The following is a 57,671-nucleotide window of genomic DNA, read 5'->3' as shown; positions in this document are numbered from 1 at the left end:
GTCTGGACCATGCCTACCTCTACATAATCCATATCTACTCCCCACCAACTGAATGTATCTGCTATTTGTTCTTTAAGTTCCTTTCTATGGACTAAGAATAATACTCTATTCTTTTTAAATGTTGCTTTCTTAGCAATTTCACTAATCATAACAGATTTACCTGATCCACAAGGGCTTACTATGCAGGGACTTTTATATCCCTGCAAGTAGGCTTGTCTTACATTATTTATTAGTTGTAACTGATACTGTCTTAGTTGTTTCAACTGCATCACCTTCTAAAATTAACTCTGACTGTAGACAATGCTTTCTATCATCTAATTGGTTTTTAGCAAAATAACTATTTGTAGGAGCTAATATAAAACCTCTTTCACCATCTTTATTTATTGCTAGTTTTCCAACCATGTCACATAGTCCAGACACATTGTTTAATATTTTTCCATTTAATTGAGGATATGATCTATTAAACTGTTGTCCATCTGCCGTAGTATATAAATCTGTGAATTCCCATGCTGTCATAATGATATTTGCATCTAAATTTTTCATATATCTAAGCGAATTCACTAATCTAAACTGCATTTGTTGGTAATTGCCTTGGCTAGGAACTCCCATGTTTTTTCCCTTGCTCCCCAAGTCTGACAGTAAACACCTTTCTAATTCTGATATATTATCAACGGCAATGTTATTATATTTTCCTTTGTAATTTTCAAATAAATCTACTATAAGTCTCTCCCAATGTTCCCAGGTATTTATATTATCTACTTCTGCTATATCTATGTTTTTTTCACCTTTAAGAACCTTACTTGTCCTATCTACATCAAGAACTAGAGTTTTCCCTGGAAGATATTTTAAGCTTGAAGTCTTACCCATTCCCGGAGGACCATATATAAGATAAGTTCCTTTAGTCGCTTTAATATCTGTAGCTTTCTTAATTTGTAAAACCATATTTATACCTCCTAATCAAATAAGCTAATCTGTGGATCCATTATTGGTGCTACTATATATTGGCCATCTTCAAATTTGACTTCTTTCTCTTCTGTATATACTCCCTCTTGCTTATATTGTTTCTTCAAAGTCGTTGATACCTGGTGTTCAAAATAAGGTTTTCTATATTTATAAGTTTCATTAATTAGTTCCCCAAACTCATTTTCTTTTGGATATTCTTTGTAATCATCTTTTATTGATAGTTTTAGTTTTAAAGATATTTCCCCAACTTCAAATTCTTTATCATATACTTTTTCTATAGCTCTTTTAATTTCTAAATTTAAGTCATGTATCATACTATTAAATATTGGACTTTCGATATCTATTTCTAATGCTTTTCTTGATAAATCAACTTTTTCATCTATCTTAATCATTGTTATACCTCCTTAAATTCCAATACTGGCGATCTTTCTATTACTTCAACACCTTCAACTATTTCCCCAGTATCACTAAATATTACTTGCCCATTAACAACTTTTGTTTGTTTCTTCAGCTCACTCCATTTAGGAGATTTTTTTACCTCTACATAGTCATTAAGTTTATTATTTTCAATCCAACCTAATAATTTATCTATATCTCTTTTGAATTCAGGACCAGGATATTTCTTAACTATCTCTCCTGAAGGTAATCTATACTTTTCTTGAGTTTTAGTTTTCTTCTTGAACTTCTCATCAATAGTTTCAAAGTATTCTATTAAATAAGAGTTTCGTTTCTCTATAGCCGTTCTTTCTTCATCTTCTACTTTTCTAAGCTTGTCCTGTAAATTCTTGATTTTGTTTTCTAAAGCTAATTTATATCTAGCCTTTTCTACTAAATCCTTATTAACCTCTTCGATTAGCCATTCTGCATCATCATCATTTTTTATTTTCCATGCTTCCTCTATTAATAAGTTATTTTCCATCTATTTATCATCCTTTCTCAAATCAAATATCTCTAAATTTCCTTTTATTAATGTAGCTAAAAGTTTAGCTCCACACCTACAATCTACAGTTTGATTTTTCTTTATGCCTATATCTCTATTGCACTTAGGACATTTCATTATTTTAACTCGCAATCTGGTGCATAGTATTTGTCTATTTTTTCTTTTTCAATTCTAATGATTTCTTCATATTTATTTTCTAGATTACTTAATTCACTTTCTGCTTTTTTTCCTTCTCTAACTTTATTTTCTAAAATCTCCATATCTCTTAATAGAATTAATAATTCTTCTCTTGTATTTGCCATTTCAATCTGCCTCCTAATGTGATATAATTAGTAAAAGTATTTTTCTGTGAACCTATTTTGCTTGCCGGCTATAGGTTCTTTTCTTTGTATACCTTTTAAGCCTATGATGTATGTTTGAATCTGTTGAATTATATATTTCAGCTAATTCTCTATAAGTAACCCCTTGATCTCTCAGTCTTAACATATCTTCTAGATCTTCATTTCCTAAAATAAACTTCTTTTCTTCTATGATAGATAAGGCTTCATCAGGTAACATAAACTCTTCTGAACATATAGCTATAGCTAAAGCTGCTAAGTTATATCTAAGGTCCAGTATAGATTCAACTTGTGACATATTACGCACCTCCTTTCTTTAATAAAATAAAATGCTTTTAACTATGAACTTCTTTAATGCTTGTCCTTTAATTAAGTCTTTTAATTGTTTTCTGGTCACTCTGACACCTTCCAATCTATTGCCTGACCGCACTCAGTACAATAGTTATAATGCCTTAACAATTTTTCCCTACAATTAGGGCATACTGACTGCATTTGAGATATTACCACCTTCTTAGGCATCTGCTTCTCCTTTCTGTATAACTCAATTAATTTATTTTTTATTGTTACTTTTTTATCTATTGCTTTTCGACATTCCTCATAGATTTCTTGTAATCCTGATTCTAGAGTTAAATTCATGAGTCTACTGACTTCGATTGATATTTCACTAAAAAATTTTAATAAGATTTCAAAAGCTATAGTATCCTCAACCTTATCAAATACATTAAGATCAAATTTCATCATTAACACCTTCTATCAATTCTTTTAAGTTTTTTATGACAGGTTCTAAGGTGTCTGCTCTTCCAGTTACGTAAGCGGCTAATACTGAATTATCTTCTTCCTCATATTCTGTTTGTTTTTGCCTATCTTCTTCTAAAAACTTTTCATACCTTGCGATTAACAATTCTATTCCTTCTCTATAAGTCATTATTTAACCCTCCTTTCTATTATCTTTAAACCTAAATTCATATAGCCAGCTCAATAATGAACCTTCTATTTCAATCCAAAAATCTTCATCGTAAATATCAACATATGGATCAAATAAATTTATAATTGTTTCTGCTAAAGAATCATAATCAACTCCATGAATCTTACCTTCTAATAAAATTAGATTTTCACCATTTAAAAGGCTTGCAACTACGCTATATTCTCTTCCACCTTCACGAACTATCATGTATTTCAATCCTTCAATCTCAATGACTTGTCCTATTTTATAAGTTTTCATCATCTAATCCTCCTATCTTCTAATATCAAGATTTTCTTTTGCTGTTACATCTATAGTCTCTTTATCTGCATAATTAAAATTTTGTTGAGCTTGTCTTACTTTTTGCTGAATTTCAATTATCTCAAAGTCTTTATTCTTACCTACAAAACCTGCTATAAGTTTCAACCTAATTCGCCTCCTTTCCAACGTCTTATAAAATCATCACCTAATACTTTTATTAATGGTCTATAAAATTCGTCTTCATCAACCTCAAATACTTCTTTAACCTCCTTATTAATTGTTTTTCCAGTATTTCTATCTATTGTAACTGTTACTAAAGCTACTTCCATATTGCTGCACCTCCCTTAAATTCTGCTTATTGGAAATGAATATGGAACATTTAGTTTATTTGCTATAGATTTAAGTAGAGCATTATATTGTTTAAAACTTTCAAACTTAATTTCAAGTCCAGTATTCAAACTTTTTAAAAATTCATTAGACATGTGTATCGCAAGAGCGTTTGTTAACCTTTGTCTATAGACAAACTTAAAATTCATAACTGGTGTTTTAAGATAGATCGCTAACTCTGGATCGCCATAATCAGATTCTTTTAACACAATTTCTTCTATCAGTTTAACTTCATTCATTTTTAATTCCTCCATTCAATTGTGGAAAAACATCTTTAACATCTGCATCTAATGCTTTGGCTATTGCAATTGCAGTATCTAATTTAGGTATTTGTTTTCCTCTCATAATTTCATAAAAGCTTGTCCTTCCAATTCCAGATGTTTCAATAATTTCTGTTACAGTAATCCCTTTATTTTTTTTTAATGCTTGTATATATTTTTTTATGTTATTTTTCATATTCACCCCCCTTTCTTCGGCTGACCGATTATGACTTAATTATATATTCGTTTATCCGAACAATCAACGCTCAAATATTCGCTATACCGACTATTTTAAAGAAATATTGCGATATTCCTCCAAAACACTAAGTTTTCCTCAAAATTTCTATTTGCTTTACCGAATATAAAGTGTTATAATTATTCTGTAAACCGAACATTTAGTATGGGAAGGAGTTTTTTAATGTCAAGTTTAGGAAATAGCATTAAAGAGTTAAGACAACGTTACGGAATGACAATCAAAGAACTATCAGATAAATCAGGAGTCGGCCAAAGTACAATATCTGAAATAGAGACAGGAAAAGCTAAAAATCCTAAGAGCGAAACACTATCTAAATTAGCAAGTGTTTTAAATGTGACCATAGATGAATTAATGGCTGACAAGTGGGATGATCAATATAATGAAAATGGTAAACTATCTGAACAAATTAAGAGAATAGAATCTTTAGAATTCTTAACTCCAGAGGATGCTTTAAAATTTATTTTAGAACAGCCTGCCTTAATGGCTTATGGAGGATATGACTTAGATAAGATGACTGATGATGAGATTATGGGCCTTGCGAACGATATGTTATTTGCTATGAAGTTATCTATTGAAAAAATGAAAAGAAAATAATTTTTTTCATAGGAGTGATATAGTGGCTAAAATTAAACAAATTGTAGAAGGTTTAATAGAAATCTATAAAACTAGAGACGTATATGAATTAGTAGATCTTTTAGATATTACTCTAATAAAAAAGGAATTGCCCAAAGGAATGAAAGGTAAATTTTTTAGAGATATATTTGATAATGAATTTATATTTCTATCGAATGATTTATGTATTCAGGAAGAAAGAATGGTATTGGCTCATGAGTTGGGACATGCTATACTACATGTCGATCTAACTATAAGCTATTATACAGAAAACCATTTACAAGTTAAAAGTAAATTTGAAATTGAAGCTAATAAGTTTGCTGCTGAATTATTAATACCAGATGATCTTGATTTAACTACGATTGAAGGATTTACAGTTAGACAGCTAAGCTCGTATTTAGAGGTTTCGGAAGAACTAGTAAAGTTAAAGTTTGAAAGGAGTATTATATGATTAAAGCGGTAGCTTATGCAAGATATAGCTCAGACAATCAAAGAGAAGAGTCTATAGATGCACAATTACGAGATATATATAAATATGCAAAAGAAAATAACATAACTATAGTTAAAAAATATATTGATGAGGCTGTTACTGGTAGAAGTGATGATAGGGCGGCCTTTTTACAAATGATAGAAGATGCTAAATTAAGAAAATTTGATATACTTCTTTTGCATAAAATTGATAGATTTGCAAGAAATAAATACGATTCAGCATTTTATAAGCACATATTAAAAAAGTGTAGTATTAAAATAATATATGTGAAACAACTCCTTCCAGATGGTCCAGAAGGCTCTCTTATGGAAGGAATTCTTGAAAGTTTCGCTGAATATTTTTCGGAGAATTTAGGTCTAGAAGTTATGAAAGGCCTAAAGGAAAATGCGTATCAATGTAAACATACTGGAGGTAGACCACCTTTAGGGTATGATGTATTAGATGACTTAACTTATGCAATAAATGAACAGGAATCTAAAACAGTAAAAACTATTTTTCAAATGTATGCAGATGGATTTGGTTATGGGAGTATAATAGAAGAATTAAATAGATTAGGATATAGAACAAAAACGGGAGGGGTCTTTAGAAAAAATAGTTTATATGAAATATTAAAAAATGAAAAATATAGGGGGGTATATATCTACAATAGAAGTATTAAGCAAATAGACGGCAAGAGAAATCACCATAAATCTAAAAAACCAGATGAGATAATTAGAATTGATAATGGTATGCCTAGGATTATTGATGAAGAATTATGGAGAAGGGTGCAAAAAAAGATGGCTAAAAACAAAAGGGGTCCTGCAGCAAATAAAGCCAAGGAAGTTTATTTATTAAGTGGAATAATTTATTGTGGAAAATGCAAAAAGCCAATGGTTGGTAATAGAGTTAGTGCAGGAGAAAATAGGAAACTTTATGTTTCTTACCAATGCTCCACAAGAAAAAATACTAAGGAATGCGATATGAGATCTTTAAGGAAAGATTATGTTGAAGATATGGTTATAAATGAATTAGAACAAAAAATATTTTCTAAAAAGGCTATAGAACAACTAGCTAATAAAATCTGTGAATATGCCAAAATACAAAACACTGAAATTAAATCAGATATTGATAGGTTTGAAAAGGAATTAAAAGAAGTTCAAAAACAAATTGATAATATAGTAAATGCAATTGCAAATGGTATGTTCCATGAATCTATGAAAGAAAAAATGGATGAACTTGAAAAAAGAAAGGTAGATTTAACTATATATTTAAGTGAAGCTAAATACCAATCTGAAATACATTCTCCTAATATAGATGCCATTAAAAAATATTTAGAATTATACAAGGATATAAAAAACAAACCTCTAGAAGAACAGAAAAGCATCATCCAAAGATTTGTTAAAAAAGTTATCGTATATGACTCTACCATAGATGTCAATTTAATTGTGGATTTAGATGGTGGAGATAAGGGGACTCGAACCCCTGACCTCTTGACTGCCAGTCAAGCATTCTCCCAACTGAACTATATCCCCATATATACACTATGATATTATACTTCTTGGATTTGTTCAAGAGTTTCTTTTCCTTAATTGAATTATTAACACTATTCCAAGTATAACAAAGGCTGGTATGGCAGCTTCATCTAATAGGAAGAAATATAAGCTTTTTATATATAAAAAAACCCACCTATTATCCTTAAAACTATAAGTGGGTTAAAAGTCTATGATTTTTTTAAATAATTATCTACAATTTCTTTGAACTCTTCTCCTGTAATAGTTTCAACTTCAAGAAGTCTCCTAGCTACTGTATCGAGAAGTTCTATATTTTCAACTAATATTTTTTTAGATATTTCATGGGCATTCTTGACTAACTTTAAAACTTCCTCATCAATTTCCTTTCCTGTAGTTTCACTATAGTTCTTACTTATACCCCCATTTATATATTGTCCACTAGGAGTTTCAAGACCCATCATATCAAATTTTTCACTCATACCATATCTTGTAACCATATTACGAGCTATCTCTGTAGCTTTTTCAATGTCATTTGATGCACCTGTAGATACAAGATTAAATTTTACTTCTTCTGCAGAACGACCTCCAAATAAAATACTAAGATTGTTAAGAAGATGTTCCCTAGAAATAAGATATTTTTCTTTTTCTGGCAACTGTAAAGTATATCCAAGAGATCCCATAGTTCTTGGAACAATAGTTATTTTTGCTACAGGGTCAGTATCTTCAAGCATCGCAGCAACAATTGCATGTCCAGCTTCATGATATGCTACTGCTTCTTTTTCAGATTGAGACATAATACGATCTTTCTTCTCTGCCCCTGCAATTACAGTTTCAATAGCTTCCATCAAATCTTCCTGTATAACCTGTGTTCTTCCAAATCTAACGGCTCTAAGTGCTGCTTCATTAACAATATTAGCTAAATCTGCACCTGCTGCTCCAGAAGTAGCTTTTGCAATTTCCTCTAAATTAACATTTGATGCCAATGTAATATTTTTAGAATGCACCTCTAATATCTTTAATCTGCCTGTAAGATCGGGTCTATCAACAATAATTCTTCTATCAAATCTTCCTGGTCTTAAAAGAGCTGGATCTAATATTTCTGGACGATTAGTAGCTGCTAAAATAACAACACCACTGGAAGAATCAAAGCCATCCATCTCTGTTAGAAGTTGATTTAAAGTCTGTTCCCTTTCATCATTTCCTCCCATACCTGAACTATCACGTCTTTTACCAATAGCATCGATCTCATCGATAAATACTATACATGGTGATTTTTCCTGTGCTTGCTTAAACAAATCTCTAACTCTTGCAGCTCCCATTCCAACAAACATCTGAACAAACTCTGAACCTGAAATAGAAAAGAAGGGTACGTCTGCTTCTCCTGCAATAGCCTTAGCGAGTAATGTCTTTCCAGTTCCAGGAGGACCAACAAGTAATGCTCCCTTTGGAAGTTTTGCACCAATTTTTTTATATTTATCTTGATTTTTAATAAAATCTACTATTTCCTCTAATGATTCTTTAGCTTCATCTTGACCTGCAACATCTTCAAAGGTAACTTTTGTCTGATTCTCAGCATAAATCTTTCCTACTTTATTGCCAAAGTTCATAGCATTGCCACCCATACGTTTACTCATACTTTTAGAAATAAGGCTCCATATCACCATAATAAATATTATTGGTATAATCCAGTTTGTCAGGAAGTATTGGGCTATAGAAACTTTCTGGCTTTTTGAAGTATACTCTTCAACTCCCCATTCTTCTAGTCTATTAACAAGATTTGGATCTTGCATATTATTAGATTTATATAGCTCAAGAGCTTTTTTATTCTCAGATTTAACTTGAAATATAATCTCATCACTATCTACTACTACTGAAGCAATTTTTCCTTGTTCACCAAATTTAACAAACTGACTATAACTTACATTTTGAATAAGCTTTTGCTTAAGGTATCCATTAAATACAAACGTTATTGTTAGCATGGCTAAAATATAGTAAACAAGCCATTTCTTTTTATCAAAATTGTTATCATCGTTCATCTTTAGCCTTTATACCTCCATATCCTTATTTTTAAATACTGTGATTCCTTTAATTTTGTAATAAAAATATACCTCTTCATATATTCTTACCCCAAATTTTCTATTTTAAATAAAAAAATACCGTTATCTTTTATAAAAAATAAGATAATGGCATTTTTTTAATTTAGTCTTTATTGTCATACTTGAAAATGAGAATATGTTGAATTTATTAACTACAGTAATTTAATACTAAACTTTATAACTTTTATTCCACATACCTCTTTCCTTTAAAACTTTAATAAGGGTTTCGCCTATTATAGCAGGTGTATCAGCAACTTCAATTCCACATTTTTTCATAATCTGTATTTTTTCATCTGCTGTCCCTTTTCCACCAGAAATAATTGCTCCTGCATGACCCATGCGTTTTCCCTTTGGAGCTGTCCGACCACTAATAAATCCTACTACAGGCTTTGACATATTTTCTTTTATCCATAAAGCTGCTTCTTCCTCTGCTGTACCTCCAATTTCACCGATCATAATAACTGCATGGGTATCTTCATCTTTATCAAAAGCCTTTAGTACATCAATAAAGTTGGTTCCATTTATAGGATCTCCTCCAATTCCAACAGCTGTAGACTGACCAACTCCCTTTTGTGTTAGCTGATGAACTGCTTCATAAGTCAATGTTCCAGATCTAGATACTATCCCTATATTGCCCTTTTTATGAATATATCCAGGCATAATTCCTATCTTACATTCTTCAGGCGTAATAATTCCTGGACAATTAGGTCCTATTAATCGAGTCTTTTTTCCTTCCATATATTTTTTAACTTTTATCATATCCTGTATTGGAATATGTTCTGTTATACAAATAGCCATATCTAATTCAGCATCAACAGCTTCCATAATTGCATCTGCTGCCCAAGGAGCTGGAACATAAATAATAGAAACATTTGCTCCAGTTTCTTTAGCCGCTTCTCTAACCGTATTAAATACTGGTACTCCCTCTATTATTGTTCTTCCTTTACCCGGAGTAACACCTCCTACTACTTTAGTTCCATACTCTAGCATTTCCTTAGTATGAAATATAGCTGTTGAACCCGTTATTCCTTGAACAACTACCTTTGTATTCCTATCAATCCATATACTCATTCTATATCCCTTCCCTTCTATTTAACCAATTCAACAATTTTTTCAGCACCATGATCCATAGAATTTACAGCTACAATATTTAATCCCGATGTATTTAATATTTCTTTTCCTTTCAATACATTAGTTCCTTCAAGACGAACTACAACTGGTACTCGTACTCTTACTTCTTTAGCAGCTTCTACAATGCCCTTTGCTATAACATCGCATTTCATAATACCACCAAATATATTAACAAATATCCCTTTCACTCGTTTATCTGATAGAATAATTTTAAAGGCAGCCTTCACGTTTTCTTCTGTTGCTCCGCCTCCAACATCAAGAAAATTGGCTGGTTCTCCACCATAATACTTAATAATATCCATTGTAGCCATGGCAAGACCTGCACCATTTACCATGCAACCAATTGTTCCATTTAGTGATACATAAGAAAGATTATATTTTGATGCTTCAATTTCTTTTTCATCTTCCTCCTCTAAGTCTCGATAAGCTACTATATCTTCTTGACGATATAATCCATTAGCGTCAAAATTTAGTTTTGCATCTAACGCAATTAATTTTTCATTCATTGTCATTATAAGCGGATTAATCTCAGCCATAATACAATCTTTTTCTATAAAACAACGATATAAATTTAATGATAGCTGTACAAATTCGTTAATAACCTTATCTGGAATATTTATTCCGAAAGCAATACGTCGTGCTTGGAAAGGAGTTAGACCTATTGCAGGATCAATAATTTCTTTTAAAATCTTATCTGGAGCATTTTCTGCTACCTGTTCAATTTCTGTTCCACCTTCTTCTGATGCAATAAAAACAATTCTAGATATTTCTCTATCTAAAACGAAGCTCATATAGTACTCTTTTTCAATGTCACAGCCTTCTTCGATTAACAAACACTTTACTTCTTTACCTCCTGATCCAGTTTGATGGGTAACTAATCTTTTGCCTAGAAGCTCCTTAGTGTACATCAACACTTCATCTATACTTTTAGCAATTTTTACTCCCCCTGCCTTTCCCCTACCCCCTGCATGGATCTGTGCTTTTACAACTGCAATATCACTTTCTACTTTCCATACTGCTTTTTCAGCTTCTTTAGGTGTAAATATGACCTTACCTCTGGGTACTTGTATCCCATATTTCTTCAGTATCTCTTTTGCTTGGTACTCATGAATATTCATTTTTTCTCCTCCATTCATTTAAAGTTTAAATAATAATTAATAGATAAAATTATAAAAAATAAAGCCAGCTATAAGCTGGCTATTATACAATAAAAAAACCTTTCTAAAGATAGAAAGGGCATCACTAATTTTAGCAGAATAAATCTACTAAGTTTTAATAACACCTCCTCATCCGCGTGAGTAATAAACAGCATTGTTATCGTTGGCAGGTCTCCTGACTTAGGCATAACGAATCTTATCCCTTCCCATGTTTCTACACAGTGGTATGATAAGCTTCTATCCATTACAGTGGCGGGACCGTATCGGAATTTCACCGAGTTTCCCTTTTAAGTAATCTTCTATAAGATTACACCAACAATCCTTATATTCAATTTTTATATAACGATTTAAAACAATCAACTCTAGTTTAAGTTATTGGACATACTTTGTCAACTTTACGTTTATTAGATTAAAGTATTCTACTACATATTATTATTAGAATTCCTATTTTTATTATCATAGAATATTTGATCTAAAACAATAACAATAGCTAATATAAAAGCATGATCCTCTCCATCAGAAATATCTACAGAATAAGTATCTGAAAAACTAACCCACTTTTTACTTATCCATGAAACAGGTCTTCCATTTTTTAATATATTAAAATTATGATGGAACACATCACCATCTATAGTAAAGTTTCCATAAGAACTTTCTATTCTAAATCTCGGTCTAAAAAGGGTCAATTCCTTATTTATCTTTCCTATAATTTTTCCTTCTCTATATATCAAATATTCTGGTAAAAATCTAAGAACCTTTTGTTCAATATAAACAACATTTCTACCATTCATATCATATATATTAAGCTTATTACCTATGGACAATATCTTTCCTACAACCTCATAATGAGAACGTCCATTTTCATCATTGATTACAAATTTATCAGCAAAGGTGAATATCTTTTCTCTTATTAAATATCTCATTTTTTTCTCCTTTTATCTTAAAAAATAATATATAATCCTATTAAATATAGTATAAACTTTGCCGTAAATATTTTCTACCCTATTGAACTTCTATTTATTTCCTTTATTTTTCTTTATAATCTTCTTCTTTATTTTTTTTACTACTATTTTGTTCCCTTTTTCTTTCCTTATTTTCTTTATTATCTTCTTTATAATTTTATTTTTCCTTTTTTTCTTTATTGCTTTCTTTTTTACTTTTTTCACTATATCATCCCCTCGTACAATTTCCATATAAAATAATATTATCTTAACAGGATTATATCTTTTCTAAACTTGGCTTAATCTTTAATAATACAAGTTTATCTTATCACATATTTTCTGTTTGAACATAACGAAAAGAAGGATAATAGAGTAAAAATCTACTCCCTTATCCTTCTTTTTTATTCTTTTCTATAATATCATTTAATTTCACCTAATCATTAGGTTTCAAATCAAACAAAAACCGTATTTCTTCTTCACTTAATTTAGATACAAGAGTTTCTCCTTCTGTTATGACCTTATCTATCATTTCTTTCTTTCTCTCTTGAAGATTAAAGATTTTTTCTTCAATAGTTCCCTTAGTTATAAGTTTCATAACCTGTACTGTATTCTTCTGTCCTATTCTATAAGCTCTATCCGTTGCTTGTTCTTCTACTGCTGGATTCCACCAAGGATCACAGTGTATTACCATATCTGCACCAGTTAAGTTTAATCCTGTTCCTCCTGCTTTTAAAGAAATTAAAAATACACTTCCTATTCCTTCATTAAAATCTCTTACTAAATTTCCTCTTTGCTTTATATCTGTGGAACCATCAAGGTACATATATTCTATATCTTTATCTTCTAACATTCCTTTTATAATATTTAACATACTAGTGAACTGAGAAAATACAAGTATTCTATGACCACCTTCAATAGCATCTACCAACACTTCTTCAAGGAAGTTTAACTTCCCACTTTCTCCTTCATAATCAGTAATAAAGGTTTCAGGATGACAACATATTTGCCTAAGTCTTGTAAGTCCTGACAAAATTTTTATATGACTTCTTCCAAAACCGTTATGAGTTATTTCTTCTTCTATTTCTCCTTTAATTGCTTTTAGATATGCAAGATACAACTTCTTTTGTTCCATGGTCATTTCTACTAAAACTTTTTGTTCTATCTTCTCTGGAAGTTCTTTTAATACATCTTTTTTAAGCCTTCTCAGAATAAAAGGTTTTATATGGTTGTTTAAATCTTTAAGGACTTTATTATCTCGTTCTCTAAAAATAGGCTTTTCATATCTTTCTATAAATTTTCCATTAGATAGTAAATATCCAGGCATTAAAAAATCAAATATAGACCATAATTCTATTAATGAGTTTTCCATAGGTGTACCCGTTAAAGCAAAGTAATTACCAGCCTTTATCTTCTTAACAGATTTTGAACTTAAAGATTTATAATTTTTTATGTGCTGTGCTTCATCTAATATACAATATCTAAAGCTTAAATCTTTATAAAGTTCTATATCCTTTCTAATAAGAGGATAAGAAGTTATTACTATATCATAATTTTCTACCTCATTAATCAGTTCACTTCTCTCTGCCTTACTCCCTGTAACAATTAACATTTTAAGGCTAGGAGCAAATTTATGGACTTCCGCCTCCCAATTATATACTAAAGATGTTGGTACTATTACAATAGAAGGGCTTTGTCCTTTTTCATTTTTCTCCGATAATAGAAATGTAATAATTTGAAGAGTCTTTCCCAAACCCATATCATCAGCTAATATTCCTCCAAATCCATATTGAGATAGAGTTTTAAGCCATTTAAACCCAAATTTTTGATAGTCTCTTAGAACATTTTGTAATTCTTTTGGTATTTCATATTGAATTTCTTCTGGTTCATTTATATCTTGAACAAGTTTTTTAAAATTTATATTTTTCTTAACAAAATCTAAGTTATTTTCTTTCAAGTATTTATCTAGATATATTGCTCTAAATTTTGGAACTAATATAGCCTCTTTTTCAAAATCTTTTTTACTTATACCAAGATATTCTACTATATTTCCCATATGTTCTAATTCTCTATTATCAAGAGCTAAAAAAGAACCATCTTTTAATCTATAATATTTTTTCTTTTCTTTTAAAGATTTAAATATTTCATCTAATTCTGAAATATCGATTCCTTCTATTTCAAAATCAAATTCTAACATATCCCAATCATTAGTCAGACTAATACCTCCTGTGAAATATGATGAATCTCTAATATTAAGGTTCTTTAGGCTGTCTGAATAATATATTTTACAATATTCTTGAAGTTTAGGAATAATATTATATACAAAATCAAATATTTTTTCTTCTCTATCCATATATATTATACCGTCTAAAACTTTGAACTCGCTTTCTTCTAATAATTCAAGAATATATCTTTCCTTTTCAACATCTCTCAATAATATTGTTTTTTTGTCCTTATATTCAATTTCCTTAGAACTAAAGGGATTTATAACTATATTCCCATATATAAATTTAATTTTACCTTCAATTATATCCTCTTGTTTATCTAAATAAATTTCACATTCAAATTCTGGATTGTATATAGCTTCTTCTATCTTTTTATCGATACTTAAATTTAACGAATTTTTTACATTAGGTAAAACTTCAGAGATAAAAGTTTCTTTATAATTGTCAGTTATTTTTAAAGTTCCATTTCTTTTAAAGATTATTTCATTATAAAGAGGGATTATATTATTTCTTTGGTCTTCTGGAAGTTTATATATTTTATTACTACTAAAAAAATACTTTCCGTCAGAAGTAAGGGGTACTACATCTTCATCACAACCCATCTTAATTATTAGCCCAGTTTTTCCTCCTGTAACTTCCATATTTAAAGGTAAACTTTTTTCTATTATAGTCGTATTTTCATATTTCTCATTCATAATATAAGTATTGAAATTTCTTCCTTCCATAAGGTTAAAAAATCTTTTTAATGCAGTAGGTGTAAGTAACATTCTCCTATTTCTAAAGATACTTTGATTGTTGTATCCTGAATAATTTTCTTTGTAATTTTCATATAAGAGGCTTAAAAAATTTATGACTTTTTTATCTTCATTTCTAAATGTATGTTTATAAGGTGAAAAAGTAAAATTTTTTCCGAGTTCTATTTCTTCTCCATATTCTAGTTTTTCAAAAAAGTTTTTCATACTTTTTACTACATATAATTTATCTTCTCCTATTCTTAAATTTAAATAGGAGGCCCTTTCTATTCCATCATATGAATTTAGACTAAATTCATAGTTGTATTCTATATTTATTGGTGTTTTCTCAATTTCATTTCTATGTCTATAAAAGCTTATTATATTTCTTACACTTCCTTCATCTTTCTCCCTCGTATCCTTTGATAAATCCAACTTCATTATACATATAAGAAGGGCAATTATATGTTTACAATATCCTTTATACTGATTATAGGCAGGACATGTACAATGTGAAGTCATTAGCTCACCTGTATGGTCAAATTTTACAGAAACTTGGTAATCTAAACTTCCCCTAACTGTCCCCTGAAAATATTCACGTTTTTCATTAGATCTCAACTCATATACTCTTCCTTCTTTATAATATTTTTTTCCATTAACAAAGGAAGCATAGTTTGCTGCTCTATCTAATAGCATGTTATCATTTATGTTAAACATAGATCACCTCTATAATTTTAGTTAATCATTTACCATTAATTATATCATAGACCTAATATATATTTTATCAACTCTAAATTATGATAAAGTATATACTATAGATATACAATTCAAAGATAATAAAATAAATTATAGGAGCAGCTAAATGCTGCTCCTATAATTTACTTCTCTTACTATAATCAAATTTAATCTATAATAATCCCAGATATCTTTAATGCTTTCTTTATCGCTCCATAGATAAAAACAGCTCCTATTCCATTTATTAAAGAAGTAGGAATAACCACAGTTATAATTAATGTCTTTACCGGTATAGGTGTACCAGTAATAAAAACAGCAGAAAGTAAAAAAATTGTTCCACTAAGCAAAGTTCCTAATCCACCTATTAATGCTACTATAAAGAAATTTAAATTAAAGCATCGGATATATTTAATTACCGCAAATAAGGTTATACATGTAAATAATTTATCAATTATATTTGGTATCTGCCCCCCTGGAAAAGTAGTAGTTAAAGCGGAAAGTAAACCTCCTAGTAATGCTGTCAGCATGGCATTTTTGAATGTATCATTTATTAAAAGAGATATAAATATAAAGGATAATAAAAAATCGAACTTCATTCCACCTAATATCCCAGGTGTAATTTGGTGTAAAATAAATCCAATGGCTAATAGTAATGCTGTGAATATATTATTTCTTAATTTCATAATAATTCTCTCCTTTTTCTGTTTTATTATTTTGTATTTCCAGTCACTTTCTTCTGTTCACAACATACTATTCACCACCCTTCCAATTATTTTAAATAGTACTAAAAATACTATTAATAAACCATATAAAAAAGTCTTTCGCTCCTCATAAAAAGGACGAAAGACATATTTCCGTGGTACCACCTTTATTAGACTATCAATTAGATAATCTCTCCTAAAGATACAAAGTATATAACCCTATATCCTATTTCTATAACGGGAAACCCCCGACGTTAGCTATTTTGAATTAATTCACTTCACTAAGTTTCTTGTAGATCCATTCATTAACAGTCTAGTATCGGACTTTCACCAACTCCGACTCGCTAAAACTACACTCATTTAACTACTACTTCTACGCATAGAATTTATTCTTATTTTTCTGAATTATAATACAATTCGCTTATAAAGTCAATAATTTTATTTTAACTTATGATAATGTTATTGCATATAATGATATGAAAGGTATCTTTGCTAATCAAACTTTTAAATCATCTTCTATTTCTCTTGTATTACAATATTATCCTCATAACTAACCCAGTCACTGTATCCTCCAACGTAAAACTTTGGTTTTAGTCCAACCTCTTCCATAAATAAAAGATTAACTGTTCCTGTAATACCTGAACCACAATGAACAATTATCTCTTCATAATTTTTCAAAGGTTCAAAATAGTTTACAATGTCTTCTATATCCATTATTTTACCATCAGTTACTAAATTCATCCAAGGAAAATTTAATGCACTGGGAATATGTCCTGATATCCTGTCAATAGGTTCAATTTCTCCAGAATACCTTTCATAAGCTCTGGAATCAATTATTGCTATATTATTTGAATCAATAGCCGATTTAACATAATTCATATCTACTTCCATGGAATGGTCTATATTTAGACTTAATGAATCAGATTCTTTAAAATATGGTATTTCAGTAGTCACATCAAGATTATTATCAAGCCAGTTCTTTATACCACCTGCTAAAATATAAACTTTATCTTTTCCTGAGTATTTCAATAGCCACCACAGCCTTCCAGCCATTGCTAAATCACCATTATCGTATATAACTATTGTGGAATCATCGTTTATACCTAGTTTTTTCATATTCTTTATAAATTCCTTCATATCAGGCAAGGGATGTCTACCACCGTGAACTCCCAAATCACCGGTCATAATCTCTTCAAGAGAAACAAATTGGGCTCCCTTTATATGACCTTTTTTGTATTCCCTAAAACCATAATCAGAATCGTCTAATTCTGCTCTAACATCTAAAATAATTAAGTTTTCATTTGACATATTATTTATTAACCATTCTTGAGATACAATATTTTTCATAACGCCTCCATAACATTTGATTTTTTATTAATTATATACCCCTATAAATTAACTTATTCTCATATAAATTCTCTATATAAAAAAGAGGACTCTAAAATCACTCTTTTAAAAAACTATTTTAAACTGTACGGTATAAAATAGTTAAATATATCAATATTTTCTATCATATTTTTTTATATTATATCAACAATTTTCTATAAAAAATTTCCTTAAACTAAAAGTCTAAGGAAACTTAAATCATGTTTTTATATAAAAAGTGCAGCTTTAAAAGCTGCACTTAGAACTAGTTAATATCAATTTTTCTCTTTTTATCATTACCTTTTGTCAATTTTGGAAGGACAACTTTCAAAACACCATCATTAAAGGAAGCTTGTATCTTATCTTCATCTACATTATCTACGTAAAAACTTCGTTTAAACTCACCATAATGTCTTTCACGTCTAACATAATTCTCCTTTTTATCTTCCATAGATTCATCTCGTTTTGCACTAATCACTAAATAATTATCATGAAAATCTATATCTATAGCTTCCTTTTTAATTCCAGGTAGATCAGCTTCTACTAAATAGTTTTCATCTGTTTCTTTTAAGTCAACCTTAAAATTTCCCTGCATATGGCTCATTACTGAAAAGAAATCATCATCAAAGAAATTTTTTAAAAACGGTGAAAAAAAGTCATCTCTCTTACTTAAATTATTTTTTCTAAAAGGTATCATATCAAACATTTCTAAATTACCTCCCCTAAAATTAATATAAGACTATTTATATTAATAAGTTTTAGCAGAAATTTTTAAAATATACATTTTAGAAACATGTTATAACTATAGCCTTTGTTTTCTTTATTTTACTTTTAAAGTAGCAAAATCAGCATAAAATTTTTGATAATCCTTAGTAATATTATATTATGCTGTACAATCTATCAGTTTACTTTTTATGCTAATCAATTATTATTGTTAGTTTTTAATTTAATAGTGAAATAATGACTACTTTTCATTCATATTTTATGGAGCTACTTCTATTAACTTATCTACTTTAAATTGTATCTTGCCATTAAATATTCGTCTGTGTACACTCCATTTCTAATGGCAGCATACTTCTTTGTTCCTTCTATTTGAAACCCTAAAGACTGATATAATTTTATAGCTTTATCGTTATCAACAAAGACTGTAAGTTCAAGCCTTACAAGCATAAGCCAATTATCTGCAATATCAATTATTTTTTTAAATAATGCTGTTCCAATACCTTTCCCCTGATAATCGGTATTGACCATAATACCAATATCCGCAGAATGTCTTAATCTTGGATTCTTACTAACATGTAAACCTATTATACCTACTACTTTTTTCATACCATCTTCTTCAACTTCAGCAACAAGCATGTGTGCATTTTCTGATAATCCTTTAATAAAATCCTCTGACTTTGTAAGTCGTTCACTAATAATTCCTAAAGTATTTTCCCTTACACCATCCATTCTTCTCATTTCATTAATGTATGGTGCATCTTCAGTTTTGATTGGTCTAATTGTAAAATCCAACATTATAGTCCACCTCCATAGATATAAAAAAAGCCTCTAAAGAAACGTTTCAAGGTAGCTTTTCTTGAAACTCATTTAGGTCAGAACAAGTTCTTACATTGAAAAAAGAAAAAAGTAGAACCTTTCCTATTCGTTATAAAAAAATCCCCCAGAATCACTGTAAGAGTGACTCCGAAGGATTATGATCATTCGTGTAGGACTTCTATGTAGCCCCTATGCTGCTCACACATCAATGCTTAAGCATACTCACTTTCAGATATTATTACATATATTTCCTATATTGTCAATACAATTTCAACTATTTAATTCTTATAATAGAAGCTGAAGTTCAATAATGTATTCTTTTTAATGTCATCTTATTGATAAAAAGAGAGTTTATTGAAAACTCTATACCAGCTAATTTATTTACAGGAGTGTACCACATGGATATTTTTTTGTCTTTAAGGTAAGGATAACATTATTGATTATTTTGCAATTTTATAAAGGAGGAAAACCATGAGCCGAAAAAAACAGCTAAAAATGAGAAAAGTTGGCGTGAAACATATAGAACAATATAATCAATTGTTACGGTATGTGTTTCAAGTAACCGATAACGACTTACACAAAGTTGGATGGGAAGAACAAGACATAGTCCGTGCTAAATCCCCTGTTCTAGAACAGGCAGATGTTTTGGGCTGGTTTGATGGAGAAAAATTGGTGTCTCAAGTGGCTGTTTACCCATTTCAAGTAAGAATATTTAACAAAACATATGAAATGGGCGGACTTACTGGGGTAGGTACTTTCCCAGAGTATTCAAATCAAGGATTGATGCACAAATTACTATGCCAGGCACTGGAAAACATGCGAGCTAGAAAACAGTCAATTTCCTATCTTTATCCGTATTCCATTCCATACTATCGAAGAAAAGGATGGGAAATTATTTCAGATAAAATAAAATTTGAGGTAAATGATTATCAGCTTCCCAAAAACAAACAAGTTCCTGGAGATATTGAACGTGTTGACATCAGTAGTGATGATTTGAAAACAGCTTACGAGCGCTTTGCTTATCAAACCCATGGAGCAATGCTACGCAACGATTTGGCTTGGAATGAATACTGGCTATGGGATTCTGACGATTTAACTGCTGCAATTTACTATAATGAAAACCGACAACCAGACGGATATGTTCTTTACTGGATAGCAGATGAAGTCTTTCATATAAAAGATATGATATTTATTAATGAAGAAGCAAGGAGTGGATTATGGAATTTTATCAATGCACATTTTTCTATGATTTCAAAAGTGGTAGGTAATATCTATATGGATGAGCCATTGGCATTTTTACTAGAAGATGCTGATATCAAGGAAACAATTGCACCATATTTCATGGCACGTATTGTCGATCTGAAACAGTTTATTTCTCAATATCCTTTTAAACCTGATGATAAAGAACGTGTATGGACATTTACACTTGATGATCCCCTTCTATCATGGAATCAGGGTACATTTACCCTTCGCATTCATCCTGAAGGAAAGGGAGAGGTGATTCGTGCTGAGGAACGAAGTAGTTCAAGAATAAACATTCAAACGCTGACAACAATGCTGCTTGGTTATAAAAGACCGGATTATCTTCATAAAATTGGTCGGATTTCATGTAATGCAGAAATTATAGATATGTTAGAGGACGCCATTGAACAGCAAACCCCATATTTTTCAGACTATTTTTAATTGTGTCATTTAAACCTGCAGCATCCAGCAATGGATGGAGAACTAAATATAAATGGAGTAAAAGTAGTATAGTTCTTAATAATTACATATTCTCCATAATAAAAAATACGAATATCCGCAAAAAAATAAGGCTCCCTATTACAGAAGCCTTATACATTTAATTAAAGAAATCTTTATCTAACTTCTTAATTAAATCTTCCCTTAATTTTGTTATTTCCTCTTCATAATTTTCAGAGTTGTTTTTCGGTGTTCTATCATTTACAAATCTTCCTTTATTTTCAACACCCCAGAATCCAGCTGTATCCTCATCTAAAACTTTAAAGGCGTTCATATATTCATCCCAAGTTTCATCATTCATTCCTACTCCGTCTCCTATATAACCTCTACCACCACCTAGGAAACCTGCATTCATTATAGTATAAATACTTTTACCTTTAAGCATTCCTTCCAAACCATTATCAGTATCTCTATATGCAAATTGTTTAGCAAATACTGTTTCCATATATCCCTTAACTATTGATATTGGAGTATCATGCCAATTTGGATAGCAGAATATAATATAATCTGCTTGTGTTACAAATTCTTGTTCTTTTTTAATTTCTGGAGTTGGTTCACCTGAGCCATCCTTAGCATAATAGAAATTCTCTAATGAAAGTACAGGATTAAATTTTAAATCATATAAATCTCTTAATTCAACTTCTATACCTTTATCTTCAAAATATTTCATAGCTGTATTTACCAAATCATAGTTTACACTATACTTCCTTGGATCTCCTACTACAAACAACGCCTTCTTTGAATCTCCATCTGTAAAACCTTTTGGTTTATACTCTTGAACTAATTCTTCTGGTACAATTGATGCTGATGTACTTCCATCAACAGTTGCAGATGTTTCTCCATCTATTTTTTCCTCTTTTTGTCCATTTTCCTTATTAACTACAGGAGTTTCACTCTTTGCACATCCTGCCATAATAATAACTAAAGAAAAAATCATGATAGCGGCTAATATTCTTTTTCTCATATTTTCCTCCTATGTAAATTATTGTATTATATTAAAATAGCTTAATTATTAACTTAGCTATTAAAATATTATAGTATTAAGACAATTATTATCTATATGATTGTATTAATTTATCAATAAAAAAGAGCAATTCTTCTTTTAATATTTCATTTTTCCTCTTTACCATTGCACAAGTCATATCTAATCGTTTTCCATCATAAGGAATCCTTGCTAAATCACTGTGGATTTTTTTCTTACATTTCCAGTCTATCTCGATTGCAAAGGATGGTAAATTGTGTAATGCATCATTATAAGTTTTATTTCCGTTTACTAAAATGGTCTTATTTGTATCAGGAATATCTAAATATTCCATTTCATAATTTAAACTAAACATTCCCTCAAATAGGTAGGTTTTTTTTACATGAAAAAGCCCTTGTAAATCATCCCTATTTAAAGTCTTCATTTTGCTTTTTTTATGATTTTTACTCATATGAACTTTCATTTGTCCAACAAAAAGGTCTTGTAGTTCTAATTCTTCTGCTGCTATATATTGTAATAATTTTTTTCGTTGGAAATCACTATAAATTATAATCCCTATATCACAATCTCTTTGAATTACTTTTTCTATAGATTCCTCTACTCCAGATTCACAAAGTTCAAATTCATAATTTTCATTATTATATCTCCTACAAACTTCAAAAAATTGAAAATTAATAACTTCAGAACCAAATGAAGCAATTTTTATCTTATTTTCATTTGATTTTGTTAAAAGTTTGTTCTCAATAATTTCGAATTGTTTTACTATTGACTTAGCGTAATGATATACCTCAATACCATAAGAGGTTAAAGTTACGCCTCTATTATTTCTATAAAAAATTTTTTTACCTATTTCATTTTCTAAATTTGTGATTTGATTACTTAAATTAGGTTGAGATATAAATAAGTTACTTGCAGCTTTTGATATACTTCCTGTTTCTACTATTTCTACTATATACCTTAATTGATTAAAATTCATATCTTCCCTCTATTTCTTAGTAATCTTTGATATATTTTAAACTATAATTAATATACAACAAGATTGTTGTTTTTTCAACAATCTTGTTATATGTATTTTTTACCGCGAAACCACTTAAATTTATATATGGATAAAATAAATGTTCCTCAGGGGCTATTAGATTTTTACTGAGGAAGACTTGTATAAGTTATTCAATTTACTACAATAGTTAATACAAAAATAAAAACTCCAAGTATCTTCTGCTTAACTATATATTAATCCTTACATTAAAGAAAGTCATAAAAACTTAGCAAAAAACATTACCCACCCTTATATTTATGTATAAGGGTGGGCTTAGGAGTATTTTTATTAAAATTATTTATCTAACCAAACATAAGTAAATTCTGCTTCAGATGCTTTATCAGAAGCTTCTGTTGCTGGGTGACCTTTTACATAAGATTTAACTACTAGTTTTGCTCCTTTTTCACTATAAAATATAACTGGAAGGTCTTCTGCAAGTATTTCTTGTATTTCCTTATATATAGGTGCTCTCTCTTCTTCTGTTGTTAAAACTAAGCCCTGTTTTAAAAGCTCATCTATTTTAGGATTATTATATCCTCCTATATTCATTGACCCATTAGATTCAATACGACTTGAAATAGCTGATATATCAGGACCTTGGTATCCTCCAATCATTGTTATTTCATAATCATGTCCAAACCAAACTTTTTCGTCATAAGCTGGGTCATCCATTACGTTAATCTTCATATCTATTCCTATATCTTTAAAGTTTGCCTTAATTACTTCTGCCACGTCATCAAATCCTGGGAAAAGATCCATTGTTGTAGAGAAATATATTCCATTCTCATCTGCTTTATATCCTGCTTCTTCTAATAAAGCCCTTGCTTTCTCAACATCTCTTTCTGGAAGTTTTACATCTTCATTTATCGCCCAATCATAAATTGGCGATATGAAATATTCTGCTTTTTGCCCTATTCCTTTTAATGCTTTAGTAAAAATCTCATCTCTATCAATACCATAAGCTACTGCTTGTCTAACTTTTATGTCAGCAAATTTTCCTTCTCTAAGGTTGAAATTTATATATAATTTGTTAGGCCAAAGTTTTTCTTTTACCACATAATTTGGATCATCATCAAAACTATGAGCTTCATTAAGTGGCACCCCATTTCTACTTTCGTCAATCTCTCCATTTAACCATCCTTGAAATGCAGTATTTTGATCTGGGATTATAGTATATACGATTTTGTCCAAGTATGGCTTATGTCCCCAATAATCATCATTTCTTTCTATAGTTATGCTTTCTCCTTTTTTATGTTCTACAAATTTAAATGGACCTGTTCCTATAGGACTTTGATTTGCAGAATTTTGAAGCCAATCTGTACCTTCATATATATGCTTTGGCATTATATATGTTCCAAACCATGCAATATATCCTAATAAGCCTGAATTAGGTGCCTCTAATTTAAATACTACTGTATTTTCATCAGGACATGTAATTTCCTCTACCCCTGCAAGAGATGCTGATGCGAATCCTTTTTCTTTTATAATCTGATCAAATGTCCATTTTACGTCTTCTGAGCTAAACTTTTCGCCATCATGCCATTTAACATTTTCTTGAAGGTGGAAAGTTAAAGTTTTTCCATCGTCTGAGTATTCCCATTCTTTAGCAATATCTGGTATTACCTTGTCATCTCCATTGATTTTTACGAGTTTATTAAACATATTTTGAATTATTACATAAGCTGCATCATCAGCTTGAGCACAAGGATTATAAGTCTGTGGTTCACGTGCCATACTTACAACAAATGTTCCACCTACTTTTGGCGTATCTGCTGTATCTGATTCAGTATTAGCTTCCTCTACTTTTTCAGTTTCATTAACCTTGTTTTCCTTTGCACAGCCTGCAAAAAGTCCACAACATAAAACTATAACAAGAAATAAAGATAACTTTCTTCTCATCTAATTTCCCTCCATTTATTTTATATTTTTATTTTTTGGTTATATAACAAGAAATTATGGGCTACTTTCAAAGTAGATTCTAAGCAGCCTCTATTTGATCTGTCACCTCCAACTATTATTTTTAATATTTATTATTTATAGAGAAATATGAATTCCCCTATTGTTACTCTAAGTAAAAACAACTTGCATAGTGTTCATCTCCTACTTCTATCATAATTGGATATGATTCTTTGCATTTTTCACACGCCCTATAACATCGTGGATAAAAAAAACAACCTGGCCCCGTATTTATAGGTGTAGGGGCTTCTCCACTAATTTTAATCACACTACGCTTTTCAAGGGGATCTATAGAAGCACAGTTTGAAATTAAAACTTTAGTATAGGGATGCCTTGGATTATGTATTACATCATCTGTTTTACCTATTTCAACTATTCTTCCTAAGTACATTACTGCAATTACATCTGATATATAATGAGTAGTTAAAATATCATGACTTATAAAAACCATTGCTGTTTCTTGTTCCTTTACAAGCTTTAACAAAACATTTATTATATCTGCACGAACAGACACATCTAACATGGATACAGCTTCATCTGCAATAATGAGTTTAGGATTTAAAAGCATAGACCTAATTATGGATATTCTTTGAAGTTGTCCGCCAGAAAGCTCATGAGGATATCTATATAGATAATCCTCTGCTGGTTTTATACCTAAATCCTCCATAAATTTTATACAAATATTTATTCTTTCTTCTTTTGAAGCCCCTATATTATGTATCTTTAAAGCAGTAGTTAAAATTTTTTGAATGCTATTTCTTGGGTCAAAAGTATCAAAAGGATTTTGAAAAATCATTTGGCAATCCCGTCTAAATTGTAATGGATTTTGTTTCAATATATTATCAATTGACTGTCCTTCAAATTCAATACTTCCATCTGTTGGTTTTTCAAGTGCAACTAATAATCTTCCAAGAGTAGATTTGCCACAACCTGATTCACCTATTATCCCTAGGATTTCCCCTTTATCAAGAGAAAAACTTACTTCATCAATAGCTTTTATTATCCCTTCTCCATGCCCTAATATATATTTTTTATTTACACTTCTTTGAGAATACCATTTAACTAAATTATTTACTCTTATTAAACTACTCATAATCTTCACCTACTACTAAATGGCATGCCACATTCCAGCTATCAGAAAACTTAACCATCTTTGGTTTTTCTCTAAAACATATGCTGGTAGCTTCTTCACATCTGTCTGCAAATATACAACCGCCATGGAGAATGCTAAGGTCTGGAAGAGAACCTTTAATCCCTCTTAAATCCTTTCTTTCTCCTGTAAAGGATGGAAATGATTTTAAAAGCCCTTGAGTATAAGGGTGCTTAGGTTTAGTAAGAACATCCGATACATATCCAAATTCAAGAAGATAGCCTGCATACATTACTGCAACTTTCTTACAAGTTGAAGATACTACAGATACATCATGGGTAATCATTATCCTTGTTAAATGTAACTTCTCCTGAAGTTTCATAATTTCATCAAGTATTTGTCCTTGTGTAACAACATCGAGTGCTGTTGTAGCTTCATCTAATATCAATAACTTCGGATAAAAAATTAAGCTTAAGGCTATGCTAACTCTTTGCATCATACCGCCAGATAACTCATGAGGATAAAGATCATATACTCTATCTGCAAGGTTCACCAACTTAAATAATTCCAATACTTTTTCTTTAATCTCTTCATCAGTTGCATTAGGCTCATGAACTTTGTATATATCCTTTATTTGAAATCCAATTTTATGAACCGGACTTAAAGAATTCATTGACTTCTGAAAGACAACCGAAATATCTTTCCATCTTATTTTTCTTAATTTATTTTCACTAATTTCCAATAGGTTGATGCCATCAAATATAATTTCACCTGTAGTTTCAACTATTTTCTCTGGAAGTAACCTTAAAATTGCCATAGCAAGGGTTGATTTCCCTGAACCAGATTCTCCAACTATTCCAATGGAATCCTTTGCCTCTACATTTAGGGAAATATTTCTTACTGCATTGATTTCTTTACCTTCAACTTTATATTTAACATTTAAATTTTTTATTTCTAGCAATGACATTTTATCTCCCCTTAACTCGCCTTGTTCAACTTAGGATTTAATATACAATTTATTCCTTCTCCGATTAAGTAAAAAGAAAGAACTGTACATATAATTGCAATTCCTGAAAATGTACATATCCACCAACTACGAGGAAGATAGTCCTTACCATGTGCAATTATTTGACCCCAACTTATAACATTTGGATCTCCAAGTCCTATAAAAGATAAACCTGCCTCAGATAATATAGCTGATGATACAGCCATAGTAGAATCAGCTATAATCGGGAAAATTCCATTAGGTATAATATGCTTAAATAATATTCCTATATTGCTTTCTCCAATAGTTTTAGCACTTTTTATAAATGTTCTTTCTCTTAGAGATATTGCCTGAGCACGCATAAGTCGTGCAGTGCCTGTCCAACTTGTTAACCCTATAACTATAATCACATTAGTTAAACTACTACCATAAATCGCAATCACTATTAATATTAAAAAAAAGGTTGGCAACATTAAAAACATATTTATTAACTCTGAAATCACCTTATCTATCTTTCCGCCTATATATCCTGCAATTCCACCTACTAAAGTTCCTATAATGGAAGATATAGCTGCCGCTATAATTCCTACCTTTAAAGATGTTCTAGATCCATAAACTACCATACTAAATACATCCCTACCAAGTCCATCAGTACCAAATATATACTCTGATGAAGGCTTTGCAGCCATGTCATCATTTAAGACATATGGATCGTGGGTAGCAATTAATGGTGCAAAGATTGCTATTAAAATCAATATTATCAAAAGAGTTATTCCTATTTTAAGTTCATTGATGGAATTTATTTTATTAAGTGCGTCTTTAAAACCCTTTCTCACATAAAACAACTCCTTATTCAAGTCTAATTCTTGGATCTATTAGTGCATATATAATGTCAGTAACTATCATAGCTACACAAACACATATTGAAATTATTAAATATATTCCTGTCAATAAAGGATAGTCTCTTTTTTTAATTGCTTCCATTATAAGCCTTCCCATACCAGGCCACGCAAAAACTATTTCAATAAGTGCTACCCCACTAATAGTAAATGCTAAGGATAGACTAAACATTGTAATGGTTGGAATTATTGCATTCTTCAATACATATTTGTTAAATATCCTACTTTCCTTCATCCCTGTAGCCCTTAATGTTGTAATAAAATCTTCAGACATAGTCTGCAAAACCGAAGATCTTGAGATTCTAAAATATAATGGAATCTGAAGTATTGAAAGAGTCCCAACAGGTAAAATCATATGTCTTATCACATCTAAAACACGTGCAAATCCTTCATTGTCTGCTCTTAAATCATGCATACCAGATGTAGGTAAAATCTTAAAGGTAGATGCAAATATAATAATAAAAATTAACCCCAACCAAAAGCCAGGGGTAGAGTCAATAATATAAGAAATCCCACACATGATTCTATCGAATATGGACCCTACTTTTCTTGCAGCATGTACTCCAAGAAAGGTTCCCACTATAACTGATATTATAGATGATGTGAGAGTAAGCAAAAGTGTAGGAAATATTTTCTCCTTAATTAATTTTATTACTGGTTCATTACTCATATAGGAATATCCTAAATCTCCCTTTAATATATTCTTTATATAATTGGTAAACTGAACTATAATAGGCTTGTCTAACCCATATTTAACCGTAAGATGTTCTATAAGCTCTGGATTAGGATTTTCTGTACCTGCAAGAACCTTTATAGGATTACCAGGCGCATACCTAATTAAAAAAAAAGTAAAACAAAAGGAAAAAATTATGGTCAAAATTCCAGTAGCAATACGTTTTCCTATGTAACCTTTCATTATATTTCCTCCTAAAATAAAAAACAACAAACTATGTTAGCCTTTTGCCGCCTTTAGTATGATTTCTCTGTTTTTTTTAATTCAAAAGTCATATTTCATCATTATATGATAAATTTTTGTCATATTCTTTTGCCATGAATAGTATAACAGTTAATTTCTAATGTGTTAAATAGAACTTATCAATAGCTAAAATTAATTAATAGATTTTTTCTATGTTAAAATTATGTCATTGGAACATTTTCTCTATACCCTCTATAAAAAACAGTGGCATATCGAATTTATAAATTCGATATGCCACTTTATCTCTATGTGTTAAAATAATTATCTTATAAAATATGCTAGAATTAATTATTATTTAGAATTTATTTATATCTAACTTTTAACATAATCCACCAACAGTTTTATTGTATTCTTATTCGTAAGATCCACTTTAGTTCCATAAGTTGCTAAAAGTTGCTTATCGTCATCTGTCATCTCGTCGGGAGCTTTCCTAGTAATTACTGTTTTAAGCATTGCCATCATAAGTTTATGTATTAAATTTAATTCTTTATAGTTAATTCCACCACGTAAATGAAAAAATTTTATACTATTACGCATTGTCTCAGAGAAATTTTTCTCTACAATTGGGGCAAAAATTTCTTTTCTATCAGTTGAAGCAAGTCCCACCGTAAAAACTATTATTTTCTTATCTTTTATACTCTCAAAATTTTTAGTTATAACAGATACTCCTGCAATGCCACTGGCATAAAGTCCTCCTCCGTAAACAATTACATTGTATTGCATTAGCTTTTCAACATTAACTTTTGAACAATGAAATAGATCTCCGTTAACTTCCTCTGCTATCCACTGAGCATATTTTTGGGTACTACCATATTTCGATTCGTATATTACTGCTATTTTGTTCATAAATTCCCCCCATTTATTTACTCAAAGCATTTTCTATTGCTTTAAGTATAACTTTACTACTCACAGTTTCTCCTGTTATTGAATCTACATTTAAAATCTGCTGGTTAAGTACATCATCAACAATCGTCTCAGCTTTTTGTCCTAATCCATTTTGATGCTCTAAAATCTCAATTTTTGATATTTGATGGTTTTCTACTTCAACCTGAACAACAGTCTTAACAGGTGATTGTATATATTCTCTAGTATAGATACCATCATGAATTTCCAATAATTCTGCATTAGAAATAACTAATTGATTCGCCCGTTTCACAATAGTACTACTTATGATTATCCATACTAATATAAGTACACCTATTAAAACTAATGGAACAGTCACAATGACAGTTTTCTTTTCCACCTTTGAAATACCCCCTACAAATCAAAGTAAATTTTCATGTATATCTTGGATGTTGTCTAATAGCTTAAGTAGACTCTCATCAAGGCTTTTAATTTCGCCCTTTGTTAGCACCTTAAAAAATTCCTCGATAAAATAATGATCTCTATCTTGCCGCATACTTACATACTCTTGAATTTTTTTTGTCACAATAAGTCGGAGTATTCGGTTATCTTGTACATCTCTTTCGATTTTTAAAAACCCTTTGTCTTGAAGTTTAACAGCAAGTTGTTTTGCATTTTGATGAGAAGTTCCCATTTGAGCAGCTAATTGACTAAGTGTAGGTGGCGTATCAAAAAAGTTTGTTAATGTGAGCATGAAAAACCACTGCTTTGTTGTAAGTTCACCAAGAAAACTGTTTCCAATAGTCTCTAGTTTTGTGGAAAGTAGAAATAACATGCCAAAAATACGATATCTTTCATCTATATTTTCTATCTTCTTTAGATCCTTCACACTATACCTCCATAAGCAAAATATAAAAAAGGTAATATATTACCCTTTTTTATATTTTACTATTTATTATGAAAAATATCAATGTAATATAATTATTCTTATTTACTGCCTTAAGAAATTCTAAGAAGTATTTACATATTATGAAATCCTTCTAAAAAAATATATCATGTTCACCAACAATCTAATAAACCAACCAATTATATTAATATAACTGGTTGGTTTTCTAATTTTATGGATATTTATAAACTATTATTGCTAAAACTATATACTCTCAAAAATAAGTATTAATAAGTTCTGTAATTATACTTCATAACGTAAAATAAATCTGTATTGTATCCTTCTCTTACAACTTCATGTTGAACATCAGCAATTTCATAACCATTTTCAAATGTTATTTCTTTATAATATACTTGTGTCGATTCAGGAACATATCCACCAAGTCTATCTAGTACATAGTGTATTACTTCATAATCTTTCACCATTTCTGTACGTTTTTCCTGCTCTGGTAATGCTTGTTCAATTTCAGGCTCAACCATTATTCCTTCAGCAGCAAATCCCACTGAAGTAAAACTTAGAATAAACACACAAACTAATACCAATACTCTTGTTTTTTTCATAATTATCCCCCTTTTATGTCTACAATTAATACTTATTTAAGTTTAGCAATAATATAAATCCCCCTATCACCCAATTGCTATTATACTACATAAAAATATTTTATCAAGTTTTTACATTTCTATAAATTATAAGTATTTTATGTAAAATTATGGGGCAATATGTCGGTTATAGATTTTTAATACTTCATCATTCTTTATAAAAGCAACTCAATTAATAATATCAATAAGTAGATATAAAATATAAAATCCATGTTATAACGACTGAAGGTGATGATCAACTCATCACCTTCAGTCGTCTTCATAAATATAGGATACCAATTATTCATGATTGTTATAACACATCTTACCAGTATAATAATCTGATATACTAACAATGAAATTAACAATATATAATTGATTTAAGCTCTTTTTAATTATACAGCTAGTTCTTCTTCTGCCTTCCACATGGAATAATATTTCCCTTGCTTTTGAAGAAGTTCTTCGTGGGGACCTTGTTCTATAATTCTTCCATTTGATACTACCACAATTTTATTGGCATTTTGAACAATAGAAAGGGTATGAGCAATCATAATAACGGTTTTCTTTTCTTTTAGAAGGTTACGGATTGCATCTTTTACTGCCAGTTCATTTTCAATATCTAGAGAAGCCGTCGCTTCATCTAAAAGTAGAATAGGACTATTTTTCAAAATTGCACGAGCAATAGAAAGTCTTTGTCGCTCACCACCAGAAAGCTGACTCCCATTCTCTCCAATAGGCGTATCATAACCTTTTTCCAACTTTCGAATGAATGCATCACAGTTTGCTAGTTTACAAGCTTGAATAATCTCGATATCAGTAGCAGAAGGTCGTGCATAACGAATATTATTCTTAATGGTATCATTAAAGAGGAACACATCTTGATCCACCATTGAGATCAGTTCCAGTACTTTTTCTGAAGCTATTTCTGTAATGGGAATTCCGCCAATACAAATTTTACCAGACTGTGGCTTGTAATATTTGGAAATCAAATTTAGGATTGTTGATTTACCAGAACCTGAATCTCCCACAATTGCCGTTAGCTCTTCATTTTCAGCGGTAAAACTTACTCCTGTCAACACAGGCTCGTTTTCAACATAAGAGAACCATACATCTTCAAAACATACATCCTTATTCTTAGGCATAAAAGGTACAGTTGATTCTGGTTCTTCTTCCTCAAAAATTACCTTGTTAATCTTCCGTTTAGAAATCATCAGATTCTTATAAGAAGTCAAATCTATAAAAATTGTACCTGCCAGCTTTGAGGCAAAAATCGGAAGAACACTGACCATAATAAAAGTAGCAGTATCCAATAAACCAGAAACCCAAGCATTTCCTGCTACAAGTACCATAGCAGGAAGGCTGCACCACACAATGATGTTATAGCTTACACCAATTGGAATTACCTTTTTTTCATATTGATAGCTAATATTGCTATATGCACCCATGGAATCTGTAACAGTTTTGTTTTTAGTTCCTCCAATCCCATAAGAACGAAAAGTCTGGATTCCCGTAATGTATTCCACAATGTTACTTACATTGTCTGCTAAAATTTGATTTTTTTCATTCCCATACTTTTTTACTGAACGGAAAGAAAACCACAATGCTGGAATCAGCATCAAATAAACTACTAATAAAATCAATCCAGCTGGAAGATAAACAGTGCTAACAAAGAAAATTAATGATAAAGATAAAGCTATATTCTTAATAATATCTCCTGATTTATGAGTTAGAATACTTTCATAATTGTTAACATCACTAGTAACTACATTAATGTATTCACCAGTCTGTGCTTTTGTAAATCGGGACAAGGGAATTTTTTTAATTTTATCTCCTAAAAATAGACGGATATGCTTACTCACTTCTGCCCCTCCAATTTGTCCCTGTGTATATCCAATACTATAAATAATAAGGCGAACAACAAAGATAAGAGCAAGTGTACCAGTCAAAGTAAACAATAATTTTGTGTTAAGAGTATCTTCCAACAATGCTCGAATAGAAAGATAAAGAACCATAAAGTTGCAACCAGATAACATTCCTTCTAAAACATGCAAAACCATAGCAAAATAGAACCTTCCATTTTTTTTCATCACATTACTTTGATCCATACAAAACACCTCCTTCAATGTGGTATGCAATACCGCGTGCCTGTTCATAGTCTCCCCATGCCCGTTGATAATATTTGTTCTTTCTCTTTACTTCATCATGGGTTCCAATACATGAAATCGTATTATTTTCCACTATAGCCACTCGATCACACTGCAATACAACGCCTAAACGATGCGCTACAATAATAACCGTTTTTCCTTTACAAAGATTTTGAATTGCACGGTCAATTTCAACCTGATTTTCAGGATCTGCGGCAGAAGTTGCCTCATCTAGAATTAAAATTGGTGCATTTTTCAAAATGGCTCTTGCAATAGCAATACGCTGTTTTTCACCACCAGAAAATCTGGAACCATAGCTACCTACAAGGGTATCATAGCCATCTGGAAGACTCATTATGAATTCATCAATCTGTGCTTGTTTCGCAGCTATCCGAACTTCTTCCAATGTTGCATTACTTCCCATACGAATATTTTCCAGGACACTGTCTTTTGTTAAAAAGGTTTTCTGAAACACTATGGAAACATTTTGAAGCAAAGTTTCATAATTAATATCTTTTACATTTTCCCCTCCAATTAAAACTTCACCTTGGCTGACGTCGTAAAATCTAGCAATCAATTGAACAACCGTACTTTTACCTGCACCAGATTGTCCAACCAATGCAATTTTCTCTCCATCTTTAATTGACAGATTACAGTTCTGCAGGACATTATTTTTTCCATCGTATGCAAAGCTTACGTTATTAAGCACAATATCATGCTTTTTAGGGAAGTCACTGCCACCTTCATAAGGTGGAATATCAAGGATCTCTTTCGCTTTACGAATGCCATTCAGAACTTGTGCAAAGTTAGATCCAAGTTCTTGCAAAGGTCGCAACTCTGTTAGATAAAGTGATCCGACAAAGGCAAACAAAATGAAAGCACTAGCAGTTAAAGATTCACGTAAAAACCAAAGCCCTCCTAATGGAACCATCAAAAGCAATCCACATTCAACAATAACAACATAAGCTGCATAAGGAGGTCCCATCTTACGAGAAGTATCTTTCCATACAGAACACTCATCCTCAATAGCATCTGAATATTTTTTAAAAGATCTACTTCCCATATTATATGCCTTAATTAGTTTCATGCCGCTAATGTATTCAATCATCGTTGAATTAAGATTGAAGAGGGAACGAGTTGCCCTTTCCATCATTTGATCTATACCACGAAACATATTGATTATTACCAAAAAAGCAAGAAAAAGTGGAATCAATGATATAAGTGCCAGCTTCCAATTTACTGTACAAAGATAAATAAATACTGCAATTGGGCCACTTACATAATAAACTAACTCTGGAAGATGATGAGCAAGAAACAATTCTAACTTTTCAATTTCTTCATTTAAAACTGTCTTAATCTCTCCAGTATTCCGCTGACTTAAGTTACCCAAAGGAATCTTTGCCATGTGATCTACTACCATACAGTGAACTTTAAATAGTGTATTGTAGGCTCCCTTATGGGATAAAACTCCAGCAATACCGAACAAAATAAAGCGAACTGCAATACCAATTACAAGGATCAAGCAGTACTTCCATAGAATTTCTTTCGTAAATATATTGCTGTAAACACTTTCCATGATTTTATACACTGCATAGTACGGAACCATAGTACTAAGACCACTAATTAATGACAAAAATATAGATAAGTACAAGTAGTATCTATCCCTTCCTGCCCATGTTAGCAGAAGTGAGATAGAATTTTTTTCTTTTTGCTTCATACAACAACTCTCCTTTCGATATATAGAAATATTTTTTAACTCCATCTATACATAACGTTTAAACAATAGGCGATTTTTATAAAATTCTTCCTATTGAAAATAATATAAACCTTCCCTCGCCAATTTCATTGATTTAGACGAAATAAGATGTTACAATTAATATTAGTTATTCATTGATAATCGCTATCAATTATTTATTCTACTGAAAGGTTTTATTGGAGTCAATTGTGCTTAAAAGGTATATTCCAAGATAAAATATGGCAAATCCTTATAATATAGATGTTTTTTAGAACAAGTTGAAGATTTCATATGATATTATAGGACATAAAAAAGATAGATTGGGATTTATAGCTGCTTAAGTTTAGAGTGAAATTATCTTATATTGGAGTGATACAATTGCAATATAGTTTATATAACGAAAAAATTATAAAACAAGGGCCTATATCTTTCTTTACAGAAATGCTCTCTTTTCAAAGTGTCATCAGAGAAGGAGAACATTTTTTACAGCCCAATCCACAGGAAGGAAATGGCTTCGTTTATCTAATAAATCCTTCTCCTGGTCTTTTTATATCCATAAGTGACTGGACCCCATATAAAACTATATGGCATCAATACCAGCTAGATCAAAGACGTATAGAGCTTTACTTACTTGAAACAGGCGATATTACTTTAGTTCAAAATGGAATAAGAGCTTTCACGATTCCCACAGGTGTAAATTTATATCTGAGCAGACCATCAAAAGGTCGTTTTAGCTTTGGTGCCAATACTCCTATTAAAGGCATCAATATCTTATTACTGGAGGATTATATTAAAGAGCGTATTGAAAGCTGTTTTTCAGATGAAGACTTCAACTATATTGACACCTTCAGCTGGAAAACTTTTAATTATAATACGCCAGAGATAACACTACTTTTTTTGCAGATTAAACAAAAACTTCTGTCCTTTGGAAAATCCCGTCTATATTATGAAAGTAAAGTTGGTGAATTACTATCAATCATTACAAGCAACTTTCTTCATGAAAAAGAGCAATTAAAAATAGCAAAAAATTGTGTTTCTCCAAAAGATTTAAAAGGATTAGAATCTGTAAGAAATGCAATTGATAGAAATGTTATTAATCCACCTGATACAACACAATTATGTCAAATTTCTGCAATGGGTAAAACTAAGCTAAGAGAGTCATTTAAAGCCATGTATGGCATAACTCTTGGTGAATATATTCGTACAGCAAAAATGAAACATTCACTTATACTGCTTGCAAACAAAGAACTAACTGTCCAAAGTGTTGCTGCTCATTTAGGATATGCAAGTGCCAGTAAATTTTCAATTGCTTTTAAAAAAATATATGGACAGTCTCCAGAGAAATATCGAAAAAGTGTTATTTTAAATGAACTATATTAAAGATGCTAAATCTTTATATAATAATTCCTACAATATAATACCACCTTGAAATAAATTTTGTGAAATATATGGCAATAGATGATATAATTAATTTTAACATCTTTATATTTAAAGTATAAAGTTTTATGCTGAAACATTGATTTTGGGGTGGTTTATTTGGATAAAAGGCAAATGCAATATATGCTAAATACAAGCAAAGATGCTTTTATGATTATCAACCAATTTGGTATTATTGAGTTAGCAAATGAAATGGCAGAAGAAATATTTGGCGTTTGTCAAAAAAATAATCATATATCTTATGATTCCAGTATGATTGAGAGGAATGATATTGTAATCTTTGTAACAGATAAATTTGGAATAATGGATGAAGATCTAAATTTAGATGATTTAAACCTTTTGGGAATTAAGAATGTGGACATTAAGAAAGGAAGTAGTATTATTGCCATTGGATGTTATAAAAATAATGAGGTAGAGCCAATATTAAAGATACTAAATGAAAATAATGATAATATTTTAGAAATAGATGTTTACTTTATGGGAATTAGTATTTATATAAAGCTCGATATCTCAAATAATACGTTACAGATTAAAACTGGCACCAACCTATTTGAGCATACCAATTATGAACAATTAAATAGAATGATCATAATTGGAAATATGGATAACAAAGTAAAATATTATTCAGGAAAAACAGACTCTAAAGAAAATCTAAAAAATATACTTCATGGTGATAAATATAAAGAAAAAAAGGATTACTATTACATACCCTTTATAATTAATCGATACTTGTTGGAATCTATACCTAAAAACAGTGTTGTTGATAAAATTAGTACAGCAATAAATGATGTGAATTTTACAATAGATGAAGGAAATGAATTAATTAATAATTATTTAATCCATTATTGGATTTATAAAATTAAAGACTCTATTAATAATGATTATAAAATTGTACTTAGAATGAGAAAAATTGTAACATGCTATTCTGAAATCCTAACATGGATAGATCAAGTGGAAAGTGCAAAATTAAATTTGAATTTAGTTAATGATAACGATTATATTTATAAATTTCATGAAATACTGGGTACCAGCAGCGAGATTATGAGTGTAAAATATATGGCCCATAGATCCTCCCAATCTATTTCAACTGTTATCATATATGGCGAAAGTGGTACAGGGAAGTCTCTTTTGGCTAGAACAATACATAAAAACAGTAAATCTAATTCAATGCCATTTATTGAAGTTAATTGTGCTTCTATTCCTGAAAGCTTGGCTGAAAGTGAATTTTTTGGTTATGAAAAGGGAGCCTTCACAGGAGCTGTTGTTAAAGGTAAAAAAGGCTTTTTTGAGTTAGCTCAAAACGGGACAATATTTTTAGATGAAATTGGGGAATTAACTTTATCTATGCAAGCAAAACTTTTGGGAGTTATTCAAAATAAATGCTTTTATAAAGTTGGAGGAACAAAAAAGATAGAAATAAATACAAGGATTATTGTTGCAACAAATAAGGATTTACGACAACTTATAAAAGAAGGTAAATTTAGAGAGGATTTATATTATAGAATAAATGTGCTCCCAATTGAAATACCTCCTCTTAGAAAAAGAAAATCTGATATTAAAGAGTTAGCCAATAAACTTTTATGGGATATTTGCAAAAGATTAAATGTGGAGATTAAAATATTATCTAAAAATGCTATATCAAAAATGCTGGAATATAATTGGCCAGGTAACGTACGAGAACTTGAAAATGTTTTAGAGGCTGCAGTAAATATAAGTGAAAGTAATATTATATATCCAAAAGATTTATTAATTAACAGCGATGTTAAAAATGATAACAGAAGTTTAAAAGAAAGACTTTGGGAATTTGAAAAAGAAATAATAGAAGAAAAAATGGCTGAATTTAACGGAGATAAAATGAAGGTAATGGAAAGCTTAGAAATAGGAAGATCCAATTTATTTAATAAGTTAAGTAAATATAATATCAAGAGTCCATAATATTGTATTCTGTCCAAAATTATGGACTCTTGATTTAAAGGTAATGTTTCTATGGTGAAATAAATAAGGAAATCTGAATTATGGAGGTTTTACAATGTTAATTCAAGGGATAGAAGATAGGATTAGAAACCTTAAGGGAAATATAGGAATTTACTATCATGATATTAACACAGATAAATATTTCAGTACAGGTAATACAGATATATTTTTAGCTGCTGGTATTATAAAAATACCTATATTAATAGAAGCCTTTCATCAAATTGATAAAGGCATCATTTCGAGAAATGATATTGTAAAAATAAAAAATGAAGACAAAATTCCTTCTTGTGGAGCTTTATCCTATTTACATAATGGTATTGAAGTAACTATTGAAGATATGTGTAATTTAATGATTATTATAAGCGATAATACAGCAACTAATATTCTGATTAAGTTGCTAGGAATGGATAATATCAATAAAAGAATGCAGGAGTTGGATTATAAAAATACTGTTATTAATAGGTTATTATTTGACGAAGCAGCAATAAAGCAAAAATATGAAAATTATTATTCATTAAGAGAAGTTGCAGATATGATGTACAAGATATATAAAAGACAGCTAATTTCAGAGAAAGCTAGTATGGAAATGGAAAAAATCATGATAGAACAGCAGCGAAATCAAATAATACCTTATTATTTTGATGAAACTATAAAAGTAGCACATAAAACAGGAGAAGACAATAACATAATCCATGATATTGGAATAGTTCTGTCAGATAACCCATTTATACTATGTATGGGAGCAAATAATGTGGATGTAAGAAAAGCTGAAAGTGCAATGAGAGATATTGCTTTAATTTGTTATAATAGTTCTAATCAAAATACAGATAATCATTTTAAATCCAGTATCTAAATAGATTTATTTGCCAAAGTAGTACATCAAAATATCAGATGAAATAATATAAATTTTTTAAATAATTTATTCATATTAAAAACACAGAATATGCTTATAACTAAGCTATATTCTGTGTTTTTATTTTAATTAACAGAACACATATATTTATTTTATTAAATGTAGTTTTGAATATTGGCACGATATTTGCTGTAATTAATTATAGTAAATTAGATGAGGAGAATGCATATGGATATAGTTATTAAAAATGGTTTAGTTATTGACCCAGAAAATAAAATATATTCAAAATTAAATATTGGTATTCATAACGGAAAGATAACTGCTGTTTCACAGGACGACTTACATGGCAATGAAGTTATTGATGCTAAAAGTATGATAGTTACGCCAGGTTTTATCGATGGTCATATGCATGAAGATGAATATGATATTGATAAAGATGAATTTAGCATAAGTATCTTTGATTGTATGCTTAGGATGGGCGTAACAACAGCTATAGGGGGAAACTGTGGGGATGGGCCTAGCAGACCAGACTTATACATTGATGCTGTTGATAGAAAAGGTCTTCCAGTAAACTTTGGACTATTAGTACCTCACAATGGACTTAGAAGGTTAGTAGGTGAAAATGATAAATATAAAAAAGCAAGTAAAAAGAATATTGAAAAAATGAGAAATATTACTGAGGAATACCTGGATAAAGGCTGCCTTGGAATCTCTTTTGGAATAAGGTATGTACCAGGCATCGATATGGAAGAACTATTAACAGTTTCAGAAGCCTTAAAAAAAGATAGAAAAATTGTGGCAGCTCATATTAGAGATGACGCAAAACAAGTTATACCATCTGCAATGGAACTTATTAATGTTGGAATAAATCTAGAGGTCCCAGTACAAGTCTCTCATATAGGTAGTATGGGTGCATATGGGCAAATGGAAAGCTTATTAACTTTAATAGACAATTATAAGGCTATGGGATTAGATATCTCTTCAGACTGTTATCCCTACAGTGCTTTTAGTACTAGTCTAGGCGAGACTACTTATGATGATGGTTTCCTTTCAAGATATGAAACAACCTATGAAAGTATTGAAATTGGTGAAGATGAATATAGAGGCAAAAGATTAAACGAAGAGCTATTTTTTAAGCTAAGAAAAGAAAGACCAGAACTGATTACAATAGGCCACGTCATGAAAGATGAAGAGATTGATATGGCAATAGCTCATCCTGCAGTTTTAATAGCAAGTGACGGATTCATGCACAATTTTCAAGGACATCCAAGAGCTAGTGGAACATTTCCAAGAGTTATAAATAAGTATGTAAAAGAAAAAAAGCTTATAAGTTTATATGATGCTATTGAAAAAATGACATATCTTACTGCAAAGAGATATGGGCTGAGAAACAAGGGAGGATTATCTGTAGGAAAGGATGCAGATATTGTAATATTTAATTTTGATGAAATTTGTGATAATGCTACTTTTGAAAATCCTTCATTACCTCCAAATGGGATTAAGTTTGTTATTGTTAATGGCAAAGTTGCTGTTAAAGATAATGAAATACTTAATAGAAATCTTGGTAAATCTATTAGAAGGTAGCTTTTATTTACTTTATGAGAGGAGGATAGGAACAAATTTTGTAACATAAAATAATAAACATAGGGGGAAATTTTATGAAGAACGATTCACCAACTACTGAAAGCAGCGGTTTTAAAAAAGAAATTGGATTGTTTGGCGGCATAAGTCTTGTGGCTGGTATGACAATAGGTTCAGGGATTTACTATCTAGGAAGCTATGTGCTACAGCGTTCTAACATGAGCATGGGTATGGCTTTATTATGCTGGGTTATTGGAGGTATCATATCCATACTTGGAGGTCTTTGTTTCGCAGAACTTGGAGCATCTATGCCTATTGCAGGAGGTATGACTATATACCTAAGCAAAGCCTATAGTCCAGCAGTCGGATTTATAAATGGATTTTGTTTATTATTTCTGAATGGATCTGGCTCAATTGCAGCATTGTCAATTGCTTTTGTTACAGCTTTTAATGTCCTAATTCCTATGAGTGATATAATGATAAAGCTACTTGCAGTTTGTTTAATTCTACTTCTAACAGCACTAAATTTTAAAGGAGTAAAAGTAGCTTCCATGTTCCAAAACTTTACTATGGTGGCAAGGATAATTCCCTTATTCCTTATAATTATTTTAGGTATTACAATGGGTCATGAAACTTTAAATTTGAGCATTATACCTGATGATAATCCAGTAAGCATAAGTGGTATGATTACCATGATAGCATTTGCTACTTTTGCCAGCTTGTGGGCCTATGAAGGCTGGACAAACTTAAACACGGTGGCAGAGGAAATGAAAAACCCTAAGAGAGATCTTCCTCTATCAATTATTATTTCTTTAGCATTTATTACAATTGTTTATACTTTATTTAATTTTGCTGTCTATAAGGTATTACCTGCAGGTGAAATTGCAGATATGATGGAATCTGGTAATATATACCTAGGGTCAGAAGTTGCAAGTAGATTGATGGGTAACCTAGGATTCTATGTTGTATTAATAGGTATGTCTGTAGGTATTATTGGGACTATCAATGGAGATGTACTAACTTTCCCTCGTACATATTATGCAATGGCAATGGAAGGTTATTTTCCACAATCATTTAAAAAATTACATCCTAAATACTCTATTCCTCACGTTGCTACTATAGTACAAGCTATTATATCTATTATACTTGTAATGATGAGGAACTTAGAACAGCTTACTGGATTAGTTATTTTTACTAGTGCAGCTTTAAATATGCTTGCCATTGCAGCAGTTCTAGTTTTTAGAAAAAAATATCCTGATCTAGAACGTCCATACAAAGTATGGGGCGGTGCTCCAACTGTAATTATTACTTTAATTGTGTTTAGTATATTACTTATTAATGAGCTTGTCAGCGATCCTGTTAACTCACTAATAGGATTAATTGTACCAATAATAGGATATTTCTCATATCTATACTTTAAAAAGAAAAATGGAGGAGCAGATTATCGGGGAGACAACTTGGAATAATCAACTGCATACTCACTCCTACATTATCTATAGTTAAATGCAGTCTCAAAAATATAGTTTTAAACCAAAATATGCTCAAAGACGGCGATTTTATTCCGTTTGGTGCTTTGATCAAATGAGAGGAATGATTATAGCTATGAAAAATATGATTTTAGAAAAGCTGAAAACTGCAAAGGGGAAAGTGGGATTCTATTATAAAAATCTTGTAACATGTGAAGAAATATGCTTTAATGAAAACGATGCATTTCTGGCTGCAAGTGTGATTAAACTTCCGATTCTTGCAGAAATATTTCGCCAATCAGCTTTGAAAAGTGCTGATATGTCAGAAATAATAACTGTGAAGAATAGTGAAAAAATGCCTAGCTGTGGTGCATTGACCTTATTTACTGGAGAACCTACGGTAGATATAAGGACGCTATGTAATCTTATGATTGCATTAAGCGATAATACGGCCACTAATGTATTAATGAAACATTTTAATATTGATAAGTTAAACAGTGGATTTCGTGAAATTGGGCTTGAAAAAACTAAAATTAACCGTCTTTTGTTTGATGAAGAAGCTCAAGAGCAAGGAAAAGAAAATGTTTTTGTTCCAAGAGAAATCGGCTGTTTGTTAGAGCAAATATACCACAAAACATTTGTCAATGAACAAGTATCCACTGAGATTGAAAAAATTTTATTGGACCAGCAGATTAATCATAAAATCCCAGGTAAATTACCAGACGATATTAGGGTTGCCCATAAGACAGGGGAAGATGATGGTATTACTAATGATGTAGGCATTGTATATGCAGATGAACCTTTTATCATCGTTTTTGCATCAAATGATACTGATGTTCTCGAATTTGAACAGATAATTCGTGAAATCTCATATCAATGCTGCAAACTTTCATAGTAATTAAAATAATGATACAACAAATCATAATACTGGAAATATATCAATAAATTTCAGGATAAAAATAATTGAGACGTCAAAAGAAATATATTATCTTTTGACGTCTTAATTATATAAGTAATATAAAATAATCTGTGCTTAATTTGAAAATAATTGTTTCTACCTTTTTATTCCTCTACAAGATAATTTGTTACTTTATTTTCATTTAATTTCTCTTGGTACCATTTTTCATATTCAGTAGGAATTTTTTCTTCTAATAAAATTTCCTTTATCATATCTTTAATTTCCTCATAGTTTGCTTCTTTAGCTTCTTTCTTTTCTTCTACTTCAATTATATGATATCCATATTTTGTTTTAACGGGTTCACTAATCTCATTTAATTTTAATGCAAACGCAGATTCTTCAAATTCTGCAACCATCTTTCCCCTACCAAAAAAACCTAATTCTCCGCCTAATTCCTTAGTTGCTTCATCCATTGAATATTCTTTTGCTAATTCAGAGAAATCTCCTCCAGCATTTAATTTTTCTATAACTTCTTTAGCCTTTTTTTCTGTTTCAACTAATATATGACGAGCTTTTACTTCCTCTTCTTGATTAAATGTTTCTTTATTTATTTCAAAATAATTTTTCATTTCTTCTTCTGATATAGAAATACTAGGTTCAAGAAGTTTCTTAATCTTTATATTCATAGCAAGATCATTTTTTATATCTTCTAAAGTATATCCATAATATTGTATTGCTTGATTAAATGCTTCTTCTCCTCCATAGTTACCTGCAATTTTATCAATTTCCTTTTGAATATCTTCTTCACTAACTTCTATCTTCTGTTTTTCAGCTTCTATATTAATGATTTTTTCAGATATTAAAGAATTCAGTAATTGTTCACCATTTTGTTTAACTAATATTTCATATAAGTCATCCTTTGTTATAACTTCATTATTTACTTTAGCTACAACAACTTCTTCCTTTTTACATCCAGTTACACTTATTGCCAATACTAAAAGTATTCCTAATAATGCATACTTATAAATACTTACTTTTCTAAACTTTTTCTTCACCTTTAAAATCCCCCTAATTATTAATAAAATATTATTTTGAATCATTTAGCTGAAAAAGATATTATATCCATTATACAACATAAACATAGAATTTGGGTGATAGTATTGTGAAAATTTAAATTTAGGTGAAAAAATAACGAGTTAAAAATCCAATAATTGCTCCAAACACAACAGAAGGAAGAAACTTTTTTATTTTCTTAACCGCAATTGCTGTGGAAAGACAGGCTATGAGAATGGGAAATGAAATAACTAGTCCTCTATCTACAGGAACTAAGATTTGTTTAATAATAAGTGCAGATATAACTCCAACTGGCACATAGTTAAAATATAAGCGTAGAGTAGGATTCATTTCTCGTCCTGCCATTATTTCTACACCTATAATACGTGAAATATACGTCGAAACGGAAAGCAATCCGATTAATATCCAACGATTTAGCATTTTTGAGACCTCCTCTTTAAGTAAAGACCAACAAATGGTGCTAACACACCAGTAATAATGATTGTAAATTCATTACCAGGCATAAAATATTCCAGTCCAATGGCTAATATTGTGGCAGTCAACGCCGTAGCAATTGCAGGCTTTTCTGTAAGATCTGAAATAAGAATTGCTACAAAAGTAATTGGAAATGCTAGGTCTAAGCCCCATTTCTGAGGATCAACTTGATTTCCAATTAGCCCCCCAATAAGCGAAGAGAAAATCCAGGCAATATAGAAAGTAACAACAACAATCCCAAAGTAAAGAGGATCTGGTCCATATTCTTTAAACCTTGAACTTCCCAAAACAAAAGATTCATCTGACACACCAAAAGATAGCAACCACCGCCACTTCTTAGCAGGGGCAAGACCTTCAGCAAGAGCAGCTCCGTATAATAAGTTGCGTAAATTTAACAAAACCGAGGTAATAAGCACACTTACAAGACTTCCACCAGCCGTTAACATTCCAACTGTTACCATTTGTAGAGAACCAGAAAATACTAACAGAGACATTGCCACGATACCTACTAAACTAAAATTAGCTTGAGTTGCAAGTACTCCATAGGATAAACCGTATGCACCAATAGCGATTGCTAGTGGCAAAGCATCCATAAAACCAGTTTTTATCGTTCTTTTTTCTTCATTCATATAAATAACACCTCCTCATTTTCTGTTGCAAAATATCAGCTACCTAGTATAAAACTAGCGACACCAATGTCATCTCCCTATATGAAAATAAAAATGTTAACCTATGGTGTAAAATAAATATTGAAGTGGTATAATAAAATTAACTTTTTGTTTATTATAGCATAAAAAACATTGTATTTGTATACCAAAATGAACTTTTAGTTAATTATAATATACCAACATAGTGCAAATAATACGTCTTCAGATCAAAGGAGGAAAAAATGAATACTGAGAAATCTTGGGAAGAAGAGAATCTAGGAAAACGTATAGGGGCCAACCTTCGCCAATTTAGAACAAATAAAGGAATTAGCCTAGAATCTTTAGCCAATCAAATCCAAGTAAGCAAATTAACATTAATAAAAATAGAAAGTGGAGAAGCCAATCCTACGTTGTCCGTAATGTGGAAAATTGCAAACGGTCTAAATATTCCTATAAGTGCACTATTATCTATGGAATCAAATGTCTGCATTGCTCGGAATAAAGATGGGATGAAATTAAGCAGTTCTAACGACATATTAGTTGTTGAGCCTTTGTTTCATTCCCATGGCTTACTGGAACTTTATCGAGGTTACCTACAGCCTAAAGGAGAATATCTTTCCGAATCGCATCCACGAGGTGTTATGGAATTTGTTACCGTTATGTCGGGTCAGTTGATAGTGGATATAGATGGAGATACTTATCACTTAGATGAGTACGATTCTATTCGTTTTAAAGGGGATCGTTCTCATAAATATATCAACCCATCATCATCTCTAACAATCTTGCACTTTGTCATTTCTTATGATAATATTTAGAAAATCTTCTTTTCAAAGAGGTCTATTATTTTATATTTGGGGATTTCTATATAAAAATAGGCGAAGACTTTAGTCTATATCTGACCGAAGACTTCACCTATTTTAGTTTTAAAATACGATTTTCTACATTACTGACCCTACAATTTTCTAAATAATATATCATCAATTTACAATACTTGCAGTTATATATGCAATAAATAAAAGTTGCAGTTATAACTGCAACTTTTGTTTATTGTGATTTTAATCTACCTCTGAATATATTTATATTATCTTTTTCAAATCTTGCCTCTATATCAAAAATCATAGTTTATTATAAACTTCTCCACGAGGTGCAATCTCAATGATTAATATAATAAGATTTCTATCATCTTTGCTGAATATAATTCTATAACTATCTACTCTAAGTCTATAGTCTTCAGTATTACCTTATAACTTTTTAACATCACCTAATGGAAGCTGATTTATCGCTTTAATTATTCTTAGCTGCATATTTCTATCTAGTTTATCTAAATATTTTAAGCATCTTTTCTCATATCTTATATTATATTTCATCCTGATTAATCTCCAACTCTTTTAAAAGATCATCTTGGTCAATGAACTCACCATTTAATTTGATTTCTTCTAGATAGAGACTCTCTTCTTCTGTAATATGTTCATGCTCTAATTCATTTATTTTTCTCCATATATTTTGGTTTTCCTTGAACTTTAAAAACTCAGCCATATCTATTACTGTTTTAATATCCTCTGGCTTCAATTCATCTTTTAATAATTGTTGGATTTTTTCTGCTAGGGTCATATCCATCCCTCCTTATTTACAATTACCTATATTAATATTATATCATGAATAATGCATAGCTTATACATATTTATATTTTCCATTAGCTATTAATCATAGGTATGTCAATATTCTGCGTAATAGTTCTACTTTGGCATACACAATAGCTCCATTAACAAGAATTTCGCCAAGTCTACATCTAGAAGAACATAAGATACACCTATATATTTATTTAAAATACCTTTAGAGGATCTCAGTTTAGCTGTATTTGAATATATAGAACTTTTTTATAATAGGAAGAGAAGGCACTCTTCTCTTGGATATTTATCTCCTTTAGAATATGAAAAACTGAACCTGAGCGAATAGACTATTTATCAAGTCTACCTAATCGGGTTCAGTCCAAGATTTTTATTATTTAATCTGTCTACTTGAAACGATGCTGTTCATTTTGATGCATTTTTGATATTTAGATATTATAATGATTACTTTATAGTATATTTCCTACATGAGTAATGATTTTGAAAGTTTCAGAATTTATGAATTTATAATTCCATAATACACAAGATCTTCATATCGGTCTTCCTTCATTACATGATCAATTAGAATCCCTTCTTTTAACATGCCTAACTTCTCTATAACTTTACCAGAAGCTAGATTTGAAGCAAAATGACGAGCATATACTTTATGATATTGTTTAACATTAAAAGCAAATTCTAAAATAGCTTTGCTTGCTTCTGTAGCATATCCATTTCCCCAAAACTCTTCACCAATCCAATAGGCTATTTCTCCATTATTAAAATGCTGATTATTAGATAATGCTATAGCTCCATATAATTTTCCAGTTTTCTTATCGGTAATAGCAAATTCATATGACTTATCAGCGTTAAAGTTATCAAGATGATTTTCTATCCATGATAAAGCACAATCTATAGAATATGGATAAGGTAGATATAATGTATTTTTATAAATATTATAATTATTACAAAGCTTAGTAACAGTTTCTGCGTCAGACTTTTCAAATATTCTTAGTACTAACCTCTCAGTAGTAATTGTTTTATTTTCTTTATCATAAATCATAATTAATCCCCCTCATATAACAATATTAATCTCTAATTTTTCCAAAATGAAAACTCTGGACTTAAAGATTATCTTAATTTTCAATCTTAAGACATCTCCAGTCTTTTGATATCTTAACATATAGTAAAAGTCTGGTGTTATAGTGGATAGTTTATATTATATATATGCCCAATTGTTCTAAATACATTTTATCCCACAAACTTTCTCTATTTTGTCTGCAGCTCCACTAGCTCCGCCAGCTTCTTGAAGACTTTGGGAAATAGCTTTTGCATTTCTTTTATAAGACGTATCATATAATACATCTAAAACACTTTCTCGAATACTACTTGCACTTTCTGATTTTAACATTTTTCCTGCCTTAAGCTCTGCAACACGATTTGCAACCATAGCTTGTTCGCTATGTAATGGATATAATACTGATGGTACTCCAAAATATAGACTTTCACTGATGCTATTCATTCCACAATGAGTAATAAATACATCAGTATCTTGTAAAACTTTTAACTGCTCAACCCTAGGATGGACTTCAAAATTACCTGGTAACTCACCAAGGCTTGCTATATCTGTATTATGTCCAACAGACATAATAACCTTGCAATCCACATCAGCTAATGCATTTATACAATTTTTATAAAAGTTATTATTTTTATTTAGAACAGTTCCCAAAGAAATATATATTTGAGGACGTTTCTTTTCTATCAGTTTAATCTCCGGAACTGTAAAAGATGGACCTACAAAAGCATATTTATCTGAAAAGGTTTCTGCCATAGGCTGAAATTTTTTAGATGTATAAACAATAGTATCCGTATCATTATCATTTTTAATCATACTTAAAAAGTTTTTCACATTATATCCATTTTCCTGAAGTAATTTTATCTTCTTATTGATTCTTGGCATGCCTATAAGCATACGAAATATTTCTTTTATGCTCTGTTTCATCAATTTTGCATTATGATCATTAATAGCAAAAGTAGTGGTAGAGCATACATATGGTACCTCTAATTTTATTGCAAATAATTTTCCCCAAATACATATAGAATCTGATACTATACAGTGTGGTTGAAATTCTTTAAGCTCTCTACATACCTTTTCGTCTAGACTCATAGTCATATCTGCTGTCATCTCTATAAGAGATGCAAAATCCTTTCCCACTTTCTTTTCTACATCTGGCGTAAGTTCTGGCAAATAGTTATCACATGGAATAAATTTTGCACCTGCATTTTCAATCTTCTCCTGAAATTCATAAAACGAATAATACCAAACTTCATGACCACGTTTTACCAATTCATCTACTACTGCTATAGTAGGATTAGTGTGTCCATGAGCTGGGATGTTGAAAAATACTATTTTACTCATCATGCTCTCCTCCAGACTTACTCACTTTTTTTATTTCTTTGGCAAAAATAAGTGAATCTTCTTCCGATTTCAATGGATAAATCTCCTGTGCTTTACCTGCAAAAATTGCATCAGCAATTTTAGAAAAAACATCATACCGTTCAATTGCAATACCTCTTTGGACATCTGCAAGCAAAATTAAAGTATCTCCTGGAGAAATATCAAACATATCTCTTACTTCCTTTGGAATAACAATCTGCCCCTTTGGACCTACCTTCACAGAACCCATATATTTATCTTCCGAAGTTTTCTTATTCATAGAACACTTCCTTTCAGTATTACTTTTTATACTAGTTATACATATCGTACTCTCATATTGAAATTTTGTCAATATAACTAACTTAAATATTACTAGATAAATATATAGTATTACAAAAAACTCCTAGACTATCAGTCTAGGAGTGTATAACGTATATTTAAAAATTTTAAAACCTTTAAAATTCAGCTATTTCATCTCTTTTCTCCCAATAATATTCCTTATTTCTTTTCCCTAATTTTTCTCTCTTTTTCTTATCATTAATTCCTGCTCTTTCCCTTTAGTCCTGGATGAAGTATTGAGGATTTTTTTAAGAAAGCAAATCTTTATTATAATAAAAGCAGGAGATTATTGTAAAAAGCAAAACTTAATTAGATAAAGACAATTTTCTATCCAGCAGTACAACCGTTTCCACATGCCTTGAGAGGATAATAAAGATGTCATAAAGACCCAGTGGCTCCTTGGCGGATCAAATCCCATACAATTCATTGAATATCATAAAATTGCTGATCTCTAATATGTCTGTAACAAAAGACGAATATCTTGAATCAGCTCGAATAATCAAATTATCTTTGGATAGATGTTCCTTAAATTTAAAGGTAGTTGCTTTTAATAAATCTTCAAATCTATTAGTACAGGAGGTGTTACCTGGATCAAGAAACATAGAAACTGTTTCAGCTGTATTTCCTACAAAAGCAGCAGATAATTGATATCCCTTTTCTCCTCTTTTTCTAGGGAAATAGCCTTTCTCGGCTAATTCATAGGTTCTACCACCAGCTACAAGACCACTCATATCAAAATCTACAACGACAGGGTCCGTACTTGATAAAGATAGGCTATTTTCCATGAATAAGGTGTGATGAATAAATTCAAGTTGATCTATATTTGTCTCATCAAATCTATTCAAGAAACGATTAACTTGAGATTGGTCAGGGAATTTATTCATCCCTAAAAGTTTAGCAGCTGTTGTATCCGGTACTAGTTTTTCATTGATATCATTAGTGTAATTGCACCCATTGCAATAGAAGCAATTAGGGTTTGTAATCTGTTAAGATTTGTATAGTTGACACTTTTCATTTTCAAGTTAAAAGATTTAAAAGCATCAAAGAAATTAAGTTTATTAGAAAATTGAATCAAAGAAACAAGCCAAGCAGAAGTACTTACCACTTTATTTTCATCTAGTTTGAATGATATACTTTTCATAGGTGAGATACCACCTTTCGAAGTATTTTTTGGGATAAAAAATACTTCGAAAGGCGGACTATTTTCACCTTTAGTTATTTTCTGGTAATACTTCCATGGTAAACTTAGGAAAATACTATGGTTTTGTTTGTACAAAATCTAGGTACTTAACTTTATTCTTCTATTTATATTTTAGTTTTTTATATTATTTAGTTCAATAAATATATATACTTTTATTTTTCATATTAACAAAGCCTTCTTCTCTCTTGTTAAGATTCATTTTAAATGCTAATTCATAACATGAGATTTACTATCAATGAACTTTATTATACAATATAATTGATTGATATATTCTTACTTAGTAATTAAAGGGGTGTTACATTGGATATAGTATATTATTATCCTGATGATGTTAAAAGGAATATAAATGGAGATAATTCAATTACATATATACTCTCTAATAATACAGGGGAAGGCTTTGTTAAACAATATAATGTGTTTTCAGGAATTGAAATCTTCTATCATAGTATGCATTTAGAAAAATGTGATTATGATAAAATTCCTATAAAAAATACTATTGAGATTAATTTTTGTACAGAAGGAAGGATTGAATCTGAACTTAATGATGGAAAATACATATATATTGGGAAAAGTGATTTATCTATTTTTGAACTATCTCATGAAGCTATTAATTCTACTTTTCCATTAAATCATTATCACGGAATATCTATTTTAATAAATATTCCAAAGGCAAATATAAGTTTAAATAATATTGCTAAATCTATGAACCTCACCAATATAGATTTATATGAGATTAGAGATAATTTGAAGAATGACAATTCACAGATTAGATTGATTATAAGAAATGCTAAAGAAATAAATCATATTTTTGAAGAATTAAATTCTGCTCCTAAAGAGCTTTTAGAATACTATTTTAAATTAAAGGTACTAGAAATTATATTATTCTTAAGTAAAGTTGACGGTAAATCTATTTTTGATACTCCTAAATACTATTATAAAAATCAAGTTAACACTATTAAAAATATAAAAGAGTTTTTAACAGAAAACATCTCTAAGAATTACACTATTAAAGAATTGTCATCTATTTTTAATATTTCAGAATCATCTTTAAAAGAATGTTTTAAAGATGTGTATGGAACTACTATTTATAGTTTTACTAGGTCTTATAGAATGGATTTAGCTGCAAAATTACTATCAACTACAAATGATACAATTTTAGATATTGCTCTAAAATCTGGATATAAAAGTCCAGGTAAATTTTCATCAAATTTTAAAGCAGAGTTTAATCTACTACCTTCTGATTATAGGAAAATTAAAAAACAAAATAATCAAAAATAAATTTATTAAAAATAGCTTTAAACCATATGGTTTAAAGCTACTTCTTTTAGTTATTTGGAACTACTCCAAAAATATTAAAGAATTGTGGTACACTTGAGAAATTATAAGATTTTATCTTATTTCCATTATATACTACTAAATCTTTTGCATAACTAATAGGTAAATCTATTACATTATTGTTATTTTCATTTAATAATACTTTAAAGATTTCTTTAACTCTTTCTTCATCTTTTGTATTAGAGAATTCTTCAATTTGTCCTTTTATATTTTCGTAGTTATCTAAACCTTGATATGATATATTATGAGGGTCTGCTCCCATAGATTCTGTAAAGAATTTATTTGGTTCAGTATAAGAACCTTCTGTATTCCAAGTAGTTATATCATATTTTCCTTCTACTCCATCTACCCACCAAGTCATTTGGTCTTTTCCTTCAGTTATAACCTCTATACCTATTTTTCCTAAATCTGCTTTCACAGCTTGAGCTATTTCATTTGATAATGATAAATCTGTCCAATAAGTATATAAAATGCTAAGTTTCTTACCATCTTTTTCATAAATATTTGTGCTTTCGTTTAAAGTCCATCCTGACTTTCAATATATTCTTTGGCTTTATCTACATTATAATCATATACTTCATCTATTTCTGCATCAGTATAAGGTGTTCCTTTTCTAAAAAGTCTTTCAGCAACTTTTTCATTTCCTAAAGTTAATCCTTCTGCAATAGCTCTTTTATTTACTCCATGAGCTATGGCTTTTCTAATATTTATATCTGATAAAGTTTCAGAAGATGCATTTAATATTAAATTTCTTGTAAGAGTCGGATTTTCATTAACTTGTCCTTTTATATCTTTTAATGATGTTGCTTGAGTAAAATCGTCATATGTTATTAAATCTGCTCCATATACTAAATCTACTTCTCCAGAATTTAAAGCTTGTATTCTAGATGAGTTTTCTGGTATATATTTTACTATGATTTTTTCATAATATGGCTTTTCTCCCCAATAGTTTTCATTTCTAACAAATACAGTTGAATCGCCAGATACAAAACTTTCTCTTACATAAGGACCTGTTCCAATTATATCAGTAAAAGTTTGATAATTTCCTTCTTCTATAACATTAGGACTCATCATAGACATAACATTTTGGAAACAAAAATCATTTATATAAAATAAAGATGGTCGAGGGAAAGTTACAGCAACTGTATATTCATCTATAACATCTACTTTTTCTAATTCTGCTACTGCTTTTATACCACTGAAATTAGGGTTCAAGTGATTAAAATCTAAAGCTTTTTTTACAGATTCAGCATTAAAATCTTCTCCATCATGATATTTTATTCCTTCTTGTAATTTAAAAGTTAAAACTGTTCCTTCGTCATTCCATTCCCATTCTTTAGCTAAATTTGGGACAATATTATCATTTTCATATTTAACTAATGGCTCATAAACAAGTCCACAAGCTATGTTGTTTTCTTTATTCATAGTCAGTGTAGTTAAATTAGTAAGTTCTTTTGCAGTGCATATTACTAATTCTTTAGATTCTTCTTTTGTAGCTTCCTGTTTCAAAACTTCTTCTACTGCTACCTCTTCTTTTTTACTACATCCAGTTAATATATTTACTACTAACATTAAAGTTAAAGCAAGTATACCTATTTTTTTAATTTTCATATTATCATCCTTTCTTCTTTTGTAGCTTTTTCATATTTTATCTTTCCCTTATCCATATATAAAAGCCTATTAGAAATCTTTTTAGCACTTTCTTCATCATGAGTTACAAATATTACTGTCATTTTTAAGTCTCTTATGGAATCACTTATCATATCTAAAACCATATCTTCAGAAATCAAATCTAATCCGCTGGTGATTTCGTCCAATACTAAAAAACTAGGATTTGTTGCTAAGGATCTAATTAAAGATACTCTTCTAGCTTCTCCCCCAGATAATTTTCTAACAGGAGTATTTAAAATTTCTTCTTTCATATTTAACTTTTTCATAAGCTCTAAAAGAATTTCTTTTCTTTCATTTTTATTATAATTAGTTAGATTTACTAGACCTTCTTCCATATTTCTTAAAACACTTAATTTAGGATTTAATGTACCTGATGTATCTTGAAATACTGTTTGAATATTTTTTCTAAAATTTAGTAGTTTTTTTCCTTTTAAATTTGTAATATTTTCTTTATCAAAAAATATTTCCCCAGATGTAGGATTTTCTATTTTAGAAATTATCTTAGCAAGTGTACTTTTTCCCGAGCCACTTTCACCTAATATAGATATACTTTCTCCAGACCTTATTTTTAAATCTATATTATTTAAAGCATGAAATTCATCTTTATTAGTCATATAGGTTTTATTTATGCCTTGAAGCAATATTTCTCTGTATTCCATATTCTATCATCCTTTAACTTTCTCATCTTCTTAATCTGTTTCATAAACTCACTTTTAGGTTCTGACAATATAGAACTTATAGACCCATTTCCTACTATTTCTCCTTTAGATATATTTAAATTTATATCTTTAATAATCTTTTTTTCATTTGTTCCTACTGTTAGATTTTTAATTTCAATCATTGCTATTCAGTCCTCCTACACTACTTCCCATAATATTAAAAGTTAAAGAGGATATTATTACAGCAAGTATTGGATATATAATTAGCTTAGGATTTACTAGTCCATAATTTCTAGCTTCTAAAATCATAGTTCCCCAGTCCACCACATTATCGCCGAGATTTAATCCTATAAAAGAAAATCCTGTTATTGTAAGTATCATGTCTGCTGAGGATAATGAAATAAACTCAATCATATCATTAAATATATTTGGCAGAACATGAATAAATAGTATTCTAAATTTTGAAGCTCCCGATGACCTAGCGCATAATACATATGCTTTCTTTAGTTCTAAATCTGTCTTTGTCTTTACAAGTTTCATATATCTTAGAGAATAAGAAACTGTCATAGCTAAAATCATAGTTCTAATTCCATTTCCCCAAGCACCTATAAAAACTATTAAATATGCAATTGGCGGAATAGAAGTTATTGCATTTATAGCTCCATCTACTATTGAGTAAGTTCCTATTATAGATTTAGAAAATATCATTCCTAATAAAGTTCCTACTATAAATATAATTAGTCCACCAAATAAAATAATTCCTAATGTAGTTTTTCCTCCGTATAATAACCTAGATAAAACACATCTTCCTAAATGGTCTGTACCTAGTAGATATTTATCAGAAGAGCTTTGAAATCTATTCATAAGATCTGCTTCTTTTGGGTCATTTGGTGCAAATAAAAAACTCATAAACATTAAAATAATTAATATTATAGAAATTCCTATAGTTGTATATTTCTTATTCATAGCTAACTCCTTTCTCCTTCTATTCTTTCATTTATAATATCCGCTATAATATTCATTAAAGCTATGAAAAAAGCCAAGAAAAATACTGTTGAATGTATCATAGGAGCATCTCTTTCTATAACACTATTTACAATTAAGTATCCAAAACCTGGTACTGAAAACACTCTCTCTATTACAGTAGCCCCTGCTATGGATAAACCTATACTTTGTAGAAAACTTGGAATAATTCCTAGTATTCCATTTGGAATTAAATGATTTCTAAGTATTTTAAATTCAGACAAACCTTGACATCTTAAGTACATAGAATAATCTTCATTACTCTCTTTAATTAGCCCATTATAAAATAACGGTACATAAAAACATATTATAAAAACTGCTAAACATACAGCTGGAGGAATTGAACCTTTAAACCCAATATTATTAGTAACAGAAATTAAATTATATTTAACACCAAAAATATCTAAAAATAAAGTAGATATATAAAATGATGGTACTGATATTCCAACTATACATAATATTTTAAATAATCTTCTTATGAGTTTATTTTTTATAATAAACATAAGTGAACCAATAACTATGATTGACACAAATTGTATAATTGATGATATTCCTACAATTAATAATGTTTTAGGAAACGCTTTCCATATTTCATCCCAAACACTATATCCACTTACTAAGGATTTTCCTAAATCCATTTGAAATAATCCTTTTAGCCAAGAAAAATATTGTACAGGTAATGGTTTATCAAAACCCATACTGATTCTAATATTTTCTATTTGAAGTTCTGTTGGATTTCCTATTGCCCTTTTAGCATAAGCAGTTGCAGGATCAACTTTTGAAACTCTCATGAGTATAAATGAAAGTAAAGTTACAAATAATAAAGTGAAAAAAAGTTCACTTAATCTTTTTATAATCTTTTTTACATCTAATTTTATAATACATCACCTATTCTCTTAATTGATTTTCATAAGAATAAATATACACTAATTGATAATGATTATCTTTCCTGTTTAGACTTTTCTTTTCCTTTTTAGATATTTTTTGTGAACTAAAATTAATGAAGTAGGCGATAATTAATTATCTCCTACTTCATTAATCTTATATTCTAAATTTTTTATAATTCTATTTTTATAGTTTTTAATCTTTTATATTCTTTTTTCTGTAATGCTAGTCCTACTATAATCATGGTGAAGTCTACAATTGGTTGGGCAAACCAAACTCCATTGATTCCAAATATTTTTGAAAACAATAGTAAGCTAGGAACAAATAATATTAGTTGTCTTAGTAAAACTATTCTACTGGCAATGCTGCCTTTGCCTATGGATTGGAAAAATGTTATGTTCATTATCATTATTCCATAAAGAATGAATACGGTTTGAACCCTCCCCCACTTATAGAAGATGGGGAATTCTTTTTCGTAAAGAAGTTTGCTATTACTTTTCAACCTAATTACTTAGGAAGCCTTATTCTTTTTGGCGTGTCCAAGTACGCCCTATGCTGAAAGCAAGTGCTCACAGTTTACATTTATACTACCTTAATCCTTACTGGATTTAAATACTCTTCATTAAT

The 57,671-nt window shown here is 30.0% G+C and carries 66 protein-coding genes, 1 tRNA gene, 1 pseudogene, 1 riboswitch and 1 other annotated feature (1 of these 70 running past the window's edge); of the genes and pseudogenes, 13 read left to right on the top strand and 55 right to left on the bottom strand.

The features are described 5' to 3' along the window. The 14 genes from KQI42_RS15760 to KQI42_RS15695 all read right to left on the bottom strand — a co-directional run. Positions 1-263, bottom strand: partial view of a DEAD/DEAH box helicase gene (locus KQI42_RS15760; protein WP_216521178.1) — the 5' end (the start) only. Its footprint begins 1,066 nt before the window's first position; only the first 263 of its 1,329 coding nucleotides appear in the window; the start codon lies at positions 261-263; its stop codon lies off the left edge, out of view. Continuing rightward, complete coding sequence (locus KQI42_RS15755; RefSeq protein ID WP_216521177.1) at positions 223-942, bottom strand: AAA family ATPase; 720 nt, start codon at positions 940-942, stop codon at positions 223-225. The genes KQI42_RS15760 and KQI42_RS15755 overlap by 41 nt, the downstream gene beginning before the upstream one ends. Before the next feature lie 11 nt (positions 943-953). After that, positions 954-1,355 (bottom strand): hypothetical protein, encoded by a 402-nt coding sequence (locus KQI42_RS15750; protein WP_216521176.1) that lies wholly within the window; start codon positions 1,353-1,355, stop codon positions 954-956. Positions 1,356-1,357: 2 nt separating this feature from the next. Beyond that, positions 1,358-1,882, bottom strand: coding sequence for a host-nuclease inhibitor Gam family protein (locus KQI42_RS15745; protein WP_216521175.1), 525 nt, complete (start codon positions 1,880-1,882; stop codon positions 1,358-1,360). Further along, positions 1,883-2,020, bottom strand: coding sequence for a hypothetical protein (locus KQI42_RS15740; RefSeq protein WP_216521174.1), 138 nt, complete (start codon positions 2,018-2,020; stop codon positions 1,883-1,885). Then, on the bottom strand, positions 2,020-2,205 hold the full coding sequence (locus tag KQI42_RS15735) for a hypothetical protein (RefSeq protein ID WP_216521173.1): 186 nt from the start codon (positions 2,203-2,205) through the stop codon (positions 2,020-2,022). The genes KQI42_RS15740 and KQI42_RS15735 overlap by 1 nt, the downstream gene beginning before the upstream one ends. A 52-nt stretch (positions 2,206-2,257) precedes the next feature. Then, complete coding sequence (locus KQI42_RS15730; protein ID WP_216521172.1) at positions 2,258-2,539, bottom strand: hypothetical protein; 282 nt, start codon at positions 2,537-2,539, stop codon at positions 2,258-2,260. Positions 2,540-2,634: 95 nt separating this feature from the next. Continuing rightward, the gene (locus tag KQI42_RS15725; protein WP_216521171.1) at positions 2,635-2,979 is read right to left on the bottom strand and encodes a hypothetical protein; all 345 of its coding nucleotides are present in this window, start codon (positions 2,977-2,979) and stop codon (positions 2,635-2,637) included. Beyond that, positions 2,969-3,166: a hypothetical protein gene (locus KQI42_RS15720; RefSeq protein WP_216521170.1), complete on the bottom strand. Its 198-nt coding sequence runs from the start codon at positions 3,164-3,166 to the stop codon at positions 2,969-2,971. The genes KQI42_RS15725 and KQI42_RS15720 overlap by 11 nt, the downstream gene beginning before the upstream one ends. Before the next feature lie 3 nt (positions 3,167-3,169). Beyond that, positions 3,170-3,463, bottom strand: a complete 294-nt coding sequence (locus tag KQI42_RS15715; RefSeq protein ID WP_216521169.1) for a hypothetical protein — start codon at positions 3,461-3,463, stop codon at positions 3,170-3,172. A 12-nt stretch (positions 3,464-3,475) separates the two neighbouring features. Continuing rightward, positions 3,476-3,628, bottom strand: a complete 153-nt coding sequence (locus tag KQI42_RS15710) for a hypothetical protein (protein ID WP_216521168.1) — start codon at positions 3,626-3,628, stop codon at positions 3,476-3,478. Continuing rightward, a complete protein-coding gene (locus KQI42_RS15705) occupies positions 3,625-3,792 on the bottom strand; it encodes a hypothetical protein (RefSeq protein WP_216521167.1) in 168 nt (55 codons plus the stop codon). The genes KQI42_RS15710 and KQI42_RS15705 overlap by 4 nt, the downstream gene beginning before the upstream one ends. Positions 3,793-3,807: 15 nt before the next feature. Then, a complete protein-coding gene (locus KQI42_RS15700) occupies positions 3,808-4,089 on the bottom strand; it encodes a hypothetical protein (RefSeq protein ID WP_216521166.1) in 282 nt (93 codons plus the stop codon). Beyond that, entirely contained in the window at positions 4,082-4,306 is a 225-nt protein-coding gene (locus KQI42_RS15695) for a helix-turn-helix transcriptional regulator (RefSeq protein WP_216521165.1), read from the bottom strand. Before KQI42_RS15695 ends, KQI42_RS15700 begins: the two co-directional genes overlap by 8 nt. Positions 4,307-4,528: 222 nt before the next feature. Between KQI42_RS15695 and KQI42_RS15690 the strand changes: the two genes are divergently transcribed. From KQI42_RS15690 to KQI42_RS21855, 3 genes and pseudogenes are all read left to right on the top strand, one after another. Beyond that, the gene (locus KQI42_RS15690; protein ID WP_216521164.1) at positions 4,529-4,960 is read left to right on the top strand and encodes a helix-turn-helix domain-containing protein; all 432 of its coding nucleotides are present in this window, start codon (positions 4,529-4,531) and stop codon (positions 4,958-4,960) included. A 22-nt stretch (positions 4,961-4,982) separates the two neighbouring features. Beyond that, positions 4,983-5,429, top strand: a complete 447-nt coding sequence (locus KQI42_RS15685) for an ImmA/IrrE family metallo-endopeptidase (protein ID WP_216521163.1) — start codon at positions 4,983-4,985, stop codon at positions 5,427-5,429. Further along, a pseudogene (locus KQI42_RS21855) lies at positions 5,426-6,466 on the top strand (recombinase family protein); the annotation flags it as partial. The gene KQI42_RS15685 and the pseudogene KQI42_RS21855, both read left to right, overlap by 4 nt. A 437-nt stretch (positions 6,467-6,903) precedes the next feature. On the opposite strand, the gene KQI42_RS15670 reads toward KQI42_RS21855, so the two are convergent. The 11 genes from KQI42_RS15670 to KQI42_RS15620 all read right to left on the bottom strand — a co-directional run bounded on the left by KQI42_RS15670 (position 6,904) and on the right by KQI42_RS15620 (position 19,555). Continuing rightward, positions 6,904-6,979, bottom strand: a tRNA-Ala gene (locus tag KQI42_RS15670). Positions 6,980-7,167: 188 nt separating this feature from the next. Further along, positions 7,168-8,994 (bottom strand): ATP-dependent zinc metalloprotease FtsH, encoded by a 1,827-nt coding sequence (gene ftsH / locus KQI42_RS15665; protein ID WP_216521162.1) that lies wholly within the window; start codon positions 8,992-8,994, stop codon positions 7,168-7,170. Between the two features lie 228 nt (positions 8,995-9,222). Beyond that, positions 9,223-10,125, bottom strand: a complete 903-nt coding sequence (sucD, locus tag KQI42_RS15660) for a succinate--CoA ligase subunit alpha (protein ID WP_216521161.1) — start codon at positions 10,123-10,125, stop codon at positions 9,223-9,225. 17 nt (positions 10,126-10,142) lie between these two features. Further along, complete coding sequence (sucC, locus tag KQI42_RS15655; protein WP_216521160.1) at positions 10,143-11,303, bottom strand: ADP-forming succinate--CoA ligase subunit beta; 1,161 nt, start codon at positions 11,301-11,303, stop codon at positions 10,143-10,145. A gap of 187 nt (positions 11,304-11,490) precedes the next feature. Beyond that, a riboswitch (cobalamin riboswitch) is annotated at positions 11,491-11,674 on the bottom strand. A 90-nt stretch (positions 11,675-11,764) separates the two neighbouring features. Continuing rightward, positions 11,765-12,265, bottom strand: coding sequence for an LURP-one-related/scramblase family protein (locus tag KQI42_RS15650; protein WP_216521159.1), 501 nt, complete (start codon positions 12,263-12,265; stop codon positions 11,765-11,767). Positions 12,266-12,355: 90 nt separating this feature from the next. Next, positions 12,356-12,508, bottom strand: coding sequence for a hypothetical protein (locus KQI42_RS15645; RefSeq protein WP_216521158.1), 153 nt, complete (start codon positions 12,506-12,508; stop codon positions 12,356-12,358). A 208-nt stretch (positions 12,509-12,716) separates the two neighbouring features. Then, positions 12,717-15,953 (bottom strand): DEAD/DEAH box helicase, encoded by a 3,237-nt coding sequence (locus KQI42_RS15640; RefSeq protein WP_216521157.1) that lies wholly within the window; start codon positions 15,951-15,953, stop codon positions 12,717-12,719. A 185-nt stretch (positions 15,954-16,138) separates the two neighbouring features. After that, positions 16,139-16,654 carry a tryptophan transporter gene (locus tag KQI42_RS15635; RefSeq protein ID WP_216521156.1) on the bottom strand — a complete coding sequence of 172 codons (516 nt, stop codon included), beginning with the start codon at positions 16,652-16,654 and terminating at the stop codon, positions 16,139-16,141. 149 nt (positions 16,655-16,803) lie between these two features. Continuing rightward, positions 16,804-17,062: a binding site (T-box leader), on the bottom strand. A 126-nt stretch (positions 17,063-17,188) separates the two neighbouring features. Next, complete coding sequence (locus KQI42_RS15630; protein ID WP_216521155.1) at positions 17,189-18,019, bottom strand: sulfurtransferase; 831 nt, start codon at positions 18,017-18,019, stop codon at positions 17,189-17,191. Between the two features lie 283 nt (positions 18,020-18,302). Beyond that, positions 18,303-18,743 carry a heat shock protein Hsp18 gene (gene hsp18 / locus KQI42_RS15625; RefSeq protein ID WP_216521154.1) on the bottom strand — a complete coding sequence of 147 codons (441 nt, stop codon included), beginning with the start codon at positions 18,741-18,743 and terminating at the stop codon, positions 18,303-18,305. A 302-nt stretch (positions 18,744-19,045) separates the two neighbouring features. Beyond that, positions 19,046-19,555 (bottom strand): GNAT family N-acetyltransferase, encoded by a 510-nt coding sequence (locus KQI42_RS15620; protein ID WP_216521153.1) that lies wholly within the window; start codon positions 19,553-19,555, stop codon positions 19,046-19,048. Between the two features lie 492 nt (positions 19,556-20,047). On the opposite strand from KQI42_RS15620, the gene KQI42_RS15615 reads away from it, so the two are divergent. Next, positions 20,048-21,259 carry a GNAT family N-acetyltransferase gene (locus KQI42_RS15615; protein WP_216521152.1) on the top strand — a complete coding sequence of 404 codons (1,212 nt, stop codon included), beginning with the start codon at positions 20,048-20,050 and terminating at the stop codon, positions 21,257-21,259. A 157-nt stretch (positions 21,260-21,416) separates the two neighbouring features. Here KQI42_RS15615 and KQI42_RS15610 read toward each other — a convergent pair whose 3' ends face one another. The 13 genes from KQI42_RS15610 to KQI42_RS15550 form a co-directional block, all read right to left on the bottom strand. Beyond that, positions 21,417-22,280 (bottom strand): NAD(P)H-dependent oxidoreductase, encoded by an 864-nt coding sequence (locus tag KQI42_RS15610; protein ID WP_216521151.1) that lies wholly within the window; start codon positions 22,278-22,280, stop codon positions 21,417-21,419. An 88-nt stretch (positions 22,281-22,368) separates the two neighbouring features. After that, entirely contained in the window at positions 22,369-23,274 is a 906-nt protein-coding gene (locus KQI42_RS15605; protein ID WP_216521150.1) for a LysR family transcriptional regulator, read from the bottom strand. Positions 23,275-23,628: 354 nt separating this feature from the next. Beyond that, complete coding sequence (locus KQI42_RS15600) at positions 23,629-25,233, bottom strand: ABC transporter substrate-binding protein (RefSeq protein WP_216521149.1); 1,605 nt, start codon at positions 25,231-25,233, stop codon at positions 23,629-23,631. 163 nt (positions 25,234-25,396) lie between these two features. Beyond that, positions 25,397-26,383, bottom strand: a complete 987-nt coding sequence (locus KQI42_RS15595; RefSeq protein WP_216521148.1) for an oligopeptide/dipeptide ABC transporter ATP-binding protein — start codon at positions 26,381-26,383, stop codon at positions 25,397-25,399. Further along, complete coding sequence (locus KQI42_RS15590; protein ID WP_216521147.1) at positions 26,376-27,347, bottom strand: ABC transporter ATP-binding protein; 972 nt, start codon at positions 27,345-27,347, stop codon at positions 26,376-26,378. Before KQI42_RS15590 ends, KQI42_RS15595 begins: the two co-directional genes overlap by 8 nt. An 11-nt stretch (positions 27,348-27,358) precedes the next feature. Next, positions 27,359-28,201, bottom strand: coding sequence for an ABC transporter permease (locus KQI42_RS15585; protein WP_343231703.1), 843 nt, complete (start codon positions 28,199-28,201; stop codon positions 27,359-27,361). 13 nt (positions 28,202-28,214) lie between these two features. Further along, entirely contained in the window at positions 28,215-29,180 is a 966-nt protein-coding gene (locus KQI42_RS15580; RefSeq protein ID WP_216521146.1) for an ABC transporter permease, read from the bottom strand. A gap of 372 nt (positions 29,181-29,552) precedes the next feature. Beyond that, positions 29,553-30,086 (bottom strand): flavodoxin domain-containing protein, encoded by a 534-nt coding sequence (locus KQI42_RS15575; protein ID WP_216521145.1) that lies wholly within the window; start codon positions 30,084-30,086, stop codon positions 29,553-29,555. Between the two features lie 13 nt (positions 30,087-30,099). Beyond that, positions 30,100-30,483, bottom strand: a complete 384-nt coding sequence (locus tag KQI42_RS15570; RefSeq protein ID WP_216521144.1) for an FMN-binding protein — start codon at positions 30,481-30,483, stop codon at positions 30,100-30,102. Between the two features lie 21 nt (positions 30,484-30,504). Further along, positions 30,505-30,972 carry a MarR family winged helix-turn-helix transcriptional regulator gene (locus KQI42_RS15565; protein WP_216521143.1) on the bottom strand — a complete coding sequence of 156 codons (468 nt, stop codon included), beginning with the start codon at positions 30,970-30,972 and terminating at the stop codon, positions 30,505-30,507. 284 nt (positions 30,973-31,256) lie between these two features. Beyond that, positions 31,257-31,589, bottom strand: a complete 333-nt coding sequence (locus KQI42_RS15560) for a hypothetical protein (protein ID WP_216521142.1) — start codon at positions 31,587-31,589, stop codon at positions 31,257-31,259. Between the two features lie 413 nt (positions 31,590-32,002). After that, positions 32,003-33,760, bottom strand: coding sequence for an ABC transporter ATP-binding protein (locus tag KQI42_RS15555; protein WP_246566664.1), 1,758 nt, complete (start codon positions 33,758-33,760; stop codon positions 32,003-32,005). Then, positions 33,699-35,468, bottom strand: coding sequence for an ABC transporter ATP-binding protein (locus KQI42_RS15550; RefSeq protein ID WP_216521141.1), 1,770 nt, complete (start codon positions 35,466-35,468; stop codon positions 33,699-33,701). The genes KQI42_RS15555 and KQI42_RS15550 overlap by 62 nt, the downstream gene beginning before the upstream one ends. Before the next feature lie 396 nt (positions 35,469-35,864). Here KQI42_RS15550 and KQI42_RS15545 point away from each other — a divergent pair, with 396 nt between their 5' ends. The 6 genes from KQI42_RS15545 to KQI42_RS15520 all read left to right on the top strand — a co-directional run bounded on the left by KQI42_RS15545 (position 35,865) and on the right by KQI42_RS15520 (position 43,692). After that, on the top strand, positions 35,865-36,866 hold the full coding sequence (locus KQI42_RS15545; protein ID WP_216521140.1) for a helix-turn-helix transcriptional regulator: 1,002 nt from the start codon (positions 35,865-35,867) through the stop codon (positions 36,864-36,866). Between the two features lie 156 nt (positions 36,867-37,022). Next, entirely contained in the window at positions 37,023-38,858 is a 1,836-nt protein-coding gene (locus tag KQI42_RS15540; protein ID WP_216521139.1) for a sigma-54 interaction domain-containing protein, read from the top strand. Between the two features lie 94 nt (positions 38,859-38,952). Continuing rightward, a complete protein-coding gene (locus KQI42_RS15535) occupies positions 38,953-39,750 on the top strand; it encodes a serine hydrolase (protein WP_216521138.1) in 798 nt (265 codons plus the stop codon). 228 nt (positions 39,751-39,978) lie between these two features. Beyond that, a complete protein-coding gene (locus KQI42_RS15530) occupies positions 39,979-41,334 on the top strand; it encodes an N-acyl-D-amino-acid deacylase family protein (protein WP_216521137.1) in 1,356 nt (451 codons plus the stop codon). Positions 41,335-41,408: 74 nt separating this feature from the next. Continuing rightward, the gene (locus KQI42_RS15525) at positions 41,409-42,797 is read left to right on the top strand and encodes an APC family permease (protein WP_216521136.1); all 1,389 of its coding nucleotides are present in this window, start codon (positions 41,409-41,411) and stop codon (positions 42,795-42,797) included. Positions 42,798-42,834: 37 nt separating this feature from the next. After that, positions 42,835-43,692 (top strand): serine hydrolase, encoded by an 858-nt coding sequence (locus tag KQI42_RS15520; RefSeq protein WP_216521135.1) that lies wholly within the window; start codon positions 42,835-42,837, stop codon positions 43,690-43,692. Between the two features lie 167 nt (positions 43,693-43,859). On the opposite strand, the gene KQI42_RS15515 is transcribed toward KQI42_RS15520, so the two are convergent. The 3 genes from KQI42_RS15515 to KQI42_RS15505 form a co-directional block, all read right to left on the bottom strand. Further along, positions 43,860-44,750, bottom strand: coding sequence for a peptidylprolyl isomerase (locus tag KQI42_RS15515; RefSeq protein ID WP_216521134.1), 891 nt, complete (start codon positions 44,748-44,750; stop codon positions 43,860-43,862). A gap of 121 nt (positions 44,751-44,871) precedes the next feature. Then, complete coding sequence (locus KQI42_RS15510) at positions 44,872-45,189, bottom strand: AzlD domain-containing protein (protein ID WP_216521133.1); 318 nt, start codon at positions 45,187-45,189, stop codon at positions 44,872-44,874. Continuing rightward, on the bottom strand, positions 45,183-45,872 hold the full coding sequence (locus KQI42_RS15505) for an AzlC family ABC transporter permease (protein ID WP_216521132.1): 690 nt from the start codon (positions 45,870-45,872) through the stop codon (positions 45,183-45,185). Before KQI42_RS15505 ends, KQI42_RS15510 begins: the two co-directional genes overlap by 7 nt. A gap of 260 nt (positions 45,873-46,132) precedes the next feature. Between KQI42_RS15505 and KQI42_RS15500 the strand changes: the two genes are divergently transcribed. Continuing rightward, a complete protein-coding gene (locus tag KQI42_RS15500) occupies positions 46,133-46,705 on the top strand; it encodes a helix-turn-helix domain-containing protein (protein WP_216521131.1) in 573 nt (190 codons plus the stop codon). Between the two features lie 426 nt (positions 46,706-47,131). Here the strand turns inward: KQI42_RS15500 and KQI42_RS21470 are convergent, their stop codons facing one another. Beyond that, positions 47,132-47,257 (bottom strand): type II toxin-antitoxin system RelE family toxin, encoded by a 126-nt coding sequence (locus tag KQI42_RS21470; RefSeq protein WP_281420479.1) that lies wholly within the window; start codon positions 47,255-47,257, stop codon positions 47,132-47,134. Continuing rightward, positions 47,247-47,501: a hypothetical protein gene (locus KQI42_RS15495; RefSeq protein ID WP_216521130.1), complete on the bottom strand. Its 255-nt coding sequence runs from the start codon at positions 47,499-47,501 to the stop codon at positions 47,247-47,249. Before KQI42_RS15495 ends, KQI42_RS21470 begins: the two co-directional genes overlap by 11 nt. A gap of 201 nt (positions 47,502-47,702) precedes the next feature. On the opposite strand from KQI42_RS15495, the gene KQI42_RS15490 reads away from it, so the two are divergent. Next, positions 47,703-47,846, top strand: coding sequence for an IS3 family transposase (locus KQI42_RS15490; protein WP_343231706.1), 144 nt, complete (start codon positions 47,703-47,705; stop codon positions 47,844-47,846). A gap of 168 nt (positions 47,847-48,014) precedes the next feature. Here KQI42_RS15490 and KQI42_RS15485 read toward each other — a convergent pair whose 3' ends face one another. The 5 genes from KQI42_RS15485 to KQI42_RS15465 all read right to left on the bottom strand — a co-directional run bounded on the left by KQI42_RS15485 (position 48,015) and on the right by KQI42_RS15465 (position 51,411). Continuing rightward, on the bottom strand, positions 48,015-48,557 hold the full coding sequence (locus tag KQI42_RS15485) for a GNAT family N-acetyltransferase (RefSeq protein WP_216521129.1): 543 nt from the start codon (positions 48,555-48,557) through the stop codon (positions 48,015-48,017). Between the two features lie 177 nt (positions 48,558-48,734). Continuing rightward, positions 48,735-49,913, bottom strand: a complete 1,179-nt coding sequence (locus KQI42_RS15480) for a macrolide family glycosyltransferase (RefSeq protein WP_216521128.1) — start codon at positions 49,911-49,913, stop codon at positions 48,735-48,737. Next, positions 49,906-50,211, bottom strand: coding sequence for an AbrB/MazE/SpoVT family DNA-binding domain-containing protein (locus KQI42_RS15475; protein WP_216521127.1), 306 nt, complete (start codon positions 50,209-50,211; stop codon positions 49,906-49,908). Before KQI42_RS15475 ends, KQI42_RS15480 begins: the two co-directional genes overlap by 8 nt. A gap of 466 nt (positions 50,212-50,677) precedes the next feature. Beyond that, positions 50,678-51,154: a transposase gene (locus KQI42_RS15470; RefSeq protein ID WP_246566660.1), complete on the bottom strand. Its 477-nt coding sequence runs from the start codon at positions 51,152-51,154 to the stop codon at positions 50,678-50,680. 32 nt (positions 51,155-51,186) lie between these two features. After that, positions 51,187-51,411, bottom strand: a complete 225-nt coding sequence (locus KQI42_RS15465; RefSeq protein WP_216521126.1) for a hypothetical protein — start codon at positions 51,409-51,411, stop codon at positions 51,187-51,189. 360 nt (positions 51,412-51,771) lie between these two features. On the opposite strand from KQI42_RS15465, the gene KQI42_RS15460 reads away from it, so the two are divergent. Then, entirely contained in the window at positions 51,772-52,749 is a 978-nt protein-coding gene (locus KQI42_RS15460) for an AraC family transcriptional regulator (protein WP_216521125.1), read from the top strand. 46 nt (positions 52,750-52,795) lie between these two features. Here KQI42_RS15460 and KQI42_RS21465 read toward each other — a convergent pair whose 3' ends face one another. The 7 genes from KQI42_RS21465 to KQI42_RS15430 form a co-directional block, all read right to left on the bottom strand. Further along, complete coding sequence (locus tag KQI42_RS21465) at positions 52,796-53,278, bottom strand: periplasmic substrate-binding domain-containing protein (RefSeq protein ID WP_343231705.1); 483 nt, start codon at positions 53,276-53,278, stop codon at positions 52,796-52,798. 44 nt (positions 53,279-53,322) lie between these two features. Beyond that, positions 53,323-54,417, bottom strand: a complete 1,095-nt coding sequence (locus tag KQI42_RS21460) for an ABC transporter substrate-binding protein (RefSeq protein WP_281420477.1) — start codon at positions 54,415-54,417, stop codon at positions 53,323-53,325. Beyond that, positions 54,414-55,136, bottom strand: a complete 723-nt coding sequence (locus KQI42_RS15450; RefSeq protein WP_216521124.1) for an ATP-binding cassette domain-containing protein — start codon at positions 55,134-55,136, stop codon at positions 54,414-54,416. The genes KQI42_RS21460 and KQI42_RS15450 overlap by 4 nt, the downstream gene beginning before the upstream one ends. Then, a complete protein-coding gene (locus KQI42_RS15445) occupies positions 55,103-55,318 on the bottom strand; it encodes a hypothetical protein (protein WP_216521123.1) in 216 nt (71 codons plus the stop codon). The genes KQI42_RS15450 and KQI42_RS15445 overlap by 34 nt, the downstream gene beginning before the upstream one ends. After that, positions 55,311-56,102 carry an ABC transporter permease gene (locus KQI42_RS15440; RefSeq protein WP_216521122.1) on the bottom strand — a complete coding sequence of 264 codons (792 nt, stop codon included), beginning with the start codon at positions 56,100-56,102 and terminating at the stop codon, positions 55,311-55,313. The genes KQI42_RS15445 and KQI42_RS15440 overlap by 8 nt, the downstream gene beginning before the upstream one ends. A 2-nt stretch (positions 56,103-56,104) precedes the next feature. After that, positions 56,105-57,013, bottom strand: coding sequence for an ABC transporter permease (locus tag KQI42_RS21455; protein WP_343231704.1), 909 nt, complete (start codon positions 57,011-57,013; stop codon positions 56,105-56,107). A gap of 203 nt (positions 57,014-57,216) precedes the next feature. Then, entirely contained in the window at positions 57,217-57,447 is a 231-nt protein-coding gene (locus KQI42_RS15430; protein ID WP_216521120.1) for a multidrug transporter, read from the bottom strand. Positions 57,448-57,671 lie beyond the last annotated feature (224 nt).

The organism is Tissierella simiarum (assembly GCF_018917865.1).
Classification (GTDB): Bacteria; Bacillota; Clostridia; order Tissierellales; family Tissierellaceae; genus Tissierella_C; species Tissierella_C simiarum.
Note: the sequence above shows the minus strand (reverse complement) of the source record. Positions and strands in the feature narration are given on the sequence as shown.

Coding starts and splice junctions, on each gene's coding strand:
- KQI42_RS15755 (WP_216521177.1), bottom strand. CDS start 942: ATGGTTTTACAAATTAAGAAAGCTACAGATATTAAAGCGACTAAAGGA.
- KQI42_RS15750 (WP_216521176.1), bottom strand. CDS start 1,355: ATGATTAAGATAGATGAAAAAGTTGATTTATCAAGAAAAGCATTAGAA.
- KQI42_RS15745 (WP_216521175.1), bottom strand. CDS start 1,882: ATGGAAAATAACTTATTAATAGAGGAAGCATGGAAAATAAAAAATGAT.
- KQI42_RS15740 (WP_216521174.1), bottom strand. CDS start 2,020: ATGAAATGTCCTAAGTGCAATAGAGATATAGGCATAAAGAAAAATCAA.
- KQI42_RS15735 (WP_216521173.1), bottom strand. CDS start 2,205: ATGGCAAATACAAGAGAAGAATTATTAATTCTATTAAGAGATATGGAG.
- KQI42_RS15730 (WP_216521172.1), bottom strand. CDS start 2,539: ATGTCACAAGTTGAATCTATACTGGACCTTAGATATAACTTAGCAGCT.
- KQI42_RS15725 (WP_216521171.1), bottom strand. CDS start 2,979: ATGAAATTTGATCTTAATGTATTTGATAAGGTTGAGGATACTATAGCT.
- KQI42_RS15720 (WP_216521170.1), bottom strand. CDS start 3,166: ATGACTTATAGAGAAGGAATAGAATTGTTAATCGCAAGGTATGAAAAG.
- KQI42_RS15715 (WP_216521169.1), bottom strand. CDS start 3,463: ATGAAAACTTATAAAATAGGACAAGTCATTGAGATTGAAGGATTGAAA.
- KQI42_RS15705 (WP_216521167.1), bottom strand. CDS start 3,792: ATGGAAGTAGCTTTAGTAACAGTTACAATAGATAGAAATACTGGAAAA.
- KQI42_RS15700 (WP_216521166.1), bottom strand. CDS start 4,089: ATGAATGAAGTTAAACTGATAGAAGAAATTGTGTTAAAAGAATCTGAT.
- KQI42_RS15695 (WP_216521165.1), bottom strand. CDS start 4,306: ATGAAAAATAACATAAAAAAATATATACAAGCATTAAAAAAAAATAAA.
- KQI42_RS15690 (WP_216521164.1), top strand. CDS start 4,529: ATGTCAAGTTTAGGAAATAGCATTAAAGAGTTAAGACAACGTTACGGA.
- ftsH (WP_216521162.1), bottom strand. CDS start 8,994: ATGAACGATGATAACAATTTTGATAAAAAGAAATGGCTTGTTTACTAT.
- sucD (WP_216521161.1), bottom strand. CDS start 10,125: ATGAGTATATGGATTGATAGGAATACAAAGGTAGTTGTTCAAGGAATA.
- sucC (WP_216521160.1), bottom strand. CDS start 11,303: ATGAATATTCATGAGTACCAAGCAAAAGAGATACTGAAGAAATATGGG.
- KQI42_RS15650 (WP_216521159.1), bottom strand. CDS start 12,265: ATGAGATATTTAATAAGAGAAAAGATATTCACCTTTGCTGATAAATTT.
- KQI42_RS15640 (WP_216521157.1), bottom strand. CDS start 15,953: ATGTTTAACATAAATGATAACATGCTATTAGATAGAGCAGCAAACTAT.
- KQI42_RS15635 (WP_216521156.1), bottom strand. CDS start 16,654: ATGAAATTAAGAAATAATATATTCACAGCATTACTATTAGCCATTGGA.
- KQI42_RS15630 (WP_216521155.1), bottom strand. CDS start 18,019: ATGAAAAATATTGTATCTCAAGAATGGTTAATAAATAATATGTCAAAT.
- hsp18 (WP_216521154.1), bottom strand. CDS start 18,743: ATGTTTGATATGATACCTTTTAGAAAAAATAATTTAAGTAAGAGAGAT.
- KQI42_RS15620 (WP_216521153.1), bottom strand. CDS start 19,555: ATGTTGGATTTTACAATTAGACCAATCAAAACTGAAGATGCACCATAC.
- KQI42_RS15615 (WP_216521152.1), top strand. CDS start 20,048: ATGAGCCGAAAAAAACAGCTAAAAATGAGAAAAGTTGGCGTGAAACAT.
- KQI42_RS15610 (WP_216521151.1), bottom strand. CDS start 22,280: ATGAGAAAAAGAATATTAGCCGCTATCATGATTTTTTCTTTAGTTATT.
- KQI42_RS15605 (WP_216521150.1), bottom strand. CDS start 23,274: ATGAATTTTAATCAATTAAGGTATATAGTAGAAATAGTAGAAACAGGA.
- KQI42_RS15600 (WP_216521149.1), bottom strand. CDS start 25,233: ATGAGAAGAAAGTTATCTTTATTTCTTGTTATAGTTTTATGTTGTGGA.
- KQI42_RS15595 (WP_216521148.1), bottom strand. CDS start 26,383: ATGAGTAGTTTAATAAGAGTAAATAATTTAGTTAAATGGTATTCTCAA.
- KQI42_RS15590 (WP_216521147.1), bottom strand. CDS start 27,347: ATGTCATTGCTAGAAATAAAAAATTTAAATGTTAAATATAAAGTTGAA.
- KQI42_RS15580 (WP_216521146.1), bottom strand. CDS start 29,180: ATGAAAGGTTACATAGGAAAACGTATTGCTACTGGAATTTTGACCATA.
- KQI42_RS15575 (WP_216521145.1), bottom strand. CDS start 30,086: ATGAACAAAATAGCAGTAATATACGAATCGAAATATGGTAGTACCCAA.
- KQI42_RS15560 (WP_216521142.1), bottom strand. CDS start 31,589: ATGAAAAAAACAAGAGTATTGGTATTAGTTTGTGTGTTTATTCTAAGT.
- KQI42_RS15555 (WP_246566664.1), bottom strand. CDS start 33,760: ATGAACAGGCACGCGGTATTGCATACCACATTGAAGGAGGTGTTTTGT.
- KQI42_RS15550 (WP_216521141.1), bottom strand. CDS start 35,468: ATGAAGCAAAAAGAAAAAAATTCTATCTCACTTCTGCTAACATGGGCA.
- KQI42_RS15535 (WP_216521138.1), top strand. CDS start 38,953: ATGTTAATTCAAGGGATAGAAGATAGGATTAGAAACCTTAAGGGAAAT.
- KQI42_RS15530 (WP_216521137.1), top strand. CDS start 39,979: ATGGATATAGTTATTAAAAATGGTTTAGTTATTGACCCAGAAAATAAA.
- KQI42_RS15525 (WP_216521136.1), top strand. CDS start 41,409: ATGAAGAACGATTCACCAACTACTGAAAGCAGCGGTTTTAAAAAAGAA.
- KQI42_RS15520 (WP_216521135.1), top strand. CDS start 42,835: ATGCAGTCTCAAAAATATAGTTTTAAACCAAAATATGCTCAAAGACGG.
- KQI42_RS15510 (WP_216521133.1), bottom strand. CDS start 45,189: ATGCTAAATCGTTGGATATTAATCGGATTGCTTTCCGTTTCGACGTAT.
- KQI42_RS15505 (WP_216521132.1), bottom strand. CDS start 45,872: ATGAATGAAGAAAAAAGAACGATAAAAACTGGTTTTATGGATGCTTTG.
- KQI42_RS15500 (WP_216521131.1), top strand. CDS start 46,133: ATGAATACTGAGAAATCTTGGGAAGAAGAGAATCTAGGAAAACGTATA.
- KQI42_RS21470 (WP_281420479.1), bottom strand. CDS start 47,257: ATGAAATATAATATAAGATATGAGAAAAGATGCTTAAAATATTTAGAT.
- KQI42_RS15495 (WP_216521130.1), bottom strand. CDS start 47,501: ATGACCCTAGCAGAAAAAATCCAACAATTATTAAAAGATGAATTGAAG.
- KQI42_RS15485 (WP_216521129.1), bottom strand. CDS start 48,557: ATGATTTATGATAAAGAAAATAAAACAATTACTACTGAGAGGTTAGTA.
- KQI42_RS15480 (WP_216521128.1), bottom strand. CDS start 49,913: ATGAGTAAAATAGTATTTTTCAACATCCCAGCTCATGGACACACTAAT.
- KQI42_RS15475 (WP_216521127.1), bottom strand. CDS start 50,211: ATGAATAAGAAAACTTCGGAAGATAAATATATGGGTTCTGTGAAGGTA.
- KQI42_RS15470 (WP_246566660.1), bottom strand. CDS start 51,154: ATGAATAAATTCCCTGACCAATCTCAAGTTAATCGTTTCTTGAATAGA.
- KQI42_RS15465 (WP_216521126.1), bottom strand. CDS start 51,411: ATGAAAAGTATATCATTCAAACTAGATGAAAATAAAGTGGTAAGTACT.
- KQI42_RS21460 (WP_281420477.1), bottom strand. CDS start 54,417: ATGAAAATTAAAAAAATAGGTATACTTGCTTTAACTTTAATGTTAGTA.
- KQI42_RS15450 (WP_216521124.1), bottom strand. CDS start 55,136: ATGGAATACAGAGAAATATTGCTTCAAGGCATAAATAAAACCTATATG.
- KQI42_RS15445 (WP_216521123.1), bottom strand. CDS start 55,318: ATGATTGAAATTAAAAATCTAACAGTAGGAACAAATGAAAAAAAGATT.
- KQI42_RS15440 (WP_216521122.1), bottom strand. CDS start 56,102: ATGAATAAGAAATATACAACTATAGGAATTTCTATAATATTAATTATT.
- KQI42_RS15430 (WP_216521120.1), bottom strand. CDS start 57,447: ATGAACATAACATTTTTCCAATCCATAGGCAAAGGCAGCATTGCCAGT.